Origin of the sequence: Eubacterium sp. An3 (assembly GCF_002159465.1) — a bacterium.
In the GTDB taxonomy this organism is placed as follows: Bacteria; Bacillota; Clostridia; order Lachnospirales; family Lachnospiraceae; genus Anaerobutyricum; species Anaerobutyricum stercoris.
Window position 1 is genome coordinate 402,713 of the sequence record NZ_NFIR01000001.1, and the last position, 57,671, is coordinate 460,383.

Sequence of the window (57,671 nt, forward strand, 5' to 3'; positions counted from 1 at the left end):
GTGATGCCGCCGCCAAATATCACCGGCCAGCTTCACATGGGACACGCTCTTGACAACACTCTGCAGGATATTCTCATTCGTTTCAAGAGAATGCAGGGCTACAACGCCCTCTGGCAGCCGGGAACCGACCACGCCAGTATTGCCACGGAGGTCAAGGTTATCAACGCCCTGAAAGAAGAAGGTATCGAGAAAGAGGATCTGGGAAGAGAAGGATTCTTAAAGAGAACCTGGGAGTGGAAGAAAGAGTACGGCGGACGTATCGTCAGCCAGCTTAAGAAGCTGGGTTCTTCCGCGGACTGGGACAGAGAGCGCTTTACTCTTGATGAAGGCTGCTCCAAGGCAGTGGAAGAGGTTTTTATCAAGTTATACGAGAAAGGTTACATTTACAGAGGTTCCAGAATCATCAACTGGTGTCCGGTCTGCCAGACATCCATCTCCGATGCGGAGGTTGTGTACGAAGATCAGGCGGGATTTTTCTGGCACATCAATTATCCGATCGTGGGAACTGACAAATGTATCGAGATCGCAACGACCCGTCCGGAGACCATGCTGGGCGATACAGCCATCGCCGTGCATCCGGATGACGAGAGATATAAAGATCTGATCGGAAAGATGGTTCTTCTTCCAATTGTGAACCGCGAGATTCCAATCGTGGCGGACACCTATGTGGATAAGGAGTTCGGTACAGGAGCCGTTAAGATCACACCGGCCCACGACCCTAACGACTTTGAGGTGGGACTGCGCCATAATCTCGAAGAGATCAACGTCATGAATGACGACGGAACCATCAATGAAAACGGCGGCAAGTTTGCCGGCATGGACCGCTACGAGGCAAGAAAGGCTATCGTAAAAGAGCTGGAAGAAGAAGGCTATCTGGTAAAGATCGAGCCGCACAACCATAACGTAGGTACTCACGACCGCTGCCACACCACCGTGGAGCCGATGGTGAAGAAACAGTGGTTTGTTCGCATGGAAGAGCTGGCAAAACCAGCCATCGAGGCAGTGAAAAACGGAGACCTCCGTTTCGTGCCGGAACATTTTGACCGGACATACCTGCACTGGCTGGAAAATATCCGCGACTGGTGTATTTCCAGACAGCTCTGGTGGGGACACCGGATTCCGGCCTACTACTGTGACGACTGCGGCGAGATCGTGGTTTCAAGAACTCAGCCGGATGTCTGCCCGAAATGCGGCTGCAAACATCTGACACAGGACGAGGATACTCTGGATACCTGGTTCAGCTCCGCTCTGTGGCCATTCTCCACTCTGGGCTGGCCGGAACAGACCGAGGATCTCGATTATTTCTACCCGACCAACGTGCTGGTGACCGGTTATGATATTATCTTCTTCTGGGTTATCCGTATGGTATTCTCCGGATATGAGCACACCGGCAAATGTCCGTTTAACGACGTGTTCATCCACGGTCTTGTGCGGGATGAGCAGGGACGCAAGATGAGCAAGTCCCTGGGCAACGGTATCGATCCGCTGGAGGTTATCGACCAGTACGGCGCCGATGCGCTGCGTCTGACTCTCGTGACAGGAAATGCACCGGGCAACGATATGCGTTTCTCCGAGAAGAAGATCATCGCCAGCCGTAACTTTGCCAACAAAGTATGGAACGCTTCCAGGTTCATGCTCATGAATATAGAGAAAGCCGACCTGAGCCAGGTGAGCCTTGACGACCTGACGCCAGCCGACAAATGGATTCTTTCCAAGGCCAACACCCTTGTAAAAGAAGTCACCGACAACATGGAGAACTACGAGCTGGGTATCGCAGTGGCGAAGCTGCACGACTTCATCTGGGAAGAGTTCTGCGACTGGTATATCGAGATGGTAAAACCGAGATTATATAACGACGAGGACGCCACCAAGGCAGCGGCTCTTTACACACTGAAAAATGTACTGGTCATCGCCCTGAAGCTCCTTCATCCGTATATGCCGTTTATCACAGAAGAGATTTTCTGCAGCATGCAGGATGAGGAAGAGTCCATCATGGTATCCGACTGGCCGGTATTTAAAGAAGAACTTGACTTCAAGGCAGAAGAAAATGAGGTGGAGGTCATCAAGACCGCTGTCCGCAACATCCGTAACCTGCGGGCGGACATGAACGTGCCGCCGAGCAAGAAAGCAACCGTATATGTGGTGTCAGAGAAAGAAGAGATCCGCGGCATCTTCGAGAACTCCCGCGTCTTTTTCGCCACCCTGGGCTATGCCAGCGAAGTTATCGTACAGGCAGATAAGACAGGAATCGCGGACGACGCCGTATCCACAGTGATTCCGGATGCAGTGATCTACATTCCGTTCGCCGAGCTGGTGGATGTGGAAAAAGAGATCGCCCGTCTGGAAAAAGAAGCAAAACGTCTGGCCGGCGAGATCAAACGTGCCAACGGCATGCTGAACAACGAGAAGTTCATCAGCAAGGCGCCGGCAGCCAAAGTAGAAGAAGAAAAGAAGAAATTAGAGAAATATACCGCCATGGCTGCACAGGTGGATGAGCGGCTTGCACAGTTAAAAAAATAACCTATGCGAAAGATGTGTCGCAGCAGGGACAATGGCAGCTGTGTACATTTGCTGAAAGCGGGACAGGAGGCAGATACAGCGATATGACGATTGACGAGCTGGAGCAGGAAATATCGGCTGTTCCCCGGTTTGGAACCGGGGGCGGCCTTGATAATTTAAGAAAGTATCTGGATATTCTGGGGCATCCGGAGGAAAATCTGAAAGTCATTCACGTGGCCGGGACCAACGGCAAAGGTTCTGTCTGCGCTTTTTTGGAATCCATTCTCCGTACGGCCGGATATCGCACAGCTCTCTTTACTTCACCTCATCTGGTGCATATGAACGAGAGGTTCCGCATCAACTTTGAGATGTGTTCTGATGCTGAGCTCATAGAGGCGTGGGAACAGGTGAAGGCTCTGCTGCCGGACGGAGACGGCGCGAGAAAGCCGCTCACCTATTTTGAGATTCTGTTTCTCATGAGTCTGCTCATTTTCTCCCGGAAAGATGTGGATTACTGCATTATGGAGACGGGGCTTGGCGGACGGCTGGACGCCACGGTGCTGACGGTGCCGGTTCTTTCGGTGATCACATCCATCAGTCTTGACCATACGGCGATTCTGGGGGATACTATTGAAGCCATTGCAGCCGAGAAGGCAGGCATCATCAAAGAGGGAGTTCCCGTGGTGGTTCTGGATGAGAATAATGGCGCTTTTTCGGTAATCAGTAAGAAAGCTGAAAGAAAAAATTCTCATATTTACAGAATTCGTTCTGAAAAAATAACATTTTTAAAAAAAACAGAGAATAAGATTGATTTTTCTATCAATAGTAGTTATTATAAGGATAGTCCTCTGTGTATTACGGATACGGCGGATTACCAGATATATAATGCGGCGCTGGCTGCTGTGGCGGCCAGGGTGCTTTTGCCCGGACTGAAGCACGAGGTACTGCAGAAGGGGCTTCTGGCAATGCGCTGGGAAGGAAGAATGGAAGAGGTCCTTCCTGATGTTTACGTGGATGGCGCCCATAATCCGGGCGCTGTGGAGCAGATATGCCGGACGGTCGCCGGGAAAGGCGGCAGATGGCGCCTGCTATTTGCCGTATGCGGGGACAAGGATTATGAGAGTATGATCCGGACGCTTTCGGATTTTCCGTGGCAGACGATTTATATTACAAAGATGGAAGGAACAAGGGGCGCCGATACAGAAGAGATTCTTAAGTGTTTCCGCCAGACGGCGGACGCTCCCTGTTATGTATTTGAGGAAGCGGAGCAGGCTTTTGAGGCGGCTTTGCATGATAAGGACAATGAGGGACGCCTGTTGTGTCTCGGTTCACTGTATCTGGTGGGCGAGATCAAGAGGCGCAGAAACATATATTTTGGAAAGTGAGGATTCCCATGATTGATTTTAATCTTGAACTTAAGAAGTTTAAACCGGCTGTAGGCGTAGAAGTAGGAGAGGATAATCTCTTTGATGACGATATCAAGGATATCACCGATTTGGTGGAAGAACTGGTAAAAGAACAGCGCAGCAGTAAAAACGAGAAATAGTTTTCCCGTCAGTTCACAACAGTTTACGATGTGTAGGAGGAAGTCACATGAAATGTGTTAAATGCGGCCGTACAGTTGGGGCTGATGGGTTCTGTACCAGCTGCGGTTTTGATAATAAACATGTTGCAAAGGCATGCAATACAGCCAATTATTATTATAATATCGGTCTGGAAAAGGTGGAGATGCGGGATATGACCGGCGCAGTGGCGCAGCTCCGCAAAGCTCTCACCTATAATAAGGAGCATAAAGACGCCCGGAATCTTCTGGGACTTGTATACTATGAGACTGGAGAAGGCGGCAAGGCGTATATCCAGTGGAAGATCAGCGCGCAGCTGAATTCTGTGGAGGAGAATGCCGCCAACAAGTATATCAAGGAGATGGAAGAACATCCGGCGGTATTTGAGGAGATTAACGAGACAGCCAAGAAGTTTAACCAGGCGCTGGTATACGCCAGACAGGGCAGCGACGACCTGGCTATGATTCAGATAAAGAAGGTACTGAGTATCACGCCGAATTTTGTGAGAGGACATCTTTTGTTTGCGCTTCTGCATATGCGCGCCGGCGATAATGCCGCTGCGAAGGCAGATCTGAACAATGCGCTGGCGGTGGATAATTACAACACAACAGCCAGAAGATTTCTCATGGAGATCGGAGAGAATCCAATGGCGGCGGCGGAAACAGTTCCGGTCGATAATCTGAAGCCGGATAACGAGAATCTGAAAAATGTCCGCCCGGTTGATCATTATGAAGATCCGAGCAAGGAGACATGGAAGCAGTTCGTTTACATGCTCATCGGTCTTGCCATCGGTGTGGTTGCCATGTTTGTTCTGGTCATCCCGAGTGTTCGTGCCGGCGTCAGCGTGGATTACAACAATCTGAAAGAAGAATACAATGAGACCGTTGCCCAGAAAGACGGAGAGATCAGCCAGCTGCAGAGCGACAAAGAGACTCTCCAGAACGACAACGACGACTTAACAGAAAGAATCAGCGTATACGAGGGAAGCGACGGCAAGGACAGTATGTATGATTCTCTTTTAAAGGCAAGCCAGGCTTATAACGACAGAGATTATGTGACCTGTGCCGAAGAACTTTCCAATGTAAAGAGAAGCGCACTCCCATCCAAGACATCCAAGGATTTATATACATCCATGAGCGAGACCGCTTTCCCGGCTGCTGCCGAGGAACTGAAAGCCAGCGGCGAGGCTTCCTATAACGCATACCGTTATGAAGAAGCACTCGAGGATTTGGAAGCATCTTATAAATATAAAGATGATGATTATGAGACTCTCTATTTGATTGCCATGTGTTATAAGCACACCGGTGACATGGACAAGGCAACACCATATTTCTATGATATAATTAATAATTCCGGTGATAACGATCTGATTCGTCGTGCTTCTAATAATGGACTGGAGATGCTTGTCAACGCAGGTAAAGAAGCTGCCGCAGAGTATGCGGAAAAGAACGGCAAAGGCAATAATGACGAGTCGTCCAACAATGACAATAACGACGAAAACAACAATAATAACGAAGATAATAACAACGATACGAACAACAACAGCGACGACGCCGAAGAAGAGACCACGGAAGATGAAGAAAGTGGCAGCAGCAGAAGCACCAGGAATTCCAACAATGATGAAGAGGAATAGGACGGGCGTCCGGATATTAATAAGAAGTTAATAAAAGAATAAGATAAAAAATAAGTTCGACAGGATTTGTCGGACTTATTTTTTTGTTTTGAGTATGATGTTTCTGAACATAGAATCAAAAAAGGGGTATGTCCGCAGGAACTGCAGACTGCCCGCATAACATCAGGAGGAGTGGGAAAATGAGATATTGTCATGTAAGAAACCGATGCCTGGTTATCCGGCTTCCGGGAGAAATTGACCATTGTCAGGCGGAAGCGATACGGGAGGAATGCGAAATCATGTTTATGAAGGCAATAATTCAGGATGTCATTTTCGATTTTACGGCTGTCAATTTCATGGACAGTTCCGGCATAGGACTGATTCTCGGAAGACTCCGGCAGGTGAGTCCGATAGGAGGAAACGTATATCTTTTTGGCGGCAGCCCATCCATGCGGAAAATGTGGGAAATGTCCGGCATTCTGGGAAAAGTGACAGTGCTGGATACCGTTGAAGAGATGAAGGAGGTCTATGAATGAAAGATAAAATAAATGGTACAAACCGTATTGAGATGACATTTCAGAATTTACCTGAAAATGAGAGGATAGGCAGGACACTGGCGGCGGCGTTTGCCTCTGTGCTGGATCCTTCTATGGAAGAACTCTCGGACTTTAAGACCGCGGTATCGGAAGCTGTCACCAACGCTATCATCCACGCATATCCGGAGACGCAGGGGGATATTATCATGGTGTTTGAGAGGGAAAATAACGTGGTGCGCGTACATATCAGAGATTTCGGAGTCGGGATTGCTGATGTAAAAAAATCCATGGAACCGCTGTACACTACGCTGGAAAGTGGTGAGCGCTCAGGTATGGGGTTTACATTTATGGAAGCGTTTACTGACCATGTGGAGGTGGAAAGCGAGCCGGGAAAGGGGACAAGTGTTTCATTGACGAAAAAAATGGGAGGAGAGAAGTGGAACAAACCTGTGAATTGATCAGACAGGCAAAAGAAGGAAATATGGAAGCACGTTCCCGGCTGGTTGAAGAAAATGTCGGGTTAATCTGGAGTGTCGTCCGGAGATTTCAGGGGAGAGGTTATGATAATGAAGATTTATTTCAGATTGGAAGTATCGGATTGCTCAAATGCATCGACCATTTTGATCTGAGCCGCGATGTGAAGTTCTCCACTTATGCGGTTCCTCTTATCATGGGAGAGATCAAACGTTTTCTCAGGGATGACGGCATGGTAAAAGTCAGCCGCAGTTTAAAAGAAATCAACTATAAGATAAAAAAAGAAACGGAACAGTACCAGAGAGAGTATCACCGGGAGCCGACGCTGGAAGAGATTTCCGTGACCCTGCAGATTGACCAGACTGACATTCTCATGGCCATGGAATCCGGACAGGAAATAAGCTCCCTGCATCAGGTAATCTATCAGAGCGATGGTGACGAGATTCATCTGGAGGATAAAATCGAGCAGCAAAATGATGAGATTGAGGAGGCGGTGAACCGCATGTATATTTCCCAGCTTCTGGACCAGCTTGAGGATCAGGAAAAACAACTCATAAAACTTCGGTACTTTGAAAATAAAACGCAGACGGCGGTGGCGGAGGTTCTGGGCATCTCTCAGGTGCAGGTGTCCCGTCTGGAAAAAAAAATACTGGAAAAGCTGCGCAATGCATAATTTTCCTCATCCGGCACATACTCTCCTTATCATTTGAAAAGAACAGAAAAGGAGGGCAAATATGGAACGTCCGGTCATTTATATGCATGCGGAGCAGAGTTATTTTCTCGATCATCCGAAGGTCAGGATCAAAGATATCTGTTCCGTATACTGCAGCGACAGAAATCTGGAAAATAAAATTAATTGCATCGAAGTTTATAAATTTAAAGAGAAGGAGGATGGCAGAGCGTTCATGTCCATCCTTGTTTTGATACAGGCAATTTCGGAGATGGTTCCCGACGGAGAGATAAGAAATGTGGGGGAACAGGATATTGTTGTTTATTACCGAAATCCGGACAGGGTACCGTCGCCGTGGATACAGAGAGGGAAAATTGCTTTTATTTGTGTTACCTGTTTTCTGGGTATGGGGATAACGATTATGGGGTATAACAATGATGTGGATATGAGCAAAGTGTTTACCCAGCTTTACGAAACATTTCTGGGAACCAGACCGGCAGGGACTACCTTTATTGAGCTGTTTTATTCCATAGGACTCACCCTGGGCGTCTTTTTATTTTTCAATCACACGCCGGGCAAAAAAGTTACCAATGAACCGACGCCGATTCAGGTGCAGATGCGCCTCTACGAAAAGGATGTAAACCAGACATTCTTACTGGGAGCGTCAAGAAAAGGGGAGGAATTGGATGTCAGCAATCATAGCTAAAGGAATCCTGGTCTGGATTGCTCTGGCTGCGGGGTTTGCAACCGCAGGAGGTTTTGTGGCATTTATCAGCCTGATAGGCGTTGTGCCGCGGTTGTCCGCGGTCACAAAAACTGCATCGCATATCCCTTTGTATGAGACAAGTCTTGCTCTGGGCCTGATTTTCATGAATATTATTTCCCTGTATCCGGTGGATCTGTCCTGGATTCCCGACATTATAGCGGCGTTGATCATTAATACCGGAGGATTATTTACAGGAATTTTTGTGGGATGCCTGGCCGGAGCATTGGCGGAAGTGGTCAAGATTGTTCCTATTATATCCAGGAGGGTGAAGCTCAGAAAAGGGATCCCTTACTTTATCAAGGCGGCGGCCGTTGGGAAATGTCTGGGAAGTTTTCTGCAGTTTTATGTGTTCCGGGGATGATGGCAGGCAAAAATATTTCGTCAACTGCAGAAGCAAGGCTGAGCCAGGAATATTCCGGAAACCGGAAAATCAATTACAGTGTAAAAGGAGAACCGAGAAATGAAAAAAGAACCAACCACGCAGGAATACGCCGATCAGGTAAAAAAGATGACGCCCAGATTCAGTTCTTTCAGAAATTGCTGGCATGCGTTTGTGTCAGGCGGAGCCATCTGTGTGCTGGGGGAGATCATCCATCAGATAGCTGTCGGTCAGTTTCGTATGAGTCAGGAAAACGCATTGATCACTGTCAGCGTCAGTTTGATACTGCTGAGTGTTGTTTTGACAGGATTTCAGTGGTTTGCGCCTCTGGCAAAATGGTGCGGGGCAGGAACTTTGGTGCCAATCACCGGTTTCGCCAATTCTGTGGCCTCCCCGGCCATAGAATATCAGTCCGAAGGTCAGGTGTTTGGAATAGGAGTCAAAATATTTACCATAGCCGGGCCGGTCATTCTGTACGGTATCTTTTCAAGCTGGGTCGTGGGATTCATCTACTGGCTCTGCAAATGTGCAGGATGGCTGTAGAAACGCGCTTATGTGGGAAAATATTATCTGAATAATTTTAATGGAGAAATAAATGTAATGGGAATCTGTCTGTGGATGCTTATGAAGCTGCTGGAAAAGGAATATGAGAAAGAATCTGAAAAATGCCTGAAATCGAACCGGGCTCTCGCAGGCGGTTGACAATATATCATCTGAAAAATATAATAAAAAAAGCTGCTGACTATTTCATAAAAAATGCTGATTTTTTTAATTTTATGAAAGGATTTCTTTATCTCAATCGTATTAATAGTGAAAGGGAAAATTACAGCATCATAACGGGAGGTAGAATGAAATGAAAAAATTAGCAATTGGAATGTTTGGGGCCGCTTTATTATTTGCAGCAGGAACTGCAGTTACGTTGAGTGCTGATACGGTGCAGACAGGTACGGTGCCGCAGAGTGAGGTCAGACAGGTGACAGTACAGTCGGCGGACAGATCGTATGCAGGACGTAATAATATCTGCAGGTATGCGGGAACTTTTCGTAATTATTATAACTGCGGGGAGAATTCCCGGTATAGTAATTACCAGGATGAGGATCAGAATGGAGTCTGTGATCATTATGAGGCCGGCGGCCGGTTTGCAGGGCATGGAAAAGGTTATGGACGACATGGAGGATACAGAAGATAATAACAGGAGTTTTTTAATATGCGGAGCGAGCAAGAGGTGAATAGAGCAATCGAGCGGCATGCCGATACTGTTCGGAGGCTCTGCATGATACATTTAAAGAACTATGCGGACACCGAGGACATATTTCAGACAGTTTTTTTGAAGTATGTCCTTAGTTCTGTTTCTTTTGAAAATGAAGAACATGAGAGGGCGTGGTTCATTCGGGTGACGATCAATGCCTGCAAAGATCTGCTGAAGAATTTTTTCCGCAGTCATACGGTGTCCATGGAGGAAGTACTGGAACAGCCGGCAGAGATAGAGCAGGATCACAGAGAAGTACTTGAAGCTGTGCTTTCTCTTCCTGCCAGATACCGGGATGTGGTGTACCTTTATTATTATGAAGAATACACGGCTCCGCAGATTGGCAGGATTCTCGGCAAAAATGTAAATACTATCTATACGCTGTTAAATCGTGCGAAAAAAATACTTAGGGAAAAGCTGGGAGGTGATGCAGATGAAGAACAGGATTAAAGACGCCTTCGATGATATCCGGGCGGAAGAACAGTTAAAGGACAGAACCAGAGAATTTCTTTCCGCTAAAATGCAGAGCCAGATGCAAAAAGCACAGAATATAAAAGCGCGGAATCAGATGGAAACCGCGCAGACTATACAGGCGCGGAAACGCCGGCAATACGGAAAATGGATTGCTGCCGCCGCCAGCTTTTGTTTTATGGTCATGATTTTTTCAGGTTATCAGTTTTACTTCTCAGCTACCGCAGTGATCAGTATTGATGTGAATCCGTCTATCGAATTAAATATTAACAGATTTGACACAGTAATTTCAGTGAAAGCCTACAATGAAGACGGGCAGGATCTGGCAGAGAATCTGGATGTCAGATTTATGAAATATGGGGAGGCCGTTCAGGCTATCATGGACAGCGATGCTTTTGCCGGGTACCGTTCGGAGGATGATGTAGTGTCCGTTGCTGTGGCTGGCTATGATGCGAAACAGCAGGAAAAAATTCTTACTGATATGGAATCCTGTGCGGCAGCAGAGAAAAATATGTACTGCTACTATGCGGATGGCGATGAAATAGCAAAAGCCCATGAAGCCGGCCTTTCCTGCGGAAAGTACAGAGCGTATCTGGAGCTGCAGAAGCTGGATCCGGATGTGACAGTGGAAGAAGTCAGGGAAATGACCATGAGAGAAATCCGGGAGCGCATAGAAGAGCTGTCCCCCGATCCTGATGATTCTTCCGGGAACACAGCACAAGAAGAAGGCGCAGGACAAAGAAATGGCACAGGACAGAGAAATGGCGCAGGACAGAGCGGAAAAGGACATATGCATCGGAGACACAAAGGTGCAGAATGAACAAAAAATTGACCAGGAGTTAAAAAAATAAAATAAAAGTGGGCGTATAGTTTATTTTATTAAAAAAATGATGGAAGATAAAAATGAGCTGTTGTATAATGTAGCGTAAGAAAACAGAAAGGAAGATTATTATGGTTATTTGTGAGGCGAAGGATTATAAAGATTTAAGCAGAAAAGCGGCTAATATTATTTCTGCTCAGGTGATTATGAAACCGGACGCTGTACTTGGTCTGGCGACAGGATCCAGCCCGGAAGGAATGTATGCGCAGCTTGTGGAGTGGTACAATAAAGGAGATGTAGATTTCTCACGGATCAGGACTGTTAATCTGGATGAGTACAGAGGTCTTGCTAAAGAAAATGAACAGAGCTATGATTATTTTATGCATAAGCATTTCTTTGATAAGGTAAATATTGACGTGAATAACACGAATCTTCCGAATGGTCTGGCAGAGGATCCGGAAGAGGAATGCCGCCGTTATGACGCGTTGATTGAATCTCTGGGCGGTGTGGATCTGCAGCTTCTGGGAATGGGGCACAACGGACATATCGGATTCAATGAGCCGGGCGATTTCTTTGATAAGGGAACGCACTGCGTGGATCTGCAGCCGAGTACTATTGAGGCGAATAAGAGATTTTTCGAATCTGAAGACGATGTTCCAAAACAGGCGTACACCATGGGTATCGGAACAATAATGAAGGCAAAGAAAATCCTTGTGATTGTCAGCGGAGCAGATAAAGCAGAGATTCTTAAAAAAGCTTTATACGGACCAGTGACACCGAAGGTGCCGGCATCTATTCTGCAGATGCATCCGGATGTGACGGTGATTGCGGACAAAGCAGCGTTATCTGCCGGAGAATAAGATGATTATTAAAAATGTTAAAGTATTTACGGAAGAGAAACAGTTTATACCCGGAGCAGTCATTATCTGCGGAGATCGGATAACGAATGTGGTTCTGGACAGTCCGGTGCCGCGGGAACAGCTCCAGAGCGGGGAAGAGGTTGTGGATGGAGAAGGCTGTTATTGTTTCCCGGGCATGATTGATTTGCATTTTCATGGCTGCAAAGGCTACGACTTCTGCGACGGGACAAAGGAAGCTGTCGAGGAGATTGCCCGATATGAAGCTTCTATCGGCGTGACGGCCATTGCTCCGGCCACCATGACGCTTCCTGTGAAGGATCTGGGGCAGATTCTGGAAAACGGAGCGGCCTTCCGAAGAGAGCAGATGAAGGCGGAGCGCAGCGACAGCGTATATGTAAAAATGGCTGATCTGCTGGGTATTAATATGGAAGGACCGTTTATCAGTCCTGTAAAGAAAGGGGCGCAGGATGCCAGCTACATTATTCCGTGCAGTGTGGAGGTATGCCGGCAGTTTCTGGAGACGTCTGAGGGTCTGGTGAAGTTTATCGGGCTTGCTCCGGAGGAAGTCTCTGTGGAGCAGGCAGAGGAGTTTATAAAAGAGATGAGGGATGAGGTGTCGGTTTCCCTGGCTCATACCAACGCCGATTATGATTCGGCAAAGGCGGCCTTTGATGCGGGAGCCTGTCATCTGGTACACATGTATAACGCCATGCCGCCGTTTACCCATCGGGCGCCGGGAGTCATCGGCGCTGCGGCAGACAGCCCTCATGTGATGGCGGAGATCATCTGTGACGGCGTACACATCCATCCGTCCGCTGTCCGTGGTGCATTTGCTCTCATGGGAGAGGAACGAATGATTTTCATCAGCGACAGCATGCGCGCGGCGGGGATGCCGGACGGCATTTATACCTTAGGCGGACAGGACGTGCAGGTGCAGGGCAATCATGCGACGTTAGTTTCTGATGGCTCTTTGGCAGGATCGGTGACGACGCTTCCGGACTGTGTACGTACTGCAGTAAGGGATATGGATATTCCTCTGGAGACGGCCATTGCCTGCGCGACGATCAATCCGGCGATAAGTCTCGGAGAAGAGGCTGATTATGGTTCTCTGGCGCCGGGTAAAAAAGCGGATATCGTACTCTGGGATGAGAATCTGGAACTTAAGAAAGTCATAAAGGATGGATGTGTTATCAGATAAACAGATAAGCCAGCGGTCAGACAGAGGCAGGTAAACAGCAGGATAATACGGACAACCGGCCAGCATCCAATGGATAAGACAACACAAAAAAGAGGCTCTCATAAGAGAGCCCCTTCTTATATATTCATCGACTTGTAATTATACTTTACTATGTATTAATTATAATGCTGGGAAACAAGCATTAACAACGAATGTCATAATAAGGATTGCACATGCAGGACCGTCAATGTGGGAATCAGTACCGGAGTTAATCAGGTTTGTCTCAACGTCACAAATGATTCCGGAAATGGTACCGAAGATAACAGCCATAATAACAGCCATCCACATATTTCCTGTATTGTTATAACACTGTACTGCAGCCTCAGCAGCGATAATTACGATATGGTGGCATCCGAAGAATGGCTGACCGATCTCTGCGAAGATTAAGCCAACAGCTGCCATACCGAAGATCAATACGTGGTAAGAACCAGCAAATGTTTCGATCGGAACAACTTCAAGACCAGCGAAGTAAATACCAGCTACAACTAAGCTGTATGTAATACCGATCACGATAGTGTTTGTGAAAGCGGAACCAGCGCTTACAACTTTGTCGCCTGTTCTTAATTTGCCGCCAAAGATAAGACGAACTAAGATAGCGGAACAGAATACTGTAAATCCAGGACCGTCAGTTATAAGACGAGTGGAAATAGTTCCGGCAAACAGGTTATCAACAACTAATGCTTTGAATAAGAAGCCGATAACACCAAATACACCGCCGACTAACAGAACGTCAGGTGCGTTGTAACCTGCACATGCTGTAGCAATGTCAGCACCGTTTTCGCTGATGCCTTTTTTCTTAGCGTATGCTGCAGCAGCAACGCCGCCGGCAAATGCGATGTGCGGTCCGAAGAAAGAACCAAATGCAAAATAGTTAACAAGAATGTTGCCTGCGTCAGCAGCTCCACACATACTTGCAGCAGCACCAACAACAGCGAATACACCAGTCATGATAAATGCTGGCAGAGCACCGATGGATGCAGCAAATGCGCCACCGCCAAAAGCAGCGATCAAATTGATAATACTCATAACAATCTCCTCCTTATACATGTATGAATATGTTTGTTATCAAGCACCGTTTCCCCTTTGCTTGATGATAAGGATATTGTAACATTTGAAAGAAATTTGTAAAAACAACAAGAATTCATTATTGACACAACTAAAAGTTGTGAATGAGGGAAATATGGCATAAATACAAGACATTTTGATGAGGAACAGGGATGAAAAAATATAATATTTTATGCATTTTGACATTGCCATGCATGAAATCTTCCGTTTTTTACGGCAATCCGGCAGAAAATGTGGTATCATAGAAAAAACGAAGAACATACAAAATATATGGAGAAACGTGCTCATGAAAAAGAATTATAAAATGGTTATCTGTTATGATGGCACACGCTATTATGGCTGGGAACATCAGCCGGACAGAGACACAATACAAGGCAAATTGGAGAATGTTCTCACGCGGATGTGCGGAGAGTTTATTGATGTGATCGGCGCCGGGCGCACGGACGCCGGCGTCCACGCAAAAGCCATGACCGCCAATGCGGTGATGGATACTGATTTTTCTCCGGAGGAAATCCGGGATTATATGAACCGCTACCTGCCGGATGATATCGCCGTCAGGGAGGTTCGGGAGGCCTCCGAGCGGTTCCATGCCAGATATAAGGCGGTGGGCAAGCTTTACTGCTACACCTGCTTTGACGGGCCGGTGAAGCCCGTATTTCAGCGGAAGTATGTGACGATGCTTGATTACAGTCCGGATGTGGAGAAAATGCGCCGGGCTGCCGCATATCTGGAAGGAAAGCATGATTACAAAAGTTTCTGCGGTAATCCGAGAATGAAAAAGTCCACGGTGCGGGTGGTGGACAAGATAGAAATTGTGCGCAAAGGCGGCTTTATCTATTTCAATTTTCATGGAACTGGATTCCTGCAGAATATGGTACGTATCCTCACAGGTACGCTTCTGGAGGTGGGCAGAGGAAAAATACCGCCGGAGCGCATGCCGGAGATTCTGGAAGCCAGAGATCGTCAGACGGCAGGACCGACAGCGCCGCCGGGCGGACTCTGTCTGGTGAAGGTGGATTACTGACAAAGATTCTGCATGGCCGCATTGCCGCAGAAAAATAAAAAAATTAAAAAGAATTGTTGACAGCGGAAGATTTTTGAATAAAATAGGGTATGAAGCAACAAAATAAGCTGAAAAGAGCAAAAAGGGAGTAATTGCATGCCGTCAGGCATGTCATAGTGTTTCGTCAGTACGATTACAGGAAGTGTAATCCGGAATCTATGCGGCATTTATGTTGAATAAGACTTTTTGTGTATATTTTTTATACACAAAAAGTCTTTTTTGTTCCATGAAATATTTTTTGAAAAGTTATTTTGAAAATTTTTTGCAGAGCTATTTCAGAACATTTCTATTTCAGAACATTTCATAGAACAAAATTGTATTGCCGGGACGAAACGGACCCTTCGGGCAAAGAATCCTGCGCCCGGATGATTCATGAAAAAACAGGAGGTTGTTGGATGAAAGAAACGTACCAGATGCATCAGGATGAATTACTGAAGCAAATGAATGCGGACCGGGGAGGTCTTACCTCTCAGGAAGCAGAGAAGCGTCTGCGCGAATACGGCGAGAATGCGCTGCAGGAACAGGCAAGAAAAAAAGGTTATCAGGTATTTCTGGAGCAGTTTGCTGATTTCCTCGTGATTATTCTGCTGGTTGCCGCAGTGATTTCCCTGATATCGGGCAATGTGGAGAGTACCGTTGTTATCTTTGCCGTTGTTATCTTGAACGCGGTTCTGGGAACGGTGCAATATTTGAAGGCAGAAAAGTCACTGGCTGCATTGAAGGAGCTTTCCTCTCCTCACGCCAAAGTGCTGCGTGATGGAAAAACTATGGAAGTACCTTCGGCAGAAGTTGTCCCGGGAGATATCCTTCTTCTGGAAGCCGGCGATATGACGGCGGCGGACGGAAGAATCCTTCACAGCTATTCCCTGCAGGTCAATGAAAGCGCCCTGACGGGTGAATCTGCCAGCGTGGATAAGATCGACGGCGATATCGAAGGGGAAGCCGTTCTGGCAGACCGGCTGAACATGGTTTATTCCGGTACCCTTGTTACTTACGGACGTGCGGAAGTGCTTGTCACCGGCACGGGAATGAATACGGAGATTGGTAAGATCGCCGGCCTGATGAATGCGACAAAAGAGAAAAAGACGCCGCTGCAGGTCAGCCTCGATCAGTTCAGCAAAAAGCTTGCCATGGTCATCATGGTGATCTGTGTGATCGTATTTTTCCTGAGTATGTACAGAGATATGCCTATTCTCGACTCTCTTCTTTTCGCTGTGGCTCTGGCCGTTGCGGCAATTCCGGAGGCCCTTGGTTCCATTGTTACGATCGTACAGGCCATGGGAACAGGAAAAATGGCGGCAGAAAACGCCATTATGAAAGAGTTAAAAGCGGTAGAAAGTCTGGGAAGTGTTTCTGTTATCTGTTCAGATAAGACAGGAACCCTCACACAGAATAAGATGACGGTTACAGAAGTGTACACCGGTGGAAAGTGCATGAAGCCGGAAGAGATGGATATCAGGCTTTCCCTGCATCGGTATTTCCTGTATACTGCAGTTTTGAATAACGATTCCTCCAATCATGATGGTAAGGAGATCGGTGATCCGACTGAGTACAGCCTGCTTGTGATGGCGAGAAAAGCCGGACTTGATGATGCGCATATTACGGAAGAGGATATCCGGAGCATGATGCCGCGAATGGAAGAGATTCCATTTGATTCCGACAGAAAGCTTATGAGTACCAAATACCGCATTCACGGTATTCCGACGATCCTCACCAAGGGAGCTGTGGATGTGCTTCTGGACAGAACCCGTTATATCATGATAGAGAACGAAGTACGGGAAATGACAGAAGAAGATAAAAATGATATTTTGAAACAAAACCAGCATTTCTCTGAAAATGGTCTGCGTGTTCTGGCTTTTGCTATTAAAGAAGTAGAGGAGGACGATACGCTTTCCCTTGATGATGAGAATGATTTTACCTTCGTAGGTCTGACAGCCATGATGGATCCGCCGAGAGAAGAATCCAAAAAGGCTGTGGCGGATGCGGAGAGAGCCGGAATCAGGACCGTGATGATTACCGGAGACCACAAAGTAACTGCGGCAGCTATTGCCAAACAGATTGGTATTTTCCATGAAGGCGATGTGGCTCTCACAGGACAGGAAGTGGACGCTCTGTCCGACAATGAACTTGACAATGTGCTTGAGAAAGTATCCGTATACGCCCGTGTATCACCGGAAAATAAGATCCGTATCGTCGATGCATGGCAGCGTAAAGGAAGAATCACGGCCATGACCGGAGACGGCGTCAACGACGCACCGGCTCTTAAGAAGGCTGACATCGGTGTGGCCATGGGTATCACGGGAACGGAGGTTTCCAAAGATGCGGCGGCAATGATCCTTGCCGATGATAATTTTGCGACTATCATTAAAGCGGTTTCCTTCGGCAGAAATGTATACCGCAATATCCGGAACGCTATCCAGTTCCTGCTGTCCGGTAACATGGCCGGAATCCTCGTAGTATTATATTGTTCCCTGATGGGACTGCCTACGCCGCTGGCTCCGGTACATCTGCTTTTTATCAATCTGCTTACGGACTCCCTGCCGGCACTGGCAATCGGTATGGAGCCGGTGGACGAGAGTCTGTTGAATGAACCGCCGAGAGATCCGAATGAGGGAATTCTCAATAAAGAGTTTATGCTGAAGCTTGGATATTACGGTCTGTTGATCGCCATTGCAACTCTGACGGCTTTCCATACCGGAATGAAGACGGACACCGCCACAGCAATGACCATGGCGTTTGCCACTTTAACACTGGCTCGTCTGTTCCACGGATTCAACTGCCGCGGAAAAGAGTCCATCTTCAAGATTGGTCTGACCACCAACAAATGGACCATCGCTGCATTTTTCGCAGGCGTGGTACTCCTTGCTATCGTACTTTTCGTACCGGTAATGGAGCGCTTATTTGAGGTGGCTGCGCTGACTACGGCACAGATTGGACTTGTCTGTCTGCTGGCTGTGGCTCCTACCATTGTGATCCAGCTTGTAAAAGTGATCATCGGCGCGGTAAAAAAATAAATAAAACAATATTTGTGTATTAGATAAATATTTGTGGATTAGATAAAAACTGTCAGCGACTGACCAGCCGCCGGCAGTTTTTTTATGGGTATATTTTTTCTGAAAATGTAAATCCTATCTTCCAGAGGATTTATTTGAAGAAAGAGGTGATGCCGTTCATGAACCAGATGGCAGGAAAACAAAGCATTCGTTTTGACAGGCCGGTCGAGATCATCAGCCATGCCTGTGCGGCCGGACAAAAAGAAGGAGAAGGACCTCTGGGAAAATACATGGATTTGATCGTGGATGATCCGCTTTTTGGACAGGATAACTGGGAGGAGAGCGAGAGTCAGTTTGTCCGTGCCGCCTGTGAAATTGCTCTGAAAAAGGGCGGGAAGAGGAAAGAAGATGTGAGAATCGCTTTCTGCGGAGATTTGCTGGGACAGCTCATTGCATCCTCATTTGGTATTAAGGAGCTGAATATCCCATATTACGGAGTGTACGGAGCCTGCTCCAGTGCAGGTGTGACGCTTTCTATAGCTGCCATGGCAGTAAACGGAGGATTTGCGGATCTGGCGCTGGCTGCATGTTCCAGTCATTTTGGAAGCGCGGAAAAGGAATTTCGGTTTCCGCTGGGATATGGAAATCAGCGCCCATACAGTTCCACGTGGACGGTGACGGGAGCAGGAGCTTTTTTGTTGAGCGGTTCTTCAGATACCTGTGAGATGAATCAAAAGGCAGGCGCGCGGTCAGCAGCAGAAAAGAAGGTCGTGATCCGTGGCGTCACCACAGGGAAGATCAAAGATTATGGCGTACAGGATCCTTTTAATATGGGAGCGTGTATGGCTCCTGCAGCTGCTGACACTATTTATCAGAGTCTGGAGGATTTTCAGATGAGAGCAGCCGACTTTGATGCCGTTATAACGGGAGATCTGGGAGCCGTGGGGCAGAAGCTGTTGTTTTCTCTGTTGAAGGACAATCATATGGATATTACGGCCAATCATATGGACTGCGGGATGCAGATTTACGATGAGCAGCAGGATACCCATGCAGGCGGTTCCGGATGCGCCTGCTCCGCAGTGGTTTTGTCCAGTATGATTTTGCCGAGGCTCGTGTCAGGAGACTGGAAAAGAGTTCTTTTCGTGCCTACGGGAGCACTTTTATCACAGGTATCTTCCAATGAGGGCAGAAGTATCCCGGCCATTGCTCACGGGGTTTGGCTGGAGCATGCGTGAAATTACACAAAATAAAAAGGAGCAGACATGGTTTATTTTAAAGCATTTATCGTGGGAGGTCTTATCTGTACACTGGTACAGATTTTTCTGGATCATACCAGGCTGATGCCGGGACGGGTGCTGGTACTGCTGGTGATTGCCGGCGTAATTCTCGGTGCTGTGGGCATTTATGAGCCGCTGCAGCAGTGGGCAGGCTGCGGAGCCAGCGTCCCCCTGTCAGGCTTTGGGTATAATCTTTCAAAAGGAGTGATGGAAGCGGTCAATGATGAGGGATTCATCGGCCTTTTTAAAGGAGGATTTAAAGCCGCTGCGGCAGGAACCAGCGCAGCGCTGGTGTTTTCCTATCTGGCAGCGCTGATATTTAAGCCGAAAATGAAAAAATAGAGGTAACTATCCCTTACAGAGTAAAATAGCTTATGCAAATAAACTTGCATAAGCTATTTTACTCTGTAAACAAATGGCTGAATAGTTACCGGAACATATTTAATATGGAGTTTGCCAGATCTCCCAGTCCGGGGGATCTCTGTCCGGAGGAAGAACCTCCGGAAGAGTCTTCGGAGAGTATGCCTCCGGGCAGCGTGTTGTCCGGAATAACAGGCAGAAGCTGTTGCTGCTGGCGCTGCAGATCCTGTTCTTCTTTCCATCGACGGGTGTGGATATTGCAGCGGTAATTGTCGATGCTGAAATTCAGGCAGTATGGGGTGTCCTCTGTGACGCCCGCAGAGCCGTCCGGACGTATCCGGAAGACGCGCTGGTACAGCAGATCATCAGGACAGAAACGCCTGGATACCCGGTTGGATTCGGAACAGAAAGTGACTACGATATGATTTTCGCAGCTTTCCGTCGGCTCCGTACCGGCCTCGAAGTATTCAACACGTTCCATGTTTTTCTCCGGATCATTTGAACAAACGCCGCTCACAGGAAGCTTTCCTGATTTAGCGCAGATGGTAGCAGTACGTATATCTTCACAGGCGTCGAAATCGCGAACCTCCTGCTGCTGGGTCTCGATAATCTGATCCATGATCTTTGCCCAGATCTGTTCATGGTATTTGTTGTCATTGTCAAATGAAGTGTTATAGTCGTATCCGGTCCAGATGGAAGCGGTATAGTATGGCGTATAGCCGCAGAACCAGAAATCATAGTCGTTGGAGGTTGTTCCTGTTTTTCCGGCAACTGCCATGTCGGAGTTCAGCTGAGCTGCCACTCCGGTTCCCTCGGATACCACGTCCTTCATGGCATCTGTCAGCAGCCAGGAAGTGGTCGCTTTCATAACCTGTTTCGGTGAGGATTCATTTTCAAGGAGAACGTTGCCGTGGCTGTTCTCCACAGTAGTATAGAGAATTGGTTCATTATAATATCCGTGGTTGGCAATGGCTGCGTAAGCAGCGGTCAGCTCTACATTTGTAACGCCGTCAGTGATGCCTCCCAGAGAAAGTGCCTGGTTTACATCGCTTTCCGTGCTGCCGTTGGAAGTCTGACGGTTATTGACCAGGGTGGTAAATCCGAGCTTCAGCAGAAAATCATAACCTACCTGCGGTGTAAGCTGTGTCAGAGCTTTGACAGCAACAATATTGTTGGAGTCGATGATGGCATCCCGTATCGTGATGAGGCCCCGGTATTCATCAGGATTATAATTCGTCACCCTGTCGCCGTTTTCGTAGGTATATGGAGCGTCGTCAAATACCGTGGCAAGGGTCATGCCTCCGGTATCGAGAGCCGGCGCATAGGTGGACAAAATCTTGAATGTGGAACCCGGCTGTCTTGTAAATGCCGTGGCACGGTTTAAGGCCAGATCATCTTTCTTTTCGCCGCGTCCTCCCACAAGAACCTTTACCTGCCCTGTACTTTGGTCAATGAGCGAGAAAGAAACCTGCGGCTGCAGGGTGGAACGGATATTCTCCGTGAGAACTTCATCCCCGTCGGCAAGAGTATTCTTCTTGAACTTGCGAATGTCCTTGCGCATGGCCTTTTTGGTAGGATAAATGGTTCGGTAGTCGCTGTCTCCCGCATTGCGGAAATAGTCCCGGATATCCCGCTCTGTGTAAGTGATGGATTCTCCGTTTTCCTTTGTGACATGCAGATCATATTCCAGAGAATAATCGGTATCCACCGGATAATTGCTCTTATCATTGATGACGGTATCCGCGATATCCTGCATTTGAGAGGATTGCGTGGAATGAATCCGCAGGCCTCCCCGGTATACCAGATTGTATGCCTGTGACTGGGTGTAGCCGTACTCGCTCTGCAGGTCCTCCACGATCTGTGTGATCAGAGCGTCAGTAAAATAAGAGTATACAGAGCGCTGGGTGGAATTGGCCTGTGTTTTTGAGATGCGGGAATACACATCGTCTGACAGAGCCTCCTCATATTCTTCGTTGGAAATGTAATTCAGTTCATACATTTTCTTAAGAACAATGTCACGCCGCTCCTTATTATCCTCCGGGTGATCAATGGGATTCAAACGAGTCGGATTTTTGGTGATGCTGGCAAGTACCGCACATTCCGACAGTGTGAGCTGGTCAACGGATTTATCAAAATAATAATTGGCGGCAGATTCCACGCCGAGAGTTCCCTTCCCCAGATTGATAGTATTGAGATAATCGGTGAGGATTTCTTCTTTGGAAGTATTTTTTTCCACCTGGATGGCAAGGTACTGCTCCTGGATCTTTCGTTTGATTTTTGCCAGGAAATTACTCTCGTCCCAGACCTCAAACACATTGTTTTTGATGAGCTGCTGAGTAATAGTGCTGGCCCCCTGAGTGGCGCCGCCATTGCGCAGCGCAGTGAAACCTGCACGGATGATTCCCTTTAAATCCACGCCGTTGTGTTCGTAAAAACGCTCATCTTCTATGGCGATGAAGGCGTTTCTCAGATTGGCGGGAATCTGATCATAATCCACAATGATGCGGTTGGAAGAATAGTCGCTTAAAACTTCAGTTTTTCCGCCGCTGTCATCATAAATAATCGTTGCAGAGTATTTTGGCTTCAGGTTATAGTCGGTGGGAGTGGTCTCGATCATCCCCTGTACAGAACCCAACGCCAGTCCGCAGCCCCCGGCGATAACCACCAGGAGAAGCAGAAGAAATACTTTAAACAGTAGGGTGGAAAGAAAACTGTGAATTCTCTTTTTCCTGGAATGGAGCTGCTTTCTTCTCTTTTGGATAGATGTTTTGTCGTAACGCATAAAAAGTTCCTTTAAGAGAATGATCCGGGCAAGGTGCTATCTTACCGGAACAATCTCAACCCAGTATCCGTCCGGGTCATTGATAAAGTAAATGCCCATGGAAGGATTTTCAAAACAGATGCAGCCCATTTCTTCGTGTTTTTTATGGAAGGCATCGTATTCATCGGTTTTGAACGCCAGATGGAACTCTTCGTCTCCCAGATCATATGGTTCTTTGCGGTCGCGCATCCAGGTCAGTTCCAGGGAAAATCCGGTACGTCCGTCGCCAAGATATACGATTTTATAACTTCCGTCCGACGCGTTCTTTTCGCGGACAACGGAAAGACCGAGAGCTTCCTTATAGAATGCAATGCTTTTGTCCAGGTCTAAAACGTTAAAATTAAAATGGTTAAATTCAATCATGATTACGCCTCCTTAACATTGAAGTATCGATTTATCCCGTTTACTATATCACATTTTGGGAGAGAGGGCAATAAAGGCATTTTTGAGCGCTTACAGGCATATTTTCAGCAACTTTTTCTTTACAAACGAGAGAAAAATTATATAATAATACCCAGAGCCCGATAATGCGGCAGGCAGAACGCATAATAACCGACACAGAGGAAAGGGAGAGATTTATGAAAATAAGACGATATTTCATGGCGGTCATGCTGCTGTTGTGCGGAGCGGCATTTCTGTACGGACAGAAGCTCGACACAGAGGCGGCCAGTCAGTATACGATTTATGTAAACCGGAGAACCAATATTATCAATGTGGTAAGCAGCAGGACAGGAAAGGTAGTCCGCGCGATGTATTGTTCCACGGGAAGAGGCTATTCCACTATCCGGGGTACATATAATACAGTGAGTAAAATGCGCTGGCATGCTCTTTACGGCGGGGTGTACGGACAGTATTGTACGAGAATCTATGGTTCTTATCTGTTCCATTCCGTTCCATATTACAGGGTGGCAAAAAATCAGGTGGAGACAGTAGAATACAATAAGCTGGGAACACAGGCGTCCGCCGGATGTATCCGGCTGGCTGTCGTGGACGCAAAATGGATTTATGATAACTGTGGTCTCGGAACAAGAGTCGTGATCGGGGAATCAAGAAATCTGCAGAAGCCGACCCGTGATAAGATAAAGATATCCACAGCGAGACGAAGCGGCTGGGATCCAACGGATCCGGATCCGGCGAATCCGTATTATCCAAAGTTCAAGCTGAAAAAGTCTGCGCCAAGGAAGCTGGAATATGGCAGCAAGGTAAATAAAAAGAAACTGAAAAAATGGATGAAGGTTTCATCGCCTGTCACATCCGGTTCTGTATTGCAGAAATATATAAAAGTAAAGGGAAAGGTCAATACGTCGAAGCCGGGCAAATATAAAGTCACTTATACAGTGACAGACCCGAGGACGCTGCTTACTAAGTCGATAAAAGTTACATTTACTGTGAAAAAGCAGCCGCAGGAACCGGCGGACGCTGCTGTTTGAAATACGGCATAGCGGGATAGACTCTCTGATAAAGAGAACAGAACTTTGCCGCCGGGGCGATCGCTCCGGGCGCGGGAGTTCTGTCTGGCAGAACTCTTTGTTATTCAACAGGAAAATTATTATTATATTATAATAAGAATAAACAGCTGTCATCCAATAGAACGGCAGCGGCAGATTATAAAACAGGAGGAAATGAAAATGGCAGTACCATATAATCATAGAGCCATTGAACAGAAATGGCGTAAGAACTGGGAGGAACATCCTGTAAATGTCGATGACGGTAAGAAACCGAAATATTACTGTCTGGACATGTTCCCGTATCCGTCCGGCAGCGGACTACACGTGGGACACTGGAGAGGATACGTGATCAGCGATGTCTGGAGCCGTTATAAGATGCTTCAGGGCTATTATCTGATTCATCCGATGGGATGGGACGCTTTTGGTCTTCCGGCAGAGAACTACGCCATCAAGATGGGAACTCATCCAAAAGTTACCACAGAAGAAAATATCAGAAATATCAAGCGCCAGATCAATGAGATCGCGGCTATTTACGACTGGGATATGGAGGTCAACACCACTGACCCGAATTTCTACAAATGGACTCAGTGGATTTTTGTAAAAATGTTCAAGGCCGGACTGGCTTACGAAAAGGAGATGCCGATCAACTGGTGTCCTTCCTGTAAGACAGGTCTTGCCAACGAAGAGGTTGTGGACGGCTGCTGCGAGCGCTGCGGCTCTCCGGTGACCAAGAAGAACTTAAAACAGTGGATGCTGCGCATCACCAAATACGCGGACCGTCTGTTGAACGATCTGGATAAGCTGGACTGGCCGGAGAAGGTTAAGAAGATGCAGACTGACTGGATCGGCAAGAGCTACGGCGCTGAAGTGGATTTCCCGGTGGAGGGAAGAGAGGATAAGATTACAGTTTACACCACACGTCCGGATACGCTCCACGGCGCAACATTCATGGTTCTTGCTCCGGAGCATGCTCTGGCGAAAGAACTTGCCACCGATGAGACAAGAGAAGCGGTGGAAAAATATATTTTCGATTCCAGCATGAAGTCCAACGTGGATCGTCTGCAGGATAAGGAAAAGACCGGTGTGTTCACAGGCTCCTACGCCATCAACCCGTTAAACGGCGCCAAGATTCCGATCTGGCTGGCCGACTATGTACTGGCTGATTACGGTACAGGCGCCATCATGTGCGTACCTGCCCATGACGACCGTGACTTTGAGTTTGCGAAGAAGTTCGATATCCCGATCATTCAGGTTATCGCCAAAGACGGCAAAGAGATCGAGAACATGACAGAAGCTTACACCGACGCTGTGGGAACTATGATCAACTCCGGCGAGTGGAACGGTATGGAATCCGCTGTGCTGAAAAAAGAGGCTCCTGCCATGATTGAAGAAAGAGGCATCGGCAAGAAGAAAGTCAACTACAAGCTCCGTGACTGGGTGTTCTCCCGTCAGCGTTACTGGGGCGAGCCGATTCCTATCGTACACTGCCTGAAATGTGGTGCGGTGCCTGTACCGGAAGAAGAGCTGCCGCTGCTGCTTCCGGATGTGGAAAAATACGAACCGACCGGAACCGGCGAATCACCGCTGGCAGGCATCACCGACTGGGTGAACACCACCTGTCCGTGCTGCGGCGCTCCGGCCAAGAGAGAGACCAACACCATGCCGCAGTGGGCCGGATCTTCCTGGTACTTCCTGCGTTACGTGGACAGTAAGAATGACAAAGAACTGGTGAGCAAGGAAAAAGCAGACAAATACCTGCCGGTTGACATGTACATCGGCGGCGTGGAGCACGCGGTGCTTCATCTGTTATACTCCAGATTCTACACCAAGTTCTTATATGACATCGGAGCGATCGACTTTGACGAGCCGTTCAAGAAGCTCTTCAACCAGGGTATGATCACCGGAAAGAACGGTATCAAGATGAGTAAGTCCAAAGGAAATGTTGTTTCTCCGGACGATCTGGTAAGAGATTATGGCTGTGACTCCCTGCGTCTCTACGAACTGTTTGTGGGACCGCCGGAACTGGATTCCGAGTGGGACGACAAGGGAATCGACGGCGTATACCGTTTCCTGAATCGTTTCTGGAAGATGGCCATGGACAACAAGGACAAAGATGTGGCGGAGACCGACGAGCTGGTAAAAGTACGCCACAAGCTGGTATACGACATCACCACCCGTCTCAATTCCTTCAGTCTGAACACTGTTGTCAGCGGTTTCATGGAATACAACAACAAGCTCATCGATCTGAGCAAAAAAGGCGGCGTGGACAAAAACACTCTGGAGACCTATATCATCCTTCTCGCTCCGTTTGCTCCGCACATCGCAGAGGAGCTGTGGGAGCAGTTCGGCCACACAGATTCCGTATTTGATCAGACCTGGCCGGAATACGATGAGGACGCCATGAAGGACGACGAGATTGAGATTCCTGTACAGGTTAACGGAAAGACCCGATGCACCATCTTCATCCCGGCAGACGCCGACAAAGATGACGTCCTTGCCAAGGCAAAAGAGGCTCTGGGCAATAAGCTGACCGGAACCATCCGCAAGGAGATCTACGTGCCGGGCAGAATTGTGAATATCGTGGCGAAATAATTGTTGCATCATTGATGACAAATGACAATAACGCAGATGGCGGAAAGCTGTCTGCGTTATTTTATACCGGGAGGAAAATAAAATGAATATCATGACATATACCGGTCTTTTTATGGACCCGCTGGCTCCCGAGCCGGAGCAGGTGCGCATCGAAGATATCGCCCACGCCCTGTCTATGATCAGCCGGGCCAACGGACATTTTCCCGAAGTACATACGGTGGCGCAGCACTGCCTGGAATGTGCTGCGGAAGCAAAAGCGAGAAACCTGCCCCGGCAGACGCAGCTTTTCTGCCTGCTTCACGACGGAGCGGAAGCCTACCTCGGAGACTTCATCCAGCCGGTGAAGGCCCGGATGGAAGGCTACCGGGAAGCAGAAGACCATCTGCTCGACATGATCTATCGGAAGTTCGCCGGGCGGACGCCCAGCGAAGCGGAGCAAAAAGCCGTCAAAGAAATAGACAAAACCCTGCTGTACTTTGAGTTCCTCCACTACATGGGCGTCGGCTGCGGCAATCCGGGCGCAGGCCTCCAAAGCCGCCCGGTATTCTCGGAGATGCCGCGGCGGGAAGTGGAAGAGAGGTATCTGGAGACGTACCGGGAGCTGAGAGAGTAAAGCGATGAAAAGATTTACAGGAAAACCGAATAATGATGGAATCAACAGGCGCAGCTGTGCGGGAAAGAATATAGAAAATGAAAAATATGAGAACAGAAAATAAAGAAAAATTTATAAAGAATAAAAATAATCAAAAACAGGACAAGAAGAATAAACAGGGAAACGGGAGCAGTTCATTATCCGCAAGCAAGACTCCGGTCTGCCCATATGAGAAGAAATGCGGCGGCTGTCAGTATGTGCACCTGCCTTATAAGAAGCAGCTGGAGCGGAAGCAGCAGCGGGAGGAGAGTCTGCTGGGAGCGTTCTGCAGAGTGCAGCCGATGATTGGCATGAAGGACCCGTATCATTACCGCAATAAGGTACACGGCGTGGTGGCGGCGGACCGCAGAGGGAACGGATACACGGGCATCTATGAGGCGAAGAGTCACCGGGTTGTCCGGGTGGATTCCTGCCTCATCGAGGATCAGAAAGCCGACGCAATCATGCAGTCGGTGGCCGGTCTGATGAAGTCCTTTAAGATGCGGGCGTATAACGAGGATACCGGTTACGGCTTCCTGCGGCACATTTTAATCCGGACCGGATACCATACCGGACAGATTATGGTGGTGCTGGTGACGGCATCCCCTGTATTTCCGTCAAAAAACAATTTTGTCAAAGCGCTCCGGAAGCTGCACCCGGAGATCACAACCATTGTGGCCAATGTCAATGACCGCAGCACCAGCATGGTGCTCGGCGACAAGCAGCAGGTTCTCTACGGAAAAGGATACATAGAAGACATTTTATGCGGTAAGCGGTTCCGGATCTCACCGAAATCCTTTTATCAGGTGAACCCTGTGCAGACAGAGGTGCTGTATCGTAAAGCCATGGAATATGCGGAACTCACCGGCAAGGAGAGAGTGATTGATGCCTACAGCGGCATCGGAACCATCGGTATGGTTGCCAGCGGCAAGGCCAAAGAAGTGATCAGCGTCGAGCTAAACGGCGATGCAGTCCGCGACGCCATCGCCAATGCCAAGATGAACAAAATAAAAAATATTCGTTTTTATAAAGCGGACGCCGGAGAATTCATGGTCAAAATGGCGGCGGCCGGACAGAAGGCCGACGTGGTCTTCATGGACCCGCCCCGCGCCGGCAGCGACCGGAAGTTTTTGGACTCCCTTCTGCGCCTGAAACCGGGAAAAGTGGTGTACATTTCCTGCAATCCGGAAACCCTGAAACGGGATCTCGGATATCTGGCTGGCAACGGATATCGCGTAAAGAAGATACAGCCGGTTGACATGTTCCCGATGACGGAGGAGATGGAGACGGTCTGCCTTCTCACGAGGAAATAGGAGATTTACTAAAGGGAGAAAACCAATGCATACAAAACCTTATATACAATCAGAGAAAAAATCAGACGTAATAAAAAAAGCTTTTGTAACCGCATTTCCTTATACGATACCGATCTTTGCCGGTTTCTGGTTTCTGGGGCTGACCTATGGAATCTACATGAATGTCTCCGGATTCAGCTTCTGGTATCCGATGCTTATGAGCATCACCATCTTTGCGGGTTCGGTGGAATTTGTGGCGGTAAACCTGCTGCTGGGAGCGTTTAATCCGCTGCAGGCGCTGGCCATGACCCTCATGATCAATGCCCGCCACCTGTTTTACGGCATATCCATGCTGGAAAAATTCCGGGGAATCGGATGGAAGAAAATATACCTGATTTTTGGCATGTGCGACGAAAGTTTTTCCATCAACTATACCGCCGATATACCGGACGACGTGGACAGAGGCTGGTTCATGTTTTTTGTGACGCTGCTGAACCATTTTTACTGGTTCTTCGGCGCGACGCTGGGAGGTATCTTCGGATCTTTGATACATTTCAACACAGAGGGACTTGACTTTGTCATGACCGCCATGTTTGTGGTAATTTTCCTGGAACAGTGGCTGAAAGAGAAACGGCATACCAGCGCGCTGATCGGCATCGGCCTTTCTGTTCTGTGCCTGCTGGCCTTTGGCGCTGATAACTTTATCATCCCGTCCATGTTCGCCATGCTGGGCGTACTGACCCTTCTGCGGGGCACCATAGAAAAAGAAGGAGGTATAGTATGACTCTTTTACAGCAAATCATCACCATCGCCATGGTGGTTCTCGGCACTGCCATCACACGTTTTTTGCCATTTATTGTTTTTCCGGCAGACAAGCCTGTGCCGAAATATGTGCAGTATCTGGGCAAAGTTCTGCCCTCCGCCGTGTTCGGCCTGCTCGTGATCTACTGCCTGCGAAACGTGAGCATCTTCACGGGAAGTCACGGGATACCGGAGCTGATTTCCATTGTTCTGGTCATTGTACTGCATCTCTGGAAGCGGCAGATGCTTTTATCCATCGCAGGTGGAACCATATGCTATATGCTGCTGGTGCAGCTGGTGTTTTGATTCCATATGGCGGAGCACGGATATTGTATGTAGAGCAAAGAAAGCGAAGGAAGGAATGATAAAAAATGAATCAAGAACAGTGGGAAGCCCGGGAAGCTCTCCGGGTTCAAAAAGAACAGCAGGAACGTATTGAGAAACTGAGTATCCTGAATCAGTACGCCGGAAAGGGGCAGATTCTTTTTACCGGTTCCTCGCTGATGGAGCAGTTTCCGGTCAATGAGATCCTTATGACAAAAGGACTTTCGTATCGGATATATAACCGGGGTGTGAGCGGATTTACCACCTCGGATATGCTGAATCACATGGATACCATGGTATTTGACCTGGAGCCGTCCCGGATTTTTATTAATATCGGGACCAATGATATCGGCGCGCCGGACTATTCGGAGGACGCGCTGCTGGCAAACTATGGCAGGATTCTCACTCAGATCAAAGAGCGGCTGCCGCAGGCGGAAGTTTATGTCATGGCCTACTATCCGGTCAATGAGACAGATAAACTTTCCCGCTGTGAACAGGGAGCGGCCTCCTTCACCAATCGGAACAACAAAAACATTGAGGCAGCGAACCAGCGGATTGCCGGACTGGCAGCGGAGATGGGACTGCATTTTATTGATGTCAGCGAAGGACTCCGGGATGAGCACGGACGGCTCAAAAAGGAATTTACCGTGGAGGGAATCCACATGTATGCCAACGCGTACTATGTAATTTTTGAGAATATGGAGAGGTATCTGTAAGAAAATTGTTCCTGATTCTCTTGATTAATTCGTTCATTTGTGTCATAATATTATCGACATATGTCGTAAATGATGTGAACGGAGGTGACCGGATGGCAAGACCCAGCCGATGCCGGCGTGTGTGCGATGAACCGGCGTTTGACCGTTTCGCTCCATGTGGCAGGGACGGGGTGGAAGAAGTTCCGCTGACGGTGGATGAATATGAGGTGATCCGCCTGGTGGACTATGAGAAAAAGACCCACGCCCAGTGCGCTGCACAGATGGATATTTCCCGGACGACAGTGACAGAGATTTATGAAAAGGCCCGCTATAAGATTGCGGATTGTCTGGTTAATGGAAAGCAGCTGCGGATCGCCGGGGGAAATTACCAGATCTGCCGGGGAAAGGATGCCGGAGGACGAGGCTGCGGGCGGCGCTGCCGGTGGACGCAGCCGGAATTTTCGGATGAACAAATGGAAAGATCGAAGAAAAAGAAGGGAGCATATATTATGAGAATTGCAGTAACTTACGAGGGTGGAAATGTATATCAGCATTTTGGACATACCAGCCAGATGAAAATCTATGATGTGGAAGATGGAAAGGTGGTTCATGAAGAGGTAGTGGATACTGCCGGAAATGGACATGGAGCTCTGGCAGGTTTCCTGGCTGGACTGAAAGCAGATATGCTCATTTGCGGAGGAATTGGCGGCGGCGCCCGGATGGCTCTCGATGAGGCGGGTATCAAGTTGTATCCGGGAGTGAGCGGGACTGCTGACGCGGCGGTTGAGGCATTTCTCAACGGCAATCTTGACTATGACCCGGATACCCGGTGCGCACATCATGAGCATGAACATGGTGAAGGCGGATGCGGCCACCATGAGGGAGAAGGGCATTGTCATGGACATAGCGACTGCGGTCATCATCAGGGATAAGGCAGCCGGCTACTGTGGGCATGCGCGCATGGATACAGAGGATAGAGACAAAATGACAGAGAAAAAACAGTCTTGTTTCGGACATTATATCCGGAACAAGACTGTTTTTTAGTGAAGGCCGTTTGATTCATAGGAACCTTCGGCATAAAAATCATTTTGATTCTGCAGGTCTTCAAAAATCAGATATACGCGGCGGTAACCCGGCTGAGAGGCTGAGAAATTACTGATTTCGCCTTTAATAACATAGGATATCCGTTGCGCGTTGTCAGATAAATGCAGTTCCACTCTGGCAAAAGCAGTTTCATCGTATTGGATGGTTCCGCTGATGTCGTATTTATCTGTCCCGTTGATCGCTTCTGCAGCGGCGTTGACCTGAAGGACGCCTGTGAGAGAAGCTGAACTTTCCCATCCGTTTCCGGTAATCCGGTAAACATGATCCGGTGCGGTACGGCTTTGGAGAGAGAGGTCTATGGAACAGGAACCTTCCTGCATACTGCCGGTCCAGTTAATCTGTCCACTTACGTTGTATCCGTGTTTCTCATAAATGTTATTCAGGTTCTGGCTGCCTGTCTGTTCTGCGGCCGGCTGGCCGATTTCTTCTGCTGCGCTGCTGTCAGTGCCGGAAGCGTGGCCGGTAACCGGCTGGTATAATTGCTGTCCCGGCTCAGAAATGACTTCTGTGTGGGTAGAGGAGTGTTTATTTTTTCCTCGTTTGGTTTTAATGATTTTTTTTCGTTTGTACTTTACTTTTCGGCTGAAAAGAAAGGCTGTACCCACGGCAAGCACTGCAGCTATAGCGACAGACAGCGCCGTGTGAATCATCGACGGAAGGGGCAGCAGCCGCAGTACCCAGTTTATCATCACCCAGAGGAGCGTCGGGACAATACCCAGAACAAATTGAATCACCATAGTGATAAGAGGAAGAATAAGCCCCAGAGAGTTATATTCAAAAATAAACCGGTATAATATAATGGAAAGCAGGGGGAGGACGATCATAATGACAGGCATATTTCCGTTCCGGAAACGCAGGAAAGCCATGACAATATATGTAAGCCCTCCAATTAATACCGCGGAGCTGAGAACAGCTCGTGGATTATTGATATTGCTGGAAAATTCGTAGAACAATCCCCAGAAATGTATTCTGTGTATGACCAGATAATAATTAAGAAAGACGATGGCAGCGGTCAGCGCGCCTAAAAGAATAGCTGTGCTTTTTCTGTTATTCATAAATTTCCTCCATTACTTTTTTGTGTACAAAATCTTGTCTATTATATGTTTTCTCAACATATCTGTAAATACTGTTCCCTTACGGATATTTACCGTATTGTATCGCAAATATATAATAAATCTGTGATTATGAAGGAAGAGGGGAGGAGGCTGCGGACCGGAACCGCGCGTTATCTTTGCGCGGGTCTGTGCCACCGCCTCAGCATTTGACGGGCCGGCTGTCTCAGCAGATTCTAGGCAGCTGGATACCGGTCAGTCTGGATAAAATGCGCCGTCCGCCGATGGAGGTTTTCAGGATAACCTTGCCTGGCATTTCTTTTGTGACAGTGCCAATCTGCGCGGCATGTTCTCCGCCGGGAGTCTTCTGCATGGCGGTAAGAATCTGCGCGGCAGCCTCCGGGGCACAGACCACAAGCATCCGTCCTTCACAGGCGCAGTAGAGTGGGTCCAGTCCCAGCATGTGACAGGCTGTTTCCACTGAAGTATCAAAAGGAAGAGAAGACTCATCCAGTTCGATGGAGAAAGGCATCTGTTCCGTAAATTCGTTGAGAGTGGTGGCGACGCCGCCTCTGGTGGGATCGCGCATGATGCGGATGGTGTTGGACATGTGAGGCGGCATAGAATCAGGTGTCGTAGAACCATGTCTCATGGCGCCGGCGGCGGTAAGCGCCGCTGCGCTGATCTCGTGCAGAAGGCGGCAGTCAGAGACCAGAGGGCTATCCGCAGTCAGCAGGCCGGAGCGGGCCATCATGACCGCAGTGCCGTGGCACCCTATGGTACCGCTGATAAGAACCGCGTCGCCGGGGCGGATGCCGGTCTTGCCGGGCAGGCAGGCTCTCTGGAAGCCGATGCCGGCAGTGTTGATATAAATACCGTCACACTTGCCGGCTTCTACTACTTTGGTATCTCCGGTGACAATGGAGATGCCTGCCTTTTTTGCTTCTTCGGCGATGGAAGATACGATGTTCCGGAAATCGGCAAAAAGAAAGCCTTCTTCCAGAATAAAGGAAAGACTTAAATATTTTGGCTCGCCTCCTGCCATACAGATGTCGTTGACAGTACCGCAGACAGAGAGCTTTCCGATATCGCCGCCGGGAAATCGCCACGGAGTGACCACGAAACTGTCGGTGGAGAAAACCAGCTGCCTGTTTCCTTTCAGCAGTGCTCCGTCACCCAGAGAAGCCAGAGCGGGATTATCGAAGGCGGGCAGGAGAATGCCGTCAATCAGCTCTGCCGTTTTCAGACCGCCGCTGCCGTAATCCAGGGTGATGCGTTCGCTCATAATTTCTGTGTTATGTTTATCTATATTTTTTGTGTTGGTATTCATCATTGTATTACTTGTTGTTTTATTTTTCATATTTGTCGATAAAATAATTTAACTTATAATCATTTATTGCAGACGGAAACGATAGTTATATCCACAATTATCCGTATTGATACGCTGCGGCGCAGGCGCCTTCCCCGGATACCATGCAGGGGCCAACCGGGCTGGCTGGAGAGCAGATATTCCCAAACAGCGGGCAGTCAGCAGGGCGAATGACGCCGCGGATGACCCCGGCGCATTGACAGCCGGGAATCTCGTTTTCTGCCGGGGGCTTCAGGGAGAACTTCTTGATGGCGTCCCAGGAAGCATACTCGTCCCGGATGGCATAACCGCTGCCGTCAATGTATCCAAGTCCCCGCCACCGGGACGGTGCCGGGCGAAAGACTTTCTCCATGAGAGAAAGAGCCGCCGGATTACCTCCCGGCCGGACGAGGCGGGTATATTCGTTTTTGAGAGCCGGGCGGTTTTCGGCAAGCATCCGTGTCAGTTCCAGAATAGAGCAAAGCAGGTCTGCAGCTTCAAAGCCGGCCACAACGCCAGGCAGCCGGTAGTCGCCGGGCAGAAAAGAAAAACGATCCGCTCCGATGATAGCGGCCACATGTCCCGGACAGAGGAGTCCACTGACGGCAAAATCCGGGGATTCGATGAGGGAGCGCAGGGCTGGTTCAGTCTGTTTTAACAGACAGAGTACAGAAAAGTTATCGAGGCGGCGGGAAGCAGCTTCCAGAAGGCAGGCGGCCGTTCCGGGTGCGGTGGTCTCAAAGCCTGCGCCAAGGAAGACAACTTCCTTTTCAGGATGATCTTCGGCCAGCCGGAGCGCGTCCATGGGCGAGTAGACGGATTCTACATTCCCGCCGCCAGCGCGGCGTTTCAAAAGATTGTCTCCCCGGATGGAACCGGGAACCCGGAGAAGATCTCCGTAGCTGGTGATCAGAATATCTTCCCGTTCGGACAGAGAGAGAATCATATCGATGATATTGGCGGGGGTGACGCAGACCGGACAGCCGGGGCCGGAGAGAAGCTGTACATTTTCCGGCAGAACGCTTTTGATCCCACTGCGGGCGATGGACATGGTGTGAGTTCCACAGACCTCCATCAGACGGATGGGGCCGGTCTGTTTGCTGTACTCAGTGATTTTCTTAAGGAGAAACGGCACATCCCCCGGATTTTTAAACCAGTTTTCATAAAGCATTTTTTATTTCCTCAAGAAGCTCGATATTTTCCAGGGCTTCCTTTTCTGACATTTTTTCGATAGCAAATCCCGCATGAACCATGACGTAATCCCCGGGTTTTGGGTCCGTGATGAAATCAATGCGGATATTCTGAGAGAGTCCGCCGGCCTCGCAGCGGGCCAGAGGACCGTCTATTTCGTTGATTTTCATGGGCATTGCCAGACACATATTATTGTACTCCCTTCGTATTTTTTATCCCACCGCCTGAAGCCGGTAGGATTGCGGCAGCATTGTTCAATGGTTATTTTTTAACTGATTCCCGGACGCTGCTCCATGATTTGCGCAGGACTCTTCGGGATGCTGCGCTTTATGGATCTGTTCAGAAAGAAACGCTGCCAGCGCTCCCAGTCCGTCCCCGGTTCTGCTGCTGACGCAGAAGAGAGGGGCGTTTGGGTTGACCGTCTCGTAGTTGGAGCGGATCCTTGCCTCATCAAAATCAAAATAAGGCAGCATATCATGTTTGTTAAGGACAAGACAATCAGTGTCTGTGAACATGAGGGGATATTTTTCTACTTTGTCGTCTCCCTCCGGGATACTCAGGAGAGTAATGCGGAGAGATTCGCCGATGCGGAATTCGGCAGGACATACCAGATTGCCGATGTTTTCCACAAAAATAACATCCAGGTCATCCAGAGGAAGTTCGGGAAGGATATGCCGGATGCTCATGGCCTCGATATGGCAGGCTCCGTCCGTATTCAGCTGAACAGCGGGAATGCCGAGGCTGGCAATTCGCTCGGCGTCCACCTGCCCTGCGATGTCCCCCTCAATGACACTGATACGGAAATCGTTGCGCAGCCGTTCGATCAGAGCAGAAATCAGGCTGGTTTTCCCGGCGCCGGGGCTTCCCATAACGTTAATCATACAGATGTGACGGGAAGCCAGGGTATCTTTTACTTCTTCGCTGACATCCTCATTCCACTCCATGACCTGATGCAGTATTTTTATTTCCATGGATATTCGCCTCCTGTGCAGTTTTGCTTGTGTTCTCTGCTACATCAATCTCCAGACTCTCTATGTAAAACTCTTTTCCGGACAGGAGCGTAAGGCGCAGACTCTTACAATGGGGGCACTCCAGATGATGGGGAGTGATTTCTCCCTCTTTTCCGCAGTCCATGCAGCGCACCCGGACAGGAAGGGTCTCGGATTCGATGCGTACTCCTTCAGCGATAGTCCCTTCTGACAGCATGTCCATATAAATCTGGATACAATCAGGTACGATGCCCCGGAGAGCTCCGATGCACAGTCGGATGCTCCGGATTTTTGATGCGTTCTGCGCCTGCGCTTCTCTGATGCAGTCTTTGAGAAGATGTTCGGTTATACTCAATTCATGCATGGATGTTCTCCTGTGATCTTGTAATTTATCTCAGAGACATTTTATCACATTATTAGTTAAAATAAACACAAAATCCGGCAGAAGTCTTGTAAAATTTGTGAATGAGGATTAAAATCAGGGTGATATATATAGAAAAAGGGCAGTTTCTGACTACTGCCTGAAAAGAGAGGAAATGAAAGGAGGACAACATCGATGATACCATTCCTGATTGGAATTCCGGCAGTGCTGGCAGTGGTTTTTCAGATAGTCCGAAATGAAAAAATACGGGGTTATATTGTCTATGCGGGTGCCGGAGCGATCATGGCCATGACGGTTGTGTTTATTGCGGACTGGATTGGCGGCGGAGCGAAGACATGGATGTTCTATCCACGGACAGAGACCATAGACCATTTGATGACGGCGGGAGATATCTTTCTTATGTGTCTGATCGTCTGGCTGAGTGTCCGGTACAAAAGGGTGCTCCCCATGATTCTGTCCATACTGCAGACGGTGCTGGTGCTGTACGTGGAATTTACCGCGGAGGTGACGGAGGGACCGCATATGATGGTGGACTGGCTTACGATATTGATGTGTATTATCATTGCGTTTATCGGAGGATTTATCTGCATCTATACAGTTGGCTATATGAAGGGATATCACCAGCATCATAAAGATGTAAAAGACAGACAGCCATTTTTCTTTTCCATGCTGTTTCTGTTCCTTGCCGCCATGTTCGGGCTGGTACTTTCACAAAATCTTATCTGGATTTATTTTTTCTGGGAGATTACCAGTGTTATTTCTTTTTTAATGATTGGCTATACCCGCACGGAAGAAGCGGTAGGAAACAGTTTTTGTGCTCTGTGGATGAATCTGCTGGGGGGTTTAGGTTTTGCCATAGCCATAGTCCTGATGGCGCTGGGACAGGAATCGCTGCAGCTTACGGAAGTGGTGAGTACGGGAGCGCTGCTTCCTCTGATGTGTCTGTCGCTGGCTGGACTGACCAAATCGGCACAGCTGCCGTTTTCCACCTGGCTGCTGGGAGCCATGGTGGCGCCGACGCCGTCCAGCGCTCTTCTGCACAGTGCGACAATGGTAAAAGCCGGCGTTTATCTGCTGATCCGGATTTCTCCGGCGCTTTCCGGTAATCTGGTAGGTCTCATCGTATCGAGTATAGGGGGTCTTACGTTTATTATGGCAAGTATGATGGCCATTGCGCAGAATGATGCAAAAAAAGTGCTGGCTTTTTCCACCATTTCTAATCTGGGACTGATTGTGGCCTGTTCAGGTATTGGAGTGGAGGAGACTGTGTGGGCTGCCATTTTCCTTATGATGTTCCATGCGGTCAGCAAATCCATGCTGTTCCAGTCTGTGGGCTCCACGGAAAATACACTGGGATCCAGAGACATTGAGGATATGCATGGCCTCATCATCCGTGTGCCTCGTCTGGCCTATATCATGGGCATTGGCATTGCAGGAATGTATCTGGCGCCGTTCGGGATGCTGATTTCCAAATGGGTGGCGCTCAAGGCGTTTGTGGATTCAGGAAATGTAGTGCTGGTTCTGTGTATCGCGTATGGCAGCGCGACGACGATGTTTTATTGGACAAAATGGTTGTCCAAACTGCTCTGCCGGCATATCCCGAGGGATACAGTTAAGGATGTGACAAGAAAAGACGAGTATCTGTCCATGCTGTTTCACGCCTGCGTCATGCTGCTCATGTGTCTGCTCCTGCCTCTGGTGGCAAGATGGCTTGTCAACCCAATCGTACGACAGCTTTTCGGCAATTCCAAAGATGTACTTTCTATGAGTGTGCTGGCTACAATGGCGATCATGCTGGTTTCCATTTTTGTGGTCCCGGTCGCCATGTTCTTTATCAGCCGCCGCTCCCACACGGAGCTGGTTCCGATTTATATGAACGGTATCAACGAGGGAGACAACCGGTTCTTTACTAACAGTTACGGGGAAAAAGAACATTTATATCTGAGCAATTGGTATCTGAGATTTGAGTTCGGACGGAGGCATCTGCGGATTCCTTCAATCATCATCGCAGCGGCGGTGCTGGTCATCGGAATCTGTCTTGTCATTGGAGGTGTGTCATGGTGAAAGTGATTTTTGTGCTGGCTTATCTGATTTTTGCCCCTTTTGTCGGCGCACTTCTGGACGGCGTTGACCGTATCATCAGCGCCAGAATGCAGCGGAGAAAGGGACCGAAGCTTCTGCAGCCGTTTTATGATCTGGGTAAACTGTTTTCCAAAGAAAGGATCGGCGTTAATAATGTGCAGCTGTTCCTCAACATGAGCTATCTGGTGATTCTGATGATCGCCGGAAGCATGCTTTTTGCTGGGGCGGATCTTCTTATGGTGCTCTTCATTCTGAGTACTGCGGATATGTTTCTTATTATGGCGGCATCCAGTGATTCGTCGCCGTATTCTAATATGGGTTCCAGCAGGGAGATGCTGCAGATGATGGCTTATGAGCCGCTGACTCTTTTGGTGGCGGTAGGATTTTATCTTACCACGGGATCTTTTCTGGTATCGGACATTATTCGGGAGGATATAAGCGCGGTACTGTGGATGCCGGGACTTCTGGCAGGCTTTATGTTTACCACAGCCATCAAGTTCCGGAAGTCGCCTTTTGACCTTTCCACCAGCCATCACGCCCATCAGGAGATGGTAAAGGGCCTGACCACGGAGATGTCCGGTACGACTCTTGCCATTATGAATATTGCGGAATATTATGAGATGGTTCTGCTCCTCGGTATCTTCTTCCTGTTTTTTGTGAACAGTACATGGTGGAGCTGGATCGTGGCGCTTTTGCTCTGCGCGGTGATCTTCTTCCTGGAGACGCTGTGGGACAATGTCAGCGCCCGTGTAAAATGGAAGACGCTTCTTTACAGCTGCTGGGTAGTTACTCTGGTGGCGGGAGGCGTAAATATATTGATTCTGATGCTGGATAAATGAGCAGGAGGGAAAGAACATGGGTAAAGTATCAAAATCACCGTGGCTGCTTCATTATGACGCCAGCAGCTGCAACGGATGCGACATAGAGGTGCTGGATTGTCTGACGCCCAAGTATGATATCGAGAGGTTCGGTATTATTAATACAGGAGATCCTTTTCAGGCGGATATCCTGTTGATCACAGGCGGAGTCAACAGCCAGACAGAGAGAGTGGTCAAACAGCTTTACAGCCAGATGCCGGAGCCAAAAGTTGTGGTGGCGGTGGGGATCTGCGCCTGTACCGGCGGCGTATTTAAAGAATGCTACAATATACGGGGCGGGATTGACACAGTCATTCCGGTGGATGTGTATGTACCGGGGTGCGCCGCCCGTCCGGAAGCGATTATAGACGGTGTTGTAAAAGCTCTTGCGGTACTCGATGAAAAGCAGGCGGTCATGAAAACGCCGGAAGAGAAGGAGAGGTGACAGGGATGGAAGAAAAAAATGATATCAGAGAAATTAATGCAAGGCAGTTCTTCCCTGCCATTGTGAAGATGAGGACGGAAAAATGGCGGCTGGTTCAGATATGCGCGACCTCAGTAGAAGGCGGCTGCGAGATGAGCTATTCTTTTTGCAGAGGGTATGACATGCGGACATATCGTTTTGTAGCTTATGGAGATGAAGAAGTGGCCAGCATCACACAGATTTATCCCTGTGCATTTCTTCAGGAGAACGAGGCAAAAGAACTTTTTGGAGTAAATATCACTCATATCAAGCCGGATTACAAAGATAAACTGTACCGGATCGAGGAAGAGACGCCGTTTAAGGAAAAGGAGTAGGGAAAGATGGCAAAGAGAAGCATAGTACCTTTTGGTCCCCAGCATCCTGTACTGCCGGAGCCGATTCATCTGGATCTGGTGCTGGAGGATGAGACTGTGGTGGGCGCAGTTCCGAGCATTGGATACGTTCACCGGGGACTGGAAACGCTGGTAAAAAAGAAAGATTTTAAACAGTATGTGTATATTGCAGAGAGAATCTGCGGTATCTGCAGCTGCGGACATGGGCTGGGCTACTGTATGGCAGTAGAAAATGTCATGGGAATTGATGTGCCGGAGCGGGCGCAGTATCTGCGGGTAATCTGGGTAGAGATGAGCCGGATACACAGTCATCTTCTTTGGCTGGGACTTCTGGCCGACGCCCTTGGATTTGAGAGCCTTTTCATGGAGAGCTGGAGAGTGCGGGAAAAGATCCTTGATATGTTTGATGAGACGACAGGAGGGAGAATCATCCACTCAGTGAATCAGGTGGGTGGCGTTCAAAAAGATATGGACAGCAGTATGTTAAAACATCTGCTGGAGACAATAAAAGACATTGAAAGAGATATCAAACCGCTGGTTGATACTTTTTTGAAAGATTATACTGTGCAGAGCCGTCTGAAAGGAACCGGGATTCTTAAAAAAGATGATGCGATTCTTCTTGGTGCGGTGGGGCCGATGCTCAGGGCCAGCGGCGTGGAATATGATGTGAGAATGCTGGGATACGGCGCATATAAGAATCTGTCAATGGAGCCGGTTACATGCACGGATGGAGACAGTTACGGCCGATGTGTGGTGCGGATTAAAGAGCTGTTTCAGTCTTTTGATCTGATTCGCGAGGCCATAGGAAAGATACCGGAAGGAGATATCCATGTGCCGGTGAAGGGAAATCCGTCAGGAGAATATTTTCTGCGGATTGAGCAGCCACGCGGAGAAGCAATTTATTATGTCAAAGGAAACGGCACAAAATTTCTGGATCGTTTCCGGCTGCGAACCCCGACGACCAGCAATATTCCTCCGCTGGTAGAGACGCTTAAAGGCTGCCAGCTGGCAGATGTTCCGGTGCTGATTCTGACCATCGATCCGTGTATCAGCTGCACAGAGCGGTAGAGAAGCCTGTTTACGGGAAAGGAGAAATCATATGGATAAAATAAGAGCGTTTACCCTGGCGGGAAGAATGCTTAAAAATCTGTTCCGGAGACCGGCAACGACGCAGTATCCTTTTGAGCCGGCAGATTACCCGGAGCGGATGCGCGGGCATGTGCGTATTGAGATAGGAGACTGCATTTCCTGCGGTCTTTGCATGCGCTCTTGTCCTTCCGGCGCCATCGTGGTGGACCGGAAGGCCGGAACCTGGACTGTCGACCGGTTCGACTGCGTGCAGTGCGGAAGCTGCGTGACCGCCTGCCCGAAGAAATGTCTGTTCATGGAGAAAGGCTATACAGAGCCGGACGGTGTAAAAAAGAGCGAGACCTTTGTAAAGCCGCAGGAAGAGCCGGCGGGAAAGACAAAAAAGACTGGTTAAAGTGCCGAAAAAAAGTTACAGCCATATTTCTGTCAGTGATTTTCAGAAATATGGCTCATTTTATGCTCGTTTTTATGCATATTTTTTCATGGAAAACCGTAATTATATATGATAGAATAGAAACGTTTTAATATAATTTATTACTGTAAAAGACAAAAAACATGTTGGTGTCAGGTATCGGAAGTGAGATATATGCAAAGGAATGAATGTGAACAGAAGAAAGAAATATTAAGTGCCATTTTAAAAAACTGCGGGATGGTGTTCTGTGAATATCTTGTCAAAGAAGACCGGCTTATATTTTATGATGACACCCTTACGGTGAAAAAAGAGATTTCTGATTATTTGGAATATTTACAGCATGATTCTTTTATTCATCCGGAAGACCGGTGGAAAATGAAAGATTTTTATCAGGGGAAGATAAGAGGAGAGACGGAGGTACGCCTTTTACATGATCAAAAAACCATCAGGCTTCTTTTTCAGGCTATTCCGGTTGGGGGAGTAGATGCGTCGGTGAGGCTTTCTGTTCTTGTGAAAGATATTACCACGGCGAAGGACAGAGAAGTACTGCTGGAAGAGCGGGCGATGAAAGATTCACTGACTTCTCTGTACAATCATTTTTTCGGCAAAGAGCTGATCAATGAATATCTTAAAAATAAAGACCCTTATGCCACCTGTGGGATGATGGTCATTGATGTGGATTATTTTAAGCAGGCCAATGACAGGTACGGGCATCTTTTCGGAGATCAGGTGTTGGTGGAGCTGGCGCGGCTTCTGACAAGGATGTTTGATGCGAAAGATGTGATTATGCGTCCGGGAGGAGACGAATTTGTCGTTTTCCTGAAAGATATCAGCCATGCGACGCTGGTAAAAAAAGCCATGCAGCTCGTGAAAGCAGTGCGGGAGATTCATTTTGAAGGAAAGGATTACGCCATGACCTGCAGCGTGGGCGTCTGTTTCCTGAGGGAAAATGTATCGGGTTATACTTACGACCAGCTCTTTGAAAATGCGGACTGGGCGCTGTACCGCGCCAAAGAAAACGGACGGAATTGCTATGTGTTCTGCGATAACCTGCAGAGATTCGAAATTATGGAGAAGGATACTTCCCCGAAGGGCAATATCGACATCCGCTACATGCATAACGACGTCATCTCCACCGCATTTGAAATATTTGAAAAGACCAGCAGTTTTACTGCGGCCATGAAGCTGCTCATGGAAGTAATCGGCTACCGTTTTCAGCTTGACCGGATCACAGTCATCCGTACGGACATCAAAGAAAAAAGTGCAGGGAGACAGTATCAATGGGTGTCGGAATATGCTCCGGAAGTGCTGGATGAGCCGGGAAATTTTACCAAAGAAGATTTTATCACACTATTTCAGAGCTACGATGAGTATCAGACCACAGTTCTGCAGTGTGACAATATGGGTATGTATTCGCCGGGCGGAGCCGCTTTACTGATGCAGGGTGAGGCAAAGACGGTGCTTTACGCAGCCATGTATCTGGAAGGAAAATATACCGGCGCCATATCCTATGTGGTATGCAGGGAAAAACGTTATTGGTCTAAGCAGAACCGGAAAGAGCTTGGAGAGGTGACTAAGATTATTTCTGCGCATCTGGCAAGAAAGCAGGAAGGAAACCGGGATGAATACAGGGAAACGTACTGGACAGATTATGACAGCCTGACGGGGCTGATGACTTTTTCGCGATTCCGCATTGAGGCGGAGCATTTTATTCTGGGAGATTATGCGAATTCCCATCTTATGCTCTACAGCGATTTCATAGGTTTTAAATCGTTCAACAAAAAGTTTGGATATTGTGTGGGAGATCAGCTGTTAAAAGAGTACAGCAACTTTTTCATTGAGAAGCTGGAAAATGAGGAAGAAGTCTTTTTTACCCGGGTGGTTTCCGATCAGTTTCTGCTTCTTATCCCGTATAAAAAACAGAGTGACTTTCTGGGAGAAATAGACCAGCTCAATAAAGAGTTCGAAAAAACGCAGTCCGGAAAGTTTGCGGGAGCAAAGATTCATCTCCGGACCGGTGTGTATGTAATCGAGCCGGGATGCCCCAGCGCATCTTTTGCCATTGACGCAGCCAATGAGGCGAGAAAACAGATTACGAAGGACTCGGCCGTTTCAGTGAAGCTGTATGACGGCTCCGGAGAGGAAAAGATGCAGGGCAGGTAGAGCAGGCACGCGCCAAGATGAGAATTACAGAAGACAAAAACAGGCTGGAAGAGACGAATAGGAGGAAAAGGTGAAGGGACATAATTATACGTATATGGCGACATCGCAGGAAACAATAAAACCGATAGATGAAATTGCAGGTTTTCCGGTACGGCCGGGACTGTTTGATACAAATGGGGCTATGCCGCTCCAGAATGGCGTAAACTTCACAGTTCACACCAACAGAGGAACCTCCTGCGAGCTTCTGCTGTTCCGAAAAGGTGAGGAAGAGCCGTTTGCTGTACTGCCATTTCCGGAAGAGTACAAGATCGGAGATGTGTACTCTATGATAGTATTTAATCTGGATATTGAGGAATTTGAGTATGCTTACCGGGTAGACGGGCCTTATGACCCGGAAAACGGACTGATTTTTGATAAAAAAAATATTTTGCTGGATCCTTATGCCAGGGCGGTGGCTGGTCAGCGGCGCTGGGGAAAAGGAAAAGCGGGAGCTTATCATGCCCGGGTCGTAAAAGACATTTTTGACTGGGGTGATATGCCGCAGTCCAAACAGGAAATGTGCGAGCTGATCATATACGAGCTTCATGTCAGAGGTTTTACACAGCACAGTTCCTCAGGGGTGAAAAATCCGGGAACCTTTGCGGGACTGAAGGAAAAGATTCCTTATTTAAAAGAACTGGGAATCAACGCCGTGGAACTGATGCCGGTTTTTGAATTCGACGAGCTGGCAAATGCCAGAGAAATAGACGGAAAAATGCTGCTGGACTATTGGGGGTATAATTCCGTAAGCTTTTTTGCTCCGAATACCAGCTATGCTTCCGCTGATAATTTTAATCATGAAGGATGGGAATTGAAAGAACTCATCAAAGAGCTTCATGAAAACGGGATAGAGGTTATCCTGGACGTGGTATTTAATCACACAGCCGAAGGAAATGAAAAGGGACCTGTTTTCTGTTTTAAAGGATTTGATAACAAAGTGTACTACATGCTGACGCCGGATGGCAATTATTATAATTTCAGCGGCTGCGGCAATACCCTTAACTGTAATCATCCGATCGTCCGGCAGATGATTCTGGAATGTCTCCGTTACTGGACGGTCAATTATCGTATTGACGGTTTTCGTTTTGATCTTGCCAGTATCCTTGGAAGAAACGAAGACGGCACGCCGATGAATATGCCGCCGCTTTTGAGCAGCCTCGCATTTGATCCGGTTTTAAGTAATGTCAAGCTCATAGCGGAGGCGTGGGACGCCGGAGGCATGTATCAGGTCGGAAGCTTTCCGGCCCACCACCGCTGGGCAGAGTGGAACGGCAAATACCGCGATACCATGCGCAGCTATTTGAAGGGGGATGCCTGGCTGGCCAATGACGCCATGTGGCGTATTGTCGGATCAGGAGATATGTATGGCGGATTTTTCTCTGATTACAAAGGAAATTATGCCGGCTATAATTCCTGTGTAAATTTTCTGACCTGCCACGACGGCTTTACGCTTTATGATCTTTATTCATATAATACAAAACATAATGAGGGCAACGGCTGGGATAACACTGACGGCAGTGACGATAATCGCAGCTGGAACTGCGGCGCCGAGGGAGATACCGATGATCCGGAGGTATTGAAGCTTCGCTTCCGGATGATCCGAAATGCCTGCACCGTTCTCTTATGCAGCCGGGGAACGCCGATGTTTCTGGCCGGTGATGAATTTGGAAATACGCAGTATGGCAACAATAACGGTTATTGCCAGGATAATGAAATCTCCTGGCTGGACTGGAATATGCTTGAAAAAAACAGGAATCTGTTTGAGTTTTTTAAATTTATGATCGCATTTCGGAAAAAGCATATCGTTATCAGCAGGAAGCTTCCGGATGCCGTCTGCGGCATGGAACCGATTCGTGCCTACGATATCGATGGCAATAAGATTAATCTGCCGGGAGATTCCAAAACTATTTCCGTGGGATTTGCCGGTTATGACCGACAGAAAGGCCGGGACGATATCGTCTACATCACTCTGAATACCTACTGGAAGGACGTGGAGATCATGCTTCCTCCTCTTAAAAAGGGATCCTGGTATCTCTGTGTCAACACTTACGGCGACGGCGCGGGACGTTATGTTTATCACGAAGGAGAAGAAACGAGAATTGACGGACAGTTTATTATGCGTCCGAGGTCAGTGGCAGTCTTTACTGTGCGGGAGTTTTAGATTAAGGTAATTGCAACCGCCGGTTGACACATTTTCAAGCGCACTTGGTAGTTGTCAACCGGTTTTTTTGCTATACTTGCAGCAGATACCAGTTATGATATGCTGAGCGGCGGCAGATGAAGATCGGATAATCCGGCCGGCTGGCATATAGTATAATTAACTGCAGGAGGATTTATATGAATTTAGCAGAAAAAATAATGACTCTGAGAAAAAAGAGAGGGTGGTCGCAGGAAGAACTCGCCATGCAGCTTAACATTTCCCGTCAATCTGTATCTAAATGGGAAAGCGGAGCTTCGATTCCGGATCTGGATAAAATTCTTAAGCTCAGTGAAATTTTCGATGTGACCACAGATTATCTTCTGAAAGAGACTGAGGAAGAAAGCGGAGATTGGAAAAGTGAGAGAGAGGTATCAGAGAGACCAGGCGTGATGCAGCAGATGGAAAGAGCCGGTTTTTTGGAAGAAGAGCAGACGGGAAATTGGCAGGAAGAACAAGTCGGGAGCTGGAATGCAGAGTATCCGGAAGATTCCATGAGGATGAGAGAAGACACAGCGGAAGCCAGAGAGAACATAGAGGTGACAGAGGAAGAGGCGGAGCAATGCAACGATCATCTTTCGACAGTATACTGGTGTACGATCACCGCTGTTTACCTGGCTGTCAGCCTTCTCACAGGCTGGTGGTACAGAACCTGGATCATTTGGCCGACGGCAGGCGTTTTTTATGCGGCTGTCCTTGCGGTTGCAGAGATGGTACGGAAAAAGAAATGAAAAGAGACATGAGAAAAGCAACGGTTAATGCACGAAACAAAGTACAGTATATGCAGAAAAAGCTGTCAAAAAGCGGCGGAGCCAATTCCTATTTTTTAGATGGGAATTGACTCCGCCGTTTTCATAAGGTATAATAAAATTGCTGTATACATTTTCGTGTACAAATGACATAATTTTATAAATAGCAGATTAAAACAGACAGCATGGGACAGGTGATACAGATGGCAGATTATTTTACTCCGGATGCGGAACAGTTTGTCGGAACAGCGGCAGCACATACGATAGGTTTGATGATTGGAAATATAAACGGGATGGTTAGGCTGATTCTGGATATTCCGGAGAAATATAATGCTCTGGGTATCATTTCTTCACGAACTGGTACGGTGGCCCAGGCCATTGCCATTGACGATGCGGTGAAGGCGTGCAATGCAAAGCTGCTTCGATTTGAGATGGCCATTGACGCCGGAAGACAGTGCGGGCAGGGCTGCCTTTTTATACTGGGAGCGGAGACGATCTCTGACGCCAGAAAAGTGGTGGAGGAATCTCTGCATAATATTGATTACTGGTCTCAGTGTATTTACATTAACGAAGTAGGGCATATGGAGTCCCATGTGACGCCCCGTGCGGGCGAGGTGCTCCATGAGATTTTCGGAACACCTGTGGGAAGAGCGTTCGGTGTGGTAGGCGCAGCGCCGGCGGGCGTGGGCATTGCCGCTGTGGACAGAGCAGTGAAGGCGGCACCGGTGGATATCGTCTGGTACGGTTCGCCCAGTCATAATCTGCGGATGATGAATGAGTTCGTCGCAGGAGTGACTGGAGATATCGCGGCGGTACAAAAAGCTATGGATGTGGGCAAAGAAACAGGATGCCAGCTGCTGACAGCTCTGGGGATCACTCCGATCTCCATACAGGACGTGGCGGAAGAATGTGGGGAGGATTATCTGAAACGCAATATGTCTCCGGCAGTCTGCCAGGAGGAAAAAGCAGCATCCATCCATATCAACAAAAAATGTGATGAAGAACGATAGTATATAGGGAGAAAGAGAACATGGGAAAGAAAGCTTTGATCGCCATGAGCGGAGGCGTGGATTCATCAGTGGCGGCTTATCTGATGAAGGAGGCCGGTTATGACTGTATCGGCGTGACGATGAAGCTCTATGATAATGAAGATATTGGAATGGAGCAGGAAAAGACCTGCTGTTCCCTGAGTGATATAGAGGATGCCCGGAGTGTGGCTGTGAAGCTGGGCATCCCTTATTATGTGTTTAATTTTAAGGCGGATTTCAAGGAAAAGGTCATTGATAATTTTATTGAGAGCTACCGATGCGGCATGACGCCGAATCCATGCATCGAGTGCAACCGTCATCTGAAGTTTGCCCATCTCTGGCAGAAGGCCAGGGAGCTGCAGTGTGACGTGGTGGTCACCGGCCACTATGCCCGGATCACAGAAGACGGGCAGGGATATCATTTGCTGAAAGGAAAAGACAGCGCCAAAGACCAGAGCTATGTGCTCTATTCACTGACGCAGGAGCAGCTGGCTCACACCTGCTTTCCTCTGGGAGGTTATACCAAGGAAGAGATCCGGCGGATTGCCGAGGAGCAGGGCTTTTTCAACGCCGCCAAAAAAGACAGCCAGGACATTTGCTTCATCCCGGACGGGGATTACCGGAGCTTCATCGAGAAGACTACGGGGCAGAGCAGTCAGCCGGGTGACTTCGTGGATAAGGACGGAAATGTACTGGGAACTCACAAGGGTTACTACTGCTATACCATCGGTCAGCGCAGAGGTCTTGGTATTTCCGCGCCGCAGTCTCTCTATGTGACGGAAATTCGTCCGGAGGAGAATAAAGTGGTGCTTGGCAGCAACGATGATCTGTTCCACAGCCATCTGACAGCGGATAACTTTAACTGGATTGAGGAGGTACGGCCGGATGAAGTTATCAAGGCAAGGATACGATATCATCAGGTGGAAAAGGAAGCCACCGCCCGAGTGACACAAGATGGCCGAGTGGAAGTAGACTTCCTGGAACCTCAGAGGGCGATTACAAAAGGGCAGTCTGTGGTTCTCTACCGGGGAGACGCCGTGGTGGGCGGCGGAAGGATCATCGAATAAAGTGCGGCAGTCCGCATAAGTGCGATAGCAGGGGACAGAGTGTGATAATAAGAATAAGCGCAACAGCGTAAATAGAGAGTGACAGTATAAAAAGGAGCCTTTGTGAATGGATTTCCAATCGTCAGATCAGTAATCTGACTACAGGAATCACATGACAGAAGGCTCCTTTTGCATGTTAATATTTGGCTTTTATTTTTTGGTGTCAGTTTGTTTGATCGTGCCGACCGCTTCCATGAATTCCGGCAGAATGTCTTCCGGTACTTCCATCTCGCCCTGTCCTTTAAACAGAGAAATGTGAGGCTTGTTCTGGCCGTGGAAGTCAGTTCCGCCGGTGAGCAGCAGAGAGTGCTGTTTGGCAAGGCTCTTCACAAAGTCCTCTTCCACCGGAGTATAGGTATTGTAATATGTCTCAATACCGGTCAGTCCGGCGGCTTTCAGCTCGGCAGCCAGCTCCGCTTTTTGGGCAGCGTCCAGCTTCTTATAGTACATCAGGTGCGCCAGCACAGCGAAACCGCCGCTGTTTTTGATAAGAGAGATGGCTTCCTGCGGAGTCGGCATGATTCTCTCCACGTAGCAGCATCTTCCTTCGGCAAGATATTTGTCAAAGGCTTCTTTTACAGAAGAAACATAGTTCTTCTTAAGAAGCTGTTTTGCAATATGCGGTCTTGCGATGGTCTCGTTGGGATCTGCCGGACGGATATCTTCCATGGTAATCTGGAATCCCTGTTCCTGCAGTTTCTGAATGATTTTCTCATTTCTGCCGTCACGGCTCTCACGGCATACTTTCAGACGCTCCAGAAGCTCGGCGTTATGAATGTCAATGTTATAGCCCAGGATATGAATCTCTACGCCGTGGTAGTCGGTGGAGATTTCCACACCCGGAATTGCTGTCAGACGGTCTTTATACTTCTCAGCTTCTTTCATAAATTCAGGAATGCCGGCGACGGTGTCATGGTCGGTAAGAGCGATGACTACCGGATCTTTTTTCTTTCCTGCGGCCGCCATGGCCGATGAAACAACCTGCGCCGGGGTAAGTGTACCGTCCGATGCGGTGGAATGAATGTGTAAATCGATATACGTTTTCAAAATGTAGTTCCTCCGTAAAAATATAAAAATTCGGCAGGATCAGTCTGCCCGTATGTTTCTTGTGCATACCGGCGTATTCTGCGCGGTATTTCGTATTTATTATGGCAGAAAACAGGTGAAAAAGCAACGGTTTTAAAGGAGAGGAATATTTGTAATAATGGCACAAAAGTGTTACAATACAAACTAAGCTTATTGACTGATTGACGGAGGATGAACAGATATGGAAGACATTATTAGAGCGCTGCTTGATGTTGTCAGAGCACAGCATTCAGCAGCGGAAGGCACAGATGAGGCGCCGTTCGATATGAATGATATTGTGGATATGGCTATGAATATTGTAGGCCGTCCCGATGAGTCAGAGGAAGTGGCGGAGATGGTAGACTCCATACAAAGACTTGTGGAGACGCTGGCGCCGGATATCTTTCCGCCAAAACCTTTTGAGGAAATGGATGATACGGAGCAGGCTGCTTCTGTGGCAAGTATGATAGAAGAACGTCTTCGCAGAGGAATGACCGGGAGACGTGCTGCGTCAGAGAATTCCGCAATGGAACAGCAGGCGGAGAACACGCATATGGAACAGGCGGCAGAGAACAGCCGGGAAGAGGGTATACAGGAGAATGAGGATAATGCGGATGCCGGTATGCATGGCAGCGGGGCTTCGCAGGAACCGGCCCGGCCGGAAGAAACGGAAGACTCGTATGAGACGCCGGCACAGGAGGCGGTTCCTGATTCGGCAGATTCATTTGATGCGCAGCAGACAGCGGAGTTAAATGATCTGATTTATAAAAATCTCATGGAAATGATGGGAATGCAGAATCCTCAGGTGGAGTATCCTTTTGACCTTTCTCAGATTCAATATGGCAGAGAGAAGTCTGTTACAGAGATGCTGGAAGAGGAACGCCAGGAAGAAGAACGTCTGAAAGAAGAGAGTCGGCAGAGGGAGGAGGCGCTGCAGAATACGGCCCGGACCATGAACCGGAATCAAACGGTACAGCAGGAGACAGAAAATCATCCCCGCTCTGCCTGGGAGCTTGCGCAGGACGCCATCGACAGGGATGAGCAGGCTCACGAGAAGGAGCCGTATATCCCGCAGGTACTGGATGATGAGCCGGCGACAAAGTCTGCTTCTCAGCTTGCAGCGGAGGCTATCCGCCGTTCACAGGAAGAAGACAGAGAAAAACTTGAAATCGAGAAACAGGCGGAACGCCTGATGGAAGAGGCGAAGAAGCGCGGACAGGACCCGATGAAGTTTGCGCTTCACCAACAGGAGATTCTTCGGTATATGGAGAAAAACAGCGATGAGCTGGTTTCCTTTGAGGACTATGAGGATCTTTCTCCGGAAGAAAAATATGAGATCGAGAGACAGCTTCATATTGAAAAACAGCTGGCAGACGGCGTACATCCGGATGAAGTGGATGACCAGGTGCCGGAAGAGTTTATTCCGGAAGAATTAAAAGCTGCGATGACAGACGCCAGGGAAGCAGGTGCCGGAGCAAACAGCGGCGCCGGAGATAATGAAAATGAGGCGGAGACCTCTCCGAAAGAATCTGTCGGGGAGACACCGTCCGCTCCGGTGTTGACAGAGGATATGCTCCGTCAGCTCAGCCAGGAGGTCATCCGGGAGAATTCTGAGATGATTCTGTCAGAAAATGAGAACGAAGATATGGACAGTCTCAACGACCTGATTATGGAAAATATCAAAAATATGATGAGCGGCAGCGGAGCCGCAGTGCCGCAGGAAAATGTGGGAGATCTTCTTGCACAGGCAGCAGCGGCGGCAAAAGGCGAGACGGGAAGAGGAGCAGCGTCAGGCTCCGGCACAGAGAAAGAATCCGCGCAGGCTCCGGGGAAAGAATCGGAAGAACCATTGCGGGGCTTATCTGCAGTGGAACTGGCGAAGGCGGCGCAGAGGGCGGCCAAACCGGAACCGCAGGAAGTGAAAGAGGGTAAATCCGCAGTGGAGCTGGCAAAAGAAGCGCAGGAAAACGCCAGAAAAGCCCGGGCGGCAGAAGAAGGCGCCGGAGCCGGCAGCGGAGCTGCCAGCCGTGGACCGGAGTCCAAAGGCCAGGAAGAACAGGATTCTAATCTGCAGCATCAGGAGAAGGATCAGGCTGAAGCAGATGAGAGAGTTTCGGATATAGACTCTGAAGAAGCAATAAAGGGGGAAATAGCGCAGTCTCAGACTATTCCTCACGAAGACGAAGTTCTGTCAGAGACAGAGAATAATACAGAAGAAAAAGGCGAAGAGATGGATAGCGCTGACAGTGATGCGGCAGAAGATGACAAATCCGTACAGCAGCCGGATGAAGCCGCTGCTGAAGCGGCAGCCGGTGAAAGTGAGCCAGATCCTGCAGTGCAGGAAGAGGAGCCGGAGGAAGAATATGAGTACGTAGATCCGGACGAACTGGTGCTCGGCGAGCACACTCAGGCAGAGATTGACGAGGCTCTTGATAATCTCAATAGTCTGGGATTGGAAGGTGAGGTCTATGAGCGTGCCAAACGGATGCTCCTGTTAGAACTGGCCGGTTCAGAAGGTGAACTTGACGCATGGCTCCGCGAACAGGAGAGCGGCAAAAAGAAAAAAGCAACTGTGTCAGCCCTGGATGGTGAAGAAGACAGCCTTGACTTAGACGATCTGGATGAGGATATGCTGGAGAAAGAGCTGGAACTTGCCATGGATGAGGACTTCCTGGTGGATGATGATGAAGAAGACGCAGAATCGGTCGATGACGAGCCGGAAGACGAAGAATCCGGCAACGAAGAATTAGCGCATGAGGAACATACAGAAGAAGAAACCGGGGAAGACGAAGAATCTGCGGAAGATGAACCGGCACAGGAATCTTCCCCGGAAGAGCGGGAAGATATGTCTGCAGACGTCATCTCTGAAGTGGAAGTAGAGGACACAGTTCCGATTCCGGAAGCAGACAGAAGACATTCGGCTATAAACCGTACGGCGCGGGCGTCAGTCTCCAGGAAAAAGGTAGTAAAACGCAGGGAGAAAAAAGCTGCGGAAGGCGCAGCCCCAGGAAAAACTGCCGGTGAGGCAGCACGGACTACGGCGGATGGAACCGGAAAAACTACCGGGGAGAAGGCTGCCGGAGAAGGAATATGGACGGATCAGGCAGGACCGGCAGAGAAGAGAGAGTATCAGGTGTCTCTTCGTCATCCGTTTGTGCTTAAGAACTCGGCCAGCTTCATGGATCAGTTTGAAAAATATATTGCCGACACCCAGGAGAACCGCAAATTAAGCACCGGCTTTAAGAAGCTGGATGCCATGCTGCGCTATGGTCTCCACAAAGGAACCTATTTTATCGATTCCAAACCGCAGTACCTGAAGAACAGCTTTATGCAGCAGATGGCAGACCGGGCAGCGGAAAGCGGCGTGGATGTGCTGTACATTTCCACGGAACTGTCCCGGTATGACTTGATGGTGGATACCATTTCAAGACTCAGCTACGAGATCCATCAGGGAGATCCTGACAAGGCGGTCTCCGTCATGTCCATCATGACCGGCGAAGACGGCGCGGATCTGGAGTCTCTGAAAGATGAGCTGAACTGGTACAGAGGAAGAATCAGCGAACATCTCTATATTCTCGATCAGGAAGTCGTGGCAGAGTACACCGACGCCATGGAAGACGCTTCCGCCGGGGATATTCTTGGAGAACTCATCCGCTCCATCGTGCGGGACGGCGTTCATAAACCGGTTGTCTTCATTGATAACATTGAAAATATTCTGTCGGTGGAGGATACCGAGGATATCAAGCCTTTGATGGAAGGCATCCGCCGGCTGGCCGGAGAGCTGGGAATCCCGATCATCATGTCTTACGGATACGCCCAGGCGGAAAGCGAGACGGAGATGAGCGGAGAAGAAAGCCGCTTCCACGAGCTGCTGGGAAATATGTGCGACGTCTATATGGAACTGCAGTATGCGGATATGATTACGGAGGATTCCGTGGAGATCACCGAGGAAGATATTGCGGAGATGGTTGAAGAGGGAGACAGTCTGCTCATTAACGTCCTTCTTCACAGAAACCGTCGTCCTCTGCGGGCGTCCTGCCAGATTCAGGGAACACCGAAGTTTAATTACTTTGAAGAATAATATACGGCGGCGGATGAAATAAAGAAACGCCGGCGTAATACAAAAAAAGGGTCATTGCGGGAAATGTATGATGATACATTCCGCAATGACTTTTTTTGGTATTATTAATTGATTGCTCAGATTAATACCCCAGATCATCGGTAACCGCTTCCACCTTGTCGCTGATTCTGCCCAGCTCCTCAGTAGGCTCATAATCTTTGGTTCCATAGAGATATTCGTGAGCCTGTACGGTATTGGAGTACACGGTCAGCGGGAATCCGTAGTAGATTCCGCCGTAGCGTTCATCTACGGACTCAAAAGGATAGGCCTGGGAATCCACAATGCTGTAACGAAGAAGACTCATGGTCAGCGAAGTCATATCTCCTGTGGAAAGACTCGTCTTACATTGTGGGATGACGGTGTCGGCCAGTGCCTTCAGTTTCCATGGCTGCTGTTTTACTTTTTTCACGATGCCTTCCACGACCAGACGCTGATGATTGGCACGTTCGTGGTCGCCTCCTTCCATATAGCGGATGCGTGAGTAGGCCACCGCCTGATTGCCGTCAAAGGTGTAGGTACCCACTTCGTCAAACTTTGGAGAGTCGCCGCCGTTGATCTTATTCATATTCCCAATATAATCGTTCAGATTTTCCAGTTCCTTTTCCGATTTGATGGTGAGCTCAATACCGCCCAGAATATCTACTGCGTCAGCCAGTGCCTTGAAGTTGACGGTGGCAAAATCAGTGATATTCAGATCCAGATTCCGGTTGATGGTATTTATGGCCTGTTCAGGGCCGCCATAGGCATAGGCAGCATTGATCTTGTCGTATTCTCCGTCAATGCTCACGTAAGTATCGCGGTAAATGGACATCAGTTTGACATCCTTGCTGGATTTGTTGATGCTTACGATGATAATGGTATCGGTTCTTGAACCGACGTCCTTAATCTTGTTGTCCTGATTATCGACGCCAAACAGGGCAATAGTCTGGTAATTGTTCATGTTATCGTCCTTATCATTGACGACGATATCCGACATATTCAGCTCATACTTTTCAACCTTATTAAAAGCGGACCGCAGAAAAAGAAAGAAAAGAGCAAAAATAATCAGAATGAGCAGAATAAGCGGTAAAAGGATTCGTCCAAGACATCCCCTGTTTTTTTTCCGCTTTGGAGGCCGGCTGTTTCGGGTATCGTATCTGTTGTCGGGAACAGCGGATTTGGTCCGGCTGCCGGAATGTCCTCCGGATTGAGATTCTTCAGCGGAATGCCGCTTTTTTCTACGCTCATCATCAAGCAGTCGGTAAGAAGCGTTCTGTGCGGAACGATAACTCAATGAACTCGTAGAACGTTTTTTGCTGTGTTTGTTGGATGAGGATGATTGCATAAAGCACCTCTCTTTTCTGTAATGTCTCAGGCGTCTTTCGATGCCGTGCGTGATGTATGAGTAATGTATTGGCACGTACATTGATGATGAACGTGCCGGTACAATAATAATTAATATGCGTTTTTATTTATAAATCCTTTGAATACCGTTAGGAAAAGAATCTTGATATCAAAGGTCAGGGTCCAGTTTTCAATGTAGAAAAGGTCATGCTCAATACGTCCTTCTATGGAAGTATCACCGCGGAAACCGCAGACCTGAGCCCACCCGGTCATGCCCGGGCGAACCTGATGTTTGATCATATACCGAGGTATTTCCTCTTTAAACTTCTCAACGAACAAAGGGCGCTCAGGACGTGGTCCGATCAGGCTCATGTCTCCCTTTAAAACATTGAATAGCTGCGGCAGTTCATCAATACTTGTTTTGCGGATTATACGGCCAACAGGGGTGACACGGGGATCGTTGTGGGTGGTCCACGCCGTTTTCTCTTTGGAAGGAGACTGTACCCCCATGGAACGGAACTTGTACATTTTAAACGGCTTATTGTGAAGTCCTACCCTTTCCTGACAGAAAATAATCGGTCCCGGCGAGCTTTTTTTCACAAGAAGAGCAACAATCAGCATCAGCGGTGAAAAAATAACAATGCAGACCAGGGAACCTACGATATCAATAGCTCTCTTGATAAACTTATTGACCGTGTTGGTCAGGGGAACATCCCTGATATTGATAACAGGGAGACCGTTCAAATCCTCTGTGACAGGATTTGTGGTGATAAATTTGTAATAATCCGGAACGAACTTGGTATGCACGCCGGATTTTTCACATATGTTGACAATGTTCTCAAGCTTGAAATATTCTTTCAGGCTCAGCGTGATGACAACTTCGTCCATAGTAGTATTCTGCAGATATTTTTCAAGATCTTTGATCTTGCCGATGTAGAAAATGTTTTTGTACTGAAAGTTCTCGTTGAGATTATCATCAAAAATACCGTGGATCATATAGCCCCATTGAGGATTGGCCTTGATGCGGTCGATATATGCCTCTGCGGCGGCGCTGAAACCGATGATGATAATATGTTTTAAATTATGACCGCTGCGGCGGGCACGATGGAGGAAATTCTTGATGAGGAAACGTTCCCCCAGAGTGGCGCACATGCTGATAATATAAAATGTCGCGATCAGGCTTCTCGGTACGTGCTCTATCTTCATAAAAAAGATGTAGATGAATAAAAATAATATACCGCAGGTATTTGCCTGAATCAGATTTTTATATTCGGTCGACTGATTTTGATACCGCTTGGGTTTATAAAGATTAAACTTGGCGTATAAAATAAGATAGACCGGAACGAGAACGAGAAGCATGCTCTGATACTGCCACAACTCTCGGTAAAATGATACCGGTGGTAAAAATAAACCGAAAAGATATCTTGTAAAAGGATTCTTGAAACGGATATAATAACTGAGGCAGAAAGAACAATAAATAACTACGGCGTCAATGACAACATGAAGCCGGTTAAAATACTTTTGATTCTCTTTAATCATAATTTTATCCTTACTCATCCGGGACTGTACCCGGCACAAAACAAAAAGTGACTGGTTTCTTTTCCTTATTATATAATATTTTACGCAAAAATAACAGGAGTTTACACAGGGATAATTTACTGTGAATTTCTAATCTATGATACAATAGATTAAATTATTCCACAATATTTATTTTGTGTTTTTTCGTGGAAAATCATATAACGGGGAGAAAATAAGCGAAAATGACCATGTTTTGACCATGAAAATGACACAATTTATTCACATATCATTGCTAAGATATGCATATCAAATCGAAAGAAAGGGGTTGGCGATATGAGCGAATTTGATTATAACAATACAAATGACGGTCTGAATAATGACAATACTGATGACAGCCTGAATCATGATCCTGCCGGGAATGACAGCCTGAATGATGACGCTGGCTGGAACAAACCGGGCGACGATATAGATACAGCGGTTTCGGAGGAAACAGGAACTTCTTCTTATGAGCCTGCTGCAGCCGATACCGCACCGGCGGACGGTA

The 57,671-nt window shown here is 48.2% G+C and carries 52 protein-coding genes (2 of these 52 running past the window's edge); 40 read left to right on the forward strand and 12 right to left on the reverse strand.

The features are described 5' to 3' along the window. The 15 genes from B5F87_RS01910 to nagA all read left to right on the forward strand — a co-directional run. Positions 1-2,520: the 3' portion of a valine--tRNA ligase gene (locus B5F87_RS01910; protein ID WP_087275864.1), read on the forward strand. It extends 123 nt beyond the left edge of the window; only the last 2,520 of its 2,643 coding nucleotides appear in the window; the start codon falls outside the window, past its left edge; its stop codon occupies positions 2,518-2,520. 83 nt (positions 2,521-2,603) lie between these two features. Beyond that, positions 2,604-3,884 (forward strand): folylpolyglutamate synthase/dihydrofolate synthase family protein, encoded by a 1,281-nt coding sequence (locus B5F87_RS01915; protein WP_087275867.1) that lies wholly within the window; start codon positions 2,604-2,606, stop codon positions 3,882-3,884. An 8-nt stretch (positions 3,885-3,892) separates the two neighbouring features. Beyond that, positions 3,893-4,045, forward strand: a complete 153-nt coding sequence (locus tag B5F87_RS20880) for a hypothetical protein (RefSeq protein WP_158096917.1) — start codon at positions 3,893-3,895, stop codon at positions 4,043-4,045. Between the two features lie 47 nt (positions 4,046-4,092). Further along, positions 4,093-5,694, forward strand: coding sequence for a tetratricopeptide repeat protein (locus B5F87_RS01920; RefSeq protein WP_087275870.1), 1,602 nt, complete (start codon positions 4,093-4,095; stop codon positions 5,692-5,694). Between the two features lie 179 nt (positions 5,695-5,873). Beyond that, entirely contained in the window at positions 5,874-6,209 is a 336-nt protein-coding gene (locus B5F87_RS01925; RefSeq protein WP_158096918.1) for an anti-sigma factor antagonist, read from the forward strand. After that, positions 6,206-6,667: an anti-sigma F factor gene (gene spoIIAB, locus B5F87_RS01930; RefSeq protein ID WP_087275876.1), complete on the forward strand. Its 462-nt coding sequence runs from the start codon at positions 6,206-6,208 to the stop codon at positions 6,665-6,667. The genes B5F87_RS01925 and spoIIAB overlap by 4 nt, the downstream gene beginning before the upstream one ends. Next, the gene (locus B5F87_RS01935) at positions 6,646-7,356 is read left to right on the forward strand and encodes a SigB/SigF/SigG family RNA polymerase sigma factor (protein WP_087275879.1); all 711 of its coding nucleotides are present in this window, start codon (positions 6,646-6,648) and stop codon (positions 7,354-7,356) included. The genes spoIIAB and B5F87_RS01935 overlap by 22 nt, the downstream gene beginning before the upstream one ends. A 61-nt stretch (positions 7,357-7,417) precedes the next feature. After that, on the forward strand, positions 7,418-8,059 hold the full coding sequence (locus B5F87_RS01940; RefSeq protein ID WP_087275882.1) for a stage V sporulation protein AA: 642 nt from the start codon (positions 7,418-7,420) through the stop codon (positions 8,057-8,059). Beyond that, a complete protein-coding gene (locus tag B5F87_RS01945) occupies positions 8,040-8,480 on the forward strand; it encodes a stage V sporulation protein AB (protein WP_087275885.1) in 441 nt (146 codons plus the stop codon). The genes B5F87_RS01940 and B5F87_RS01945 overlap by 20 nt, the downstream gene beginning before the upstream one ends. A gap of 99 nt (positions 8,481-8,579) precedes the next feature. Continuing rightward, a complete protein-coding gene (locus B5F87_RS01950) occupies positions 8,580-9,041 on the forward strand; it encodes a SpoVA/SpoVAEb family sporulation membrane protein (RefSeq protein WP_087275889.1) in 462 nt (153 codons plus the stop codon). A 310-nt stretch (positions 9,042-9,351) separates the two neighbouring features. Further along, positions 9,352-9,687 (forward strand): hypothetical protein, encoded by a 336-nt coding sequence (locus B5F87_RS01955; RefSeq protein WP_087275892.1) that lies wholly within the window; start codon positions 9,352-9,354, stop codon positions 9,685-9,687. 18 nt (positions 9,688-9,705) lie between these two features. Further along, the gene (locus tag B5F87_RS01960) at positions 9,706-10,197 is read left to right on the forward strand and encodes a sigma-70 family RNA polymerase sigma factor (RefSeq protein ID WP_087275895.1); all 492 of its coding nucleotides are present in this window, start codon (positions 9,706-9,708) and stop codon (positions 10,195-10,197) included. After that, the gene (locus B5F87_RS01965; protein WP_087275898.1) at positions 10,181-11,038 is read left to right on the forward strand and encodes a hypothetical protein; all 858 of its coding nucleotides are present in this window, start codon (positions 10,181-10,183) and stop codon (positions 11,036-11,038) included. Before B5F87_RS01960 ends, B5F87_RS01965 begins: the two co-directional genes overlap by 17 nt. A gap of 131 nt (positions 11,039-11,169) precedes the next feature. Next, positions 11,170-11,898 carry a glucosamine-6-phosphate deaminase gene (gene nagB / locus B5F87_RS01970; protein WP_087275901.1) on the forward strand — a complete coding sequence of 243 codons (729 nt, stop codon included), beginning with the start codon at positions 11,170-11,172 and terminating at the stop codon, positions 11,896-11,898. Position 11,899: 1 nt separating this feature from the next. Beyond that, positions 11,900-13,096, forward strand: a complete 1,197-nt coding sequence (gene nagA / locus B5F87_RS01975; RefSeq protein WP_087275904.1) for an N-acetylglucosamine-6-phosphate deacetylase — start codon at positions 11,900-11,902, stop codon at positions 13,094-13,096. Between the two features lie 159 nt (positions 13,097-13,255). On the opposite strand, the gene B5F87_RS01980 is transcribed toward nagA, so the two are convergent. Further along, a complete protein-coding gene (locus B5F87_RS01980) occupies positions 13,256-14,161 on the reverse strand; it encodes a hypothetical protein (RefSeq protein ID WP_087275907.1) in 906 nt (301 codons plus the stop codon). Positions 14,162-14,486: 325 nt separating this feature from the next. Here B5F87_RS01980 and truA point away from each other — a divergent pair, with 325 nt between their 5' ends. The 4 genes from truA (at position 14,487) to spoVAE (ending at position 19,875) form a co-directional block, all read left to right on the forward strand. Next, positions 14,487-15,224 carry a tRNA pseudouridine(38-40) synthase TruA gene (gene truA, locus B5F87_RS01985; protein ID WP_087275910.1) on the forward strand — a complete coding sequence of 246 codons (738 nt, stop codon included), beginning with the start codon at positions 14,487-14,489 and terminating at the stop codon, positions 15,222-15,224. Between the two features lie 434 nt (positions 15,225-15,658). After that, the gene (locus B5F87_RS01990; protein WP_087275912.1) at positions 15,659-18,277 is read left to right on the forward strand and encodes a cation-translocating P-type ATPase; all 2,619 of its coding nucleotides are present in this window, start codon (positions 15,659-15,661) and stop codon (positions 18,275-18,277) included. A 134-nt stretch (positions 18,278-18,411) separates the two neighbouring features. Then, entirely contained in the window at positions 18,412-19,491 is a 1,080-nt protein-coding gene (locus B5F87_RS01995; protein WP_343215709.1) for a stage V sporulation protein AD, read from the forward strand. A 27-nt stretch (positions 19,492-19,518) separates the two neighbouring features. After that, the gene (gene spoVAE / locus B5F87_RS02000; RefSeq protein ID WP_087275914.1) at positions 19,519-19,875 is read left to right on the forward strand and encodes a stage V sporulation protein AE; all 357 of its coding nucleotides are present in this window, start codon (positions 19,519-19,521) and stop codon (positions 19,873-19,875) included. A gap of 85 nt (positions 19,876-19,960) precedes the next feature. Here the strand turns inward: spoVAE and B5F87_RS02005 are convergent, their stop codons facing one another. Both B5F87_RS02005 and B5F87_RS02010 read right to left on the reverse strand, forming a co-directional pair. Next, positions 19,961-22,675 (reverse strand): PBP1A family penicillin-binding protein, encoded by a 2,715-nt coding sequence (locus B5F87_RS02005; protein WP_087275917.1) that lies wholly within the window; start codon positions 22,673-22,675, stop codon positions 19,961-19,963. Between the two features lie 36 nt (positions 22,676-22,711). Beyond that, positions 22,712-23,077: a VOC family protein gene (locus B5F87_RS02010; protein WP_087275920.1), complete on the reverse strand. Its 366-nt coding sequence runs from the start codon at positions 23,075-23,077 to the stop codon at positions 22,712-22,714. Positions 23,078-23,292: 215 nt separating this feature from the next. Between B5F87_RS02010 and B5F87_RS02015 the strand changes: the two genes are divergently transcribed. The 8 genes from B5F87_RS02015 to B5F87_RS02050 all read left to right on the forward strand — a co-directional run bounded on the left by B5F87_RS02015 (position 23,293) and on the right by B5F87_RS02050 (position 31,429). Continuing rightward, entirely contained in the window at positions 23,293-24,144 is an 852-nt protein-coding gene (locus tag B5F87_RS02015; protein WP_158096920.1) for a L,D-transpeptidase family protein, read from the forward strand. A gap of 198 nt (positions 24,145-24,342) precedes the next feature. Further along, complete coding sequence (gene leuS / locus B5F87_RS02020) at positions 24,343-26,754, forward strand: leucine--tRNA ligase (RefSeq protein ID WP_087276189.1); 2,412 nt, start codon at positions 24,343-24,345, stop codon at positions 26,752-26,754. A gap of 82 nt (positions 26,755-26,836) precedes the next feature. Further along, complete coding sequence (locus B5F87_RS02025; RefSeq protein WP_087275927.1) at positions 26,837-27,367, forward strand: hypothetical protein; 531 nt, start codon at positions 26,837-26,839, stop codon at positions 27,365-27,367. Positions 27,368-27,444: 77 nt separating this feature from the next. Continuing rightward, complete coding sequence (rlmD, locus tag B5F87_RS02030; protein ID WP_343215710.1) at positions 27,445-28,698, forward strand: 23S rRNA (uracil(1939)-C(5))-methyltransferase RlmD; 1,254 nt, start codon at positions 27,445-27,447, stop codon at positions 28,696-28,698. Between the two features lie 25 nt (positions 28,699-28,723). Continuing rightward, positions 28,724-29,461 (forward strand): azaleucine resistance protein AzlC, encoded by a 738-nt coding sequence (gene azlC, locus B5F87_RS02035; protein WP_087275933.1) that lies wholly within the window; start codon positions 28,724-28,726, stop codon positions 29,459-29,461. Further along, complete coding sequence (locus tag B5F87_RS02040; protein WP_087275936.1) at positions 29,458-29,784, forward strand: branched-chain amino acid transporter permease; 327 nt, start codon at positions 29,458-29,460, stop codon at positions 29,782-29,784. The genes azlC and B5F87_RS02040 overlap by 4 nt, the downstream gene beginning before the upstream one ends. 65 nt (positions 29,785-29,849) lie before the next feature. Further along, the gene (locus B5F87_RS02045; protein WP_087275939.1) at positions 29,850-30,518 is read left to right on the forward strand and encodes a GDSL-type esterase/lipase family protein; all 669 of its coding nucleotides are present in this window, start codon (positions 29,850-29,852) and stop codon (positions 30,516-30,518) included. A 92-nt stretch (positions 30,519-30,610) separates the two neighbouring features. Then, on the forward strand, positions 30,611-31,429 hold the full coding sequence (locus tag B5F87_RS02050) for a DUF134 domain-containing protein (protein ID WP_087275942.1): 819 nt from the start codon (positions 30,611-30,613) through the stop codon (positions 31,427-31,429). 108 nt (positions 31,430-31,537) lie between these two features. Here B5F87_RS02050 and B5F87_RS02055 read toward each other — a convergent pair whose 3' ends face one another. From B5F87_RS02055 to hypA, 6 genes are all read right to left on the reverse strand, one after another. Beyond that, the gene (locus tag B5F87_RS02055) at positions 31,538-32,656 is read right to left on the reverse strand and encodes a hypothetical protein (RefSeq protein WP_087275945.1); all 1,119 of its coding nucleotides are present in this window, start codon (positions 32,654-32,656) and stop codon (positions 31,538-31,540) included. A gap of 223 nt (positions 32,657-32,879) precedes the next feature. After that, positions 32,880-33,986: a hydrogenase expression/formation protein HypE gene (gene hypE / locus B5F87_RS02060; protein ID WP_242964214.1), complete on the reverse strand. Its 1,107-nt coding sequence runs from the start codon at positions 33,984-33,986 to the stop codon at positions 32,880-32,882. Positions 33,987-34,080: 94 nt separating this feature from the next. Continuing rightward, positions 34,081-35,172, reverse strand: a complete 1,092-nt coding sequence (gene hypD, locus B5F87_RS02065; protein WP_087275948.1) for a hydrogenase formation protein HypD — start codon at positions 35,170-35,172, stop codon at positions 34,081-34,083. Then, positions 35,162-35,380 (reverse strand): HypC/HybG/HupF family hydrogenase formation chaperone, encoded by a 219-nt coding sequence (locus tag B5F87_RS02070; RefSeq protein ID WP_087275951.1) that lies wholly within the window; start codon positions 35,378-35,380, stop codon positions 35,162-35,164. Before B5F87_RS02070 ends, hypD begins: the two co-directional genes overlap by 11 nt. A 66-nt stretch (positions 35,381-35,446) precedes the next feature. Continuing rightward, positions 35,447-36,163, reverse strand: coding sequence for a hydrogenase nickel incorporation protein HypB (gene hypB / locus B5F87_RS02075; protein ID WP_087275954.1), 717 nt, complete (start codon positions 36,161-36,163; stop codon positions 35,447-35,449). Further along, positions 36,123-36,545, reverse strand: a complete 423-nt coding sequence (hypA, locus tag B5F87_RS02080; protein WP_087275957.1) for a hydrogenase maturation nickel metallochaperone HypA — start codon at positions 36,543-36,545, stop codon at positions 36,123-36,125. The genes hypB and hypA overlap by 41 nt, the downstream gene beginning before the upstream one ends. 192 nt (positions 36,546-36,737) lie before the next feature. Here hypA and B5F87_RS02085 point away from each other — a divergent pair, with 192 nt between their 5' ends. The 11 genes from B5F87_RS02085 to mnmA all read left to right on the forward strand — a co-directional run bounded on the left by B5F87_RS02085 (position 36,738) and on the right by mnmA (position 49,062). Next, positions 36,738-38,627, forward strand: coding sequence for a proton-conducting transporter membrane subunit (locus tag B5F87_RS02085; RefSeq protein ID WP_087275960.1), 1,890 nt, complete (start codon positions 36,738-36,740; stop codon positions 38,625-38,627). Further along, a complete protein-coding gene (locus B5F87_RS02090; RefSeq protein ID WP_087275962.1) occupies positions 38,621-39,484 on the forward strand; it encodes a complex I subunit 1 family protein in 864 nt (287 codons plus the stop codon). Before B5F87_RS02085 ends, B5F87_RS02090 begins: the two co-directional genes overlap by 7 nt. 16 nt (positions 39,485-39,500) lie before the next feature. After that, entirely contained in the window at positions 39,501-39,947 is a 447-nt protein-coding gene (gene nuoB / locus B5F87_RS02095) for an NADH-quinone oxidoreductase subunit NuoB (RefSeq protein ID WP_087275965.1), read from the forward strand. Positions 39,948-39,952: 5 nt separating this feature from the next. Then, complete coding sequence (locus B5F87_RS02100) at positions 39,953-40,300, forward strand: NADH-quinone oxidoreductase subunit C (protein ID WP_087275968.1); 348 nt, start codon at positions 39,953-39,955, stop codon at positions 40,298-40,300. A gap of 6 nt (positions 40,301-40,306) precedes the next feature. Continuing rightward, a complete protein-coding gene (locus B5F87_RS02105; RefSeq protein WP_087275971.1) occupies positions 40,307-41,386 on the forward strand; it encodes a nickel-dependent hydrogenase large subunit in 1,080 nt (359 codons plus the stop codon). Between the two features lie 31 nt (positions 41,387-41,417). Continuing rightward, complete coding sequence (locus B5F87_RS02110) at positions 41,418-41,801, forward strand: 4Fe-4S dicluster domain-containing protein (RefSeq protein WP_204246028.1); 384 nt, start codon at positions 41,418-41,420, stop codon at positions 41,799-41,801. 192 nt (positions 41,802-41,993) lie between these two features. Then, on the forward strand, positions 41,994-43,982 hold the full coding sequence (locus B5F87_RS02115) for a diguanylate cyclase (RefSeq protein ID WP_087275974.1): 1,989 nt from the start codon (positions 41,994-41,996) through the stop codon (positions 43,980-43,982). A gap of 94 nt (positions 43,983-44,076) precedes the next feature. After that, complete coding sequence (locus B5F87_RS02120) at positions 44,077-46,182, forward strand: alpha-amylase family glycosyl hydrolase (protein WP_087276198.1); 2,106 nt, start codon at positions 44,077-44,079, stop codon at positions 46,180-46,182. A gap of 176 nt (positions 46,183-46,358) precedes the next feature. Next, positions 46,359-46,949 carry a helix-turn-helix transcriptional regulator gene (locus B5F87_RS21640; RefSeq protein ID WP_343215711.1) on the forward strand — a complete coding sequence of 197 codons (591 nt, stop codon included), beginning with the start codon at positions 46,359-46,361 and terminating at the stop codon, positions 46,947-46,949. A gap of 221 nt (positions 46,950-47,170) precedes the next feature. Then, on the forward strand, positions 47,171-47,977 hold the full coding sequence (gene pduB, locus B5F87_RS02130; protein WP_087276201.1) for a propanediol utilization microcompartment protein PduB: 807 nt from the start codon (positions 47,171-47,173) through the stop codon (positions 47,975-47,977). A 20-nt stretch (positions 47,978-47,997) separates the two neighbouring features. Beyond that, a complete protein-coding gene (gene mnmA, locus B5F87_RS02135; protein ID WP_087275977.1) occupies positions 47,998-49,062 on the forward strand; it encodes a tRNA 2-thiouridine(34) synthase MnmA in 1,065 nt (354 codons plus the stop codon). A 189-nt stretch (positions 49,063-49,251) separates the two neighbouring features. Here the strand turns inward: mnmA and B5F87_RS02140 are convergent, their stop codons facing one another. Then, the gene (locus B5F87_RS02140) at positions 49,252-50,148 is read right to left on the reverse strand and encodes a PHP domain-containing protein (protein WP_158096921.1); all 897 of its coding nucleotides are present in this window, start codon (positions 50,146-50,148) and stop codon (positions 49,252-49,254) included. A 220-nt stretch (positions 50,149-50,368) separates the two neighbouring features. On the opposite strand from B5F87_RS02140, the gene B5F87_RS02145 reads away from it, so the two are divergent. Next, positions 50,369-54,247: a DnaB-like helicase C-terminal domain-containing protein gene (locus B5F87_RS02145; RefSeq protein ID WP_087275983.1), complete on the forward strand. Its 3,879-nt coding sequence runs from the start codon at positions 50,369-50,371 to the stop codon at positions 54,245-54,247. Positions 54,248-54,368: 121 nt separating this feature from the next. Here the strand turns inward: B5F87_RS02145 and B5F87_RS02150 are convergent, their stop codons facing one another. Both B5F87_RS02150 and B5F87_RS02155 read right to left on the reverse strand, forming a co-directional pair. Further along, complete coding sequence (locus B5F87_RS02150) at positions 54,369-55,610, reverse strand: LCP family protein (RefSeq protein WP_087275986.1); 1,242 nt, start codon at positions 55,608-55,610, stop codon at positions 54,369-54,371. A gap of 110 nt (positions 55,611-55,720) precedes the next feature. Further along, positions 55,721-57,148, reverse strand: a complete 1,428-nt coding sequence (locus tag B5F87_RS02155) for an undecaprenyl-phosphate glucose phosphotransferase (protein WP_087275989.1) — start codon at positions 57,146-57,148, stop codon at positions 55,721-55,723. A gap of 312 nt (positions 57,149-57,460) precedes the next feature. Between B5F87_RS02155 and B5F87_RS02160 the strand changes: the two genes are divergently transcribed. Next, positions 57,461-57,671 carry the 5' portion of a trypsin-like peptidase domain-containing protein gene (locus B5F87_RS02160; protein WP_087275992.1) on the forward strand. Its footprint extends 1,550 nt past the window's final position, so the window shows 211 of its 1,761 coding nt (coding positions 1-211); its start codon is at positions 57,461-57,463; the stop codon falls past the right edge of the window.

Bases quoted from the DNA above. Each gene is read 5' to 3' on its own strand.
- pduB (WP_087276201.1), top strand. From the start codon at position 47,171: ATGGCAGATTATTTTACTCCGGATGCGGAACAGTTTGTCGGAACAGCG.
- B5F87_RS02050 (WP_087275942.1), top strand. From the start codon at position 30,611: ATGGCAAGACCCAGCCGATGCCGGCGTGTGTGCGATGAACCGGCGTTT.
- B5F87_RS02010 (WP_087275920.1), bottom strand. From the start codon at position 23,077: ATGATTGAATTTAACCATTTTAATTTTAACGTTTTAGACCTGGACAAA.
- B5F87_RS01965 (WP_087275898.1), top strand. From the start codon at position 10,181: ATGAAGAACAGGATTAAAGACGCCTTCGATGATATCCGGGCGGAAGAA.
- B5F87_RS01980 (WP_087275907.1), bottom strand. From the start codon at position 14,161: ATGAGTATTATCAATTTGATCGCTGCTTTTGGCGGTGGCGCATTTGCT.
- leuS (WP_087276189.1), top strand. From the start codon at position 24,343: ATGGCAGTACCATATAATCATAGAGCCATTGAACAGAAATGGCGTAAG.
- B5F87_RS01915 (WP_087275867.1), top strand. From the start codon at position 2,604: ATGACGATTGACGAGCTGGAGCAGGAAATATCGGCTGTTCCCCGGTTT.
- B5F87_RS01925 (WP_158096918.1), top strand. From the start codon at position 5,874: ATGAGATATTGTCATGTAAGAAACCGATGCCTGGTTATCCGGCTTCCG.
- B5F87_RS02025 (WP_087275927.1), top strand. From the start codon at position 26,837: ATGAATATCATGACATATACCGGTCTTTTTATGGACCCGCTGGCTCCC.
- B5F87_RS01920 (WP_087275870.1), top strand. From the start codon at position 4,093: ATGAAATGTGTTAAATGCGGCCGTACAGTTGGGGCTGATGGGTTCTGT.
- azlC (WP_087275933.1), top strand. From the start codon at position 28,724: ATGCATACAAAACCTTATATACAATCAGAGAAAAAATCAGACGTAATA.
- B5F87_RS02005 (WP_087275917.1), bottom strand. From the start codon at position 22,675: ATGCGTTACGACAAAACATCTATCCAAAAGAGAAGAAAGCAGCTCCAT.
- B5F87_RS21640 (WP_343215711.1), top strand. From the start codon at position 46,359: ATGAATTTAGCAGAAAAAATAATGACTCTGAGAAAAAAGAGAGGGTGG.
- B5F87_RS01950 (WP_087275889.1), top strand. From the start codon at position 8,580: ATGAAAAAAGAACCAACCACGCAGGAATACGCCGATCAGGTAAAAAAG.
- truA (WP_087275910.1), top strand. From the start codon at position 14,487: ATGAAAAAGAATTATAAAATGGTTATCTGTTATGATGGCACACGCTAT.
- B5F87_RS02150 (WP_087275986.1), bottom strand. From the start codon at position 55,610: ATGCAATCATCCTCATCCAACAAACACAGCAAAAAACGTTCTACGAGT.
- B5F87_RS02090 (WP_087275962.1), top strand. From the start codon at position 38,621: ATGGTGAAAGTGATTTTTGTGCTGGCTTATCTGATTTTTGCCCCTTTT.
- B5F87_RS02070 (WP_087275951.1), bottom strand. From the start codon at position 35,380: ATGTGTCTGGCAATGCCCATGAAAATCAACGAAATAGACGGTCCTCTG.
- B5F87_RS02100 (WP_087275968.1), top strand. From the start codon at position 39,953: ATGGAAGAAAAAAATGATATCAGAGAAATTAATGCAAGGCAGTTCTTC.
- nuoB (WP_087275965.1), top strand. From the start codon at position 39,501: ATGGGTAAAGTATCAAAATCACCGTGGCTGCTTCATTATGACGCCAGC.
- B5F87_RS02115 (WP_087275974.1), top strand. From the start codon at position 41,994: ATGCAAAGGAATGAATGTGAACAGAAGAAAGAAATATTAAGTGCCATT.
- B5F87_RS01960 (WP_087275895.1), top strand. From the start codon at position 9,706: ATGCGGAGCGAGCAAGAGGTGAATAGAGCAATCGAGCGGCATGCCGAT.
- B5F87_RS02120 (WP_087276198.1), top strand. From the start codon at position 44,077: ATGGCGACATCGCAGGAAACAATAAAACCGATAGATGAAATTGCAGGT.
- hypB (WP_087275954.1), bottom strand. From the start codon at position 36,163: ATGGAAATAAAAATACTGCATCAGGTCATGGAGTGGAATGAGGATGTC.
- B5F87_RS01940 (WP_087275882.1), top strand. From the start codon at position 7,418: ATGGAACGTCCGGTCATTTATATGCATGCGGAGCAGAGTTATTTTCTC.
- hypE (WP_242964214.1), bottom strand. From the start codon at position 33,986: ATGATGAATACCAACACAAAAAATATAGATAAACATAACACAGAAATT.
- B5F87_RS02055 (WP_087275945.1), bottom strand. From the start codon at position 32,656: ATGAATAACAGAAAAAGCACAGCTATTCTTTTAGGCGCGCTGACCGCT.
- spoVAE (WP_087275914.1), top strand. From the start codon at position 19,519: ATGGTTTATTTTAAAGCATTTATCGTGGGAGGTCTTATCTGTACACTG.
- B5F87_RS02040 (WP_087275936.1), top strand. From the start codon at position 29,458: ATGACTCTTTTACAGCAAATCATCACCATCGCCATGGTGGTTCTCGGC.
- mnmA (WP_087275977.1), top strand. From the start codon at position 47,998: ATGGGAAAGAAAGCTTTGATCGCCATGAGCGGAGGCGTGGATTCATCA.
- B5F87_RS02155 (WP_087275989.1), bottom strand. From the start codon at position 57,148: ATGATTAAAGAGAATCAAAAGTATTTTAACCGGCTTCATGTTGTCATT.
- B5F87_RS01955 (WP_087275892.1), top strand. From the start codon at position 9,352: ATGAAAAAATTAGCAATTGGAATGTTTGGGGCCGCTTTATTATTTGCA.
- hypA (WP_087275957.1), bottom strand. From the start codon at position 36,545: ATGCATGAATTGAGTATAACCGAACATCTTCTCAAAGACTGCATCAGA.
- nagA (WP_087275904.1), top strand. From the start codon at position 11,900: ATGATTATTAAAAATGTTAAAGTATTTACGGAAGAGAAACAGTTTATA.
- B5F87_RS02105 (WP_087275971.1), top strand. From the start codon at position 40,307: ATGGCAAAGAGAAGCATAGTACCTTTTGGTCCCCAGCATCCTGTACTG.
- B5F87_RS02085 (WP_087275960.1), top strand. From the start codon at position 36,738: ATGATACCATTCCTGATTGGAATTCCGGCAGTGCTGGCAGTGGTTTTT.
- B5F87_RS20880 (WP_158096917.1), top strand. From the start codon at position 3,893: ATGATTGATTTTAATCTTGAACTTAAGAAGTTTAAACCGGCTGTAGGC.
- nagB (WP_087275901.1), top strand. From the start codon at position 11,170: ATGGTTATTTGTGAGGCGAAGGATTATAAAGATTTAAGCAGAAAAGCG.
- B5F87_RS01945 (WP_087275885.1), top strand. From the start codon at position 8,040: ATGTCAGCAATCATAGCTAAAGGAATCCTGGTCTGGATTGCTCTGGCT.
- B5F87_RS02110 (WP_204246028.1), top strand. From the start codon at position 41,418: ATGGATAAAATAAGAGCGTTTACCCTGGCGGGAAGAATGCTTAAAAAT.
- B5F87_RS02145 (WP_087275983.1), top strand. From the start codon at position 50,369: ATGGAAGACATTATTAGAGCGCTGCTTGATGTTGTCAGAGCACAGCAT.
- hypD (WP_087275948.1), bottom strand. From the start codon at position 35,172: ATGCTTTATGAAAACTGGTTTAAAAATCCGGGGGATGTGCCGTTTCTC.
- rlmD (WP_343215710.1), top strand. From the start codon at position 27,445: ATGAAAAATATGAGAACAGAAAATAAAGAAAAATTTATAAAGAATAAA.
- B5F87_RS02015 (WP_158096920.1), top strand. From the start codon at position 23,293: ATGAAAATAAGACGATATTTCATGGCGGTCATGCTGCTGTTGTGCGGA.
- spoIIAB (WP_087275876.1), top strand. From the start codon at position 6,206: ATGAAAGATAAAATAAATGGTACAAACCGTATTGAGATGACATTTCAG.
- B5F87_RS01990 (WP_087275912.1), top strand. From the start codon at position 15,659: ATGAAAGAAACGTACCAGATGCATCAGGATGAATTACTGAAGCAAATG.
- B5F87_RS02045 (WP_087275939.1), top strand. From the start codon at position 29,850: ATGAATCAAGAACAGTGGGAAGCCCGGGAAGCTCTCCGGGTTCAAAAA.